This is a genomic window from Egibacteraceae bacterium, assembly GCA_035540635.1.
In the GTDB taxonomy this organism is placed as follows: domain Bacteria; phylum Actinomycetota; class Nitriliruptoria; order Euzebyales; family Egibacteraceae; genus DATLGH01.
The window spans coordinates 1-40,739 of the sequence record DATLGH010000049.1; the positions used below are offsets into that span (position 1 = coordinate 1).

At 72.8% G+C, this 40,739-nt stretch carries 51 protein-coding genes and 1 riboswitch; of the genes, 19 read left to right on the forward strand and 32 right to left on the reverse strand.

Annotated elements, in window-relative coordinates; genetic code table 11:
- On the reverse strand, window positions 1-331 hold a 331-nt coding region (locus VM324_08515; GenBank protein HVL99319.1), incomplete at its 3' end, for a nucleotidyl transferase AbiEii/AbiGii toxin family protein.
- 863 nt (window positions 332-1,194) lie between these two features.
- Here VM324_08515 and VM324_08520 point away from each other — a divergent pair.
- The 18 genes from VM324_08520 (at window position 1,195) to VM324_08605 (ending at window position 14,644) form a co-directional block, all read left to right on the forward strand.
- A complete protein-coding gene (locus VM324_08520) occupies window positions 1,195-1,686 on the forward strand; it encodes a methyltransferase domain-containing protein (GenBank protein HVL99320.1) in 492 nt (163 codons plus the stop codon).
- On the forward strand, window positions 1,683-2,579 hold the full coding sequence (locus VM324_08525) for a DUF72 domain-containing protein (GenBank protein HVL99321.1): 897 nt from the start codon (window positions 1,683-1,685) through the stop codon (window positions 2,577-2,579). The genes VM324_08520 and VM324_08525 overlap by 4 nt, the downstream gene beginning before the upstream one ends.
- A 64-nt stretch (window positions 2,580-2,643) precedes the next feature.
- Window positions 2,644-3,576, forward strand: a complete 933-nt coding sequence (locus tag VM324_08530) for a tyrosine-type recombinase/integrase (protein ID HVL99322.1) — start codon at window positions 2,644-2,646, stop codon at window positions 3,574-3,576.
- Between the two features lie 652 nt (window positions 3,577-4,228).
- Entirely contained in the window at window positions 4,229-4,495 is a 267-nt protein-coding gene (locus tag VM324_08535) for a hypothetical protein (protein ID HVL99323.1), read from the forward strand.
- 170 nt (window positions 4,496-4,665) lie between these two features.
- Window positions 4,666-5,580, forward strand: a complete 915-nt coding sequence (locus VM324_08540) for a hypothetical protein (protein ID HVL99324.1) — start codon at window positions 4,666-4,668, stop codon at window positions 5,578-5,580.
- Entirely contained in the window at window positions 5,577-5,792 is a 216-nt protein-coding gene (locus tag VM324_08545; protein ID HVL99325.1) for a hypothetical protein, read from the forward strand. The genes VM324_08540 and VM324_08545 overlap by 4 nt, the downstream gene beginning before the upstream one ends.
- Window positions 5,789-6,394 carry a hypothetical protein gene (locus tag VM324_08550; GenBank protein ID HVL99326.1) on the forward strand — a complete coding sequence of 202 codons (606 nt, stop codon included), beginning with the start codon at window positions 5,789-5,791 and terminating at the stop codon, window positions 6,392-6,394. Before VM324_08545 ends, VM324_08550 begins: the two co-directional genes overlap by 4 nt.
- The gene (locus VM324_08555) at window positions 6,391-7,314 is read left to right on the forward strand and encodes a hypothetical protein (protein HVL99327.1); all 924 of its coding nucleotides are present in this window, start codon (window positions 6,391-6,393) and stop codon (window positions 7,312-7,314) included. The genes VM324_08550 and VM324_08555 overlap by 4 nt, the downstream gene beginning before the upstream one ends.
- 216 nt (window positions 7,315-7,530) lie before the next feature.
- The gene (locus tag VM324_08560; protein ID HVL99328.1) at window positions 7,531-7,764 is read left to right on the forward strand and encodes a hypothetical protein; all 234 of its coding nucleotides are present in this window, start codon (window positions 7,531-7,533) and stop codon (window positions 7,762-7,764) included.
- Window positions 7,765-7,879: 115 nt separating this feature from the next.
- Window positions 7,880-8,086 (forward strand): hypothetical protein, encoded by a 207-nt coding sequence (locus VM324_08565; GenBank protein ID HVL99329.1) that lies wholly within the window; start codon window positions 7,880-7,882, stop codon window positions 8,084-8,086.
- 239 nt (window positions 8,087-8,325) lie between these two features.
- Window positions 8,326-8,505, forward strand: a complete 180-nt coding sequence (locus VM324_08570; GenBank protein ID HVL99330.1) for a helix-turn-helix domain-containing protein — start codon at window positions 8,326-8,328, stop codon at window positions 8,503-8,505.
- Between the two features lie 107 nt (window positions 8,506-8,612).
- The gene (locus VM324_08575; GenBank protein ID HVL99331.1) at window positions 8,613-9,074 is read left to right on the forward strand and encodes a hypothetical protein; all 462 of its coding nucleotides are present in this window, start codon (window positions 8,613-8,615) and stop codon (window positions 9,072-9,074) included.
- Window positions 9,071-9,577: a hypothetical protein gene (locus tag VM324_08580; GenBank protein ID HVL99332.1), complete on the forward strand. Its 507-nt coding sequence runs from the start codon at window positions 9,071-9,073 to the stop codon at window positions 9,575-9,577. Before VM324_08575 ends, VM324_08580 begins: the two co-directional genes overlap by 4 nt.
- Window positions 9,578-9,733: 156 nt before the next feature.
- Window positions 9,734-10,177 carry a phage terminase small subunit P27 family gene (locus VM324_08585; protein HVL99333.1) on the forward strand — a complete coding sequence of 148 codons (444 nt, stop codon included), beginning with the start codon at window positions 9,734-9,736 and terminating at the stop codon, window positions 10,175-10,177.
- A gap of 146 nt (window positions 10,178-10,323) precedes the next feature.
- Complete coding sequence (locus tag VM324_08590; GenBank protein HVL99334.1) at window positions 10,324-12,330, forward strand: phage tail tape measure protein; 2,007 nt, start codon at window positions 10,324-10,326, stop codon at window positions 12,328-12,330.
- A 5-nt stretch (window positions 12,331-12,335) separates the two neighbouring features.
- The gene (locus VM324_08595; GenBank protein ID HVL99335.1) at window positions 12,336-13,379 is read left to right on the forward strand and encodes an SEC-C metal-binding domain-containing protein; all 1,044 of its coding nucleotides are present in this window, start codon (window positions 12,336-12,338) and stop codon (window positions 13,377-13,379) included.
- A 416-nt stretch (window positions 13,380-13,795) separates the two neighbouring features.
- The gene (locus VM324_08600) at window positions 13,796-14,134 is read left to right on the forward strand and encodes a hypothetical protein (GenBank protein ID HVL99336.1); all 339 of its coding nucleotides are present in this window, start codon (window positions 13,796-13,798) and stop codon (window positions 14,132-14,134) included.
- Window positions 14,135-14,179: 45 nt separating this feature from the next.
- Entirely contained in the window at window positions 14,180-14,644 is a 465-nt protein-coding gene (locus VM324_08605) for a WhiB family transcriptional regulator (protein ID HVL99337.1), read from the forward strand.
- 27 nt (window positions 14,645-14,671) lie between these two features.
- On the opposite strand, the gene VM324_08610 is transcribed toward VM324_08605, so the two are convergent.
- From VM324_08610 to VM324_08670, 13 genes are all read right to left on the reverse strand, one after another.
- The gene (locus tag VM324_08610) at window positions 14,672-14,938 is read right to left on the reverse strand and encodes a hypothetical protein (protein HVL99338.1); all 267 of its coding nucleotides are present in this window, start codon (window positions 14,936-14,938) and stop codon (window positions 14,672-14,674) included.
- A 166-nt stretch (window positions 14,939-15,104) separates the two neighbouring features.
- Complete coding sequence (locus VM324_08615) at window positions 15,105-15,584, reverse strand: hypothetical protein (protein HVL99339.1); 480 nt, start codon at window positions 15,582-15,584, stop codon at window positions 15,105-15,107.
- Entirely contained in the window at window positions 15,581-15,835 is a 255-nt protein-coding gene (locus VM324_08620) for a hypothetical protein (protein HVL99340.1), read from the reverse strand. The genes VM324_08615 and VM324_08620 overlap by 4 nt, the downstream gene beginning before the upstream one ends.
- On the reverse strand, window positions 15,832-16,182 hold the full coding sequence (locus tag VM324_08625; GenBank protein HVL99341.1) for a hypothetical protein: 351 nt from the start codon (window positions 16,180-16,182) through the stop codon (window positions 15,832-15,834). Before VM324_08625 ends, VM324_08620 begins: the two co-directional genes overlap by 4 nt.
- On the reverse strand, window positions 16,179-16,517 hold the full coding sequence (locus VM324_08630) for a hypothetical protein (protein HVL99342.1): 339 nt from the start codon (window positions 16,515-16,517) through the stop codon (window positions 16,179-16,181). Before VM324_08630 ends, VM324_08625 begins: the two co-directional genes overlap by 4 nt.
- A gap of 425 nt (window positions 16,518-16,942) precedes the next feature.
- A complete protein-coding gene (locus VM324_08635; GenBank protein ID HVL99343.1) occupies window positions 16,943-17,251 on the reverse strand; it encodes a DUF190 domain-containing protein in 309 nt (102 codons plus the stop codon).
- A gap of 19 nt (window positions 17,252-17,270) precedes the next feature.
- Window positions 17,271-17,633, reverse strand: a complete 363-nt coding sequence (locus VM324_08640) for a CrcB family protein (GenBank protein ID HVL99344.1) — start codon at window positions 17,631-17,633, stop codon at window positions 17,271-17,273.
- Window positions 17,630-18,106 (reverse strand): CrcB family protein, encoded by a 477-nt coding sequence (locus VM324_08645; GenBank protein ID HVL99345.1) that lies wholly within the window; start codon window positions 18,104-18,106, stop codon window positions 17,630-17,632. Before VM324_08645 ends, VM324_08640 begins: the two co-directional genes overlap by 4 nt.
- A 25-nt stretch (window positions 18,107-18,131) precedes the next feature.
- Window positions 18,132-18,194, reverse strand: a riboswitch (Fluoride riboswitch).
- A gap of 68 nt (window positions 18,195-18,262) precedes the next feature.
- Window positions 18,263-19,504, reverse strand: a complete 1,242-nt coding sequence (locus VM324_08650; GenBank protein HVL99346.1) for an amino acid permease — start codon at window positions 19,502-19,504, stop codon at window positions 18,263-18,265.
- Window positions 19,505-19,887: 383 nt separating this feature from the next.
- Window positions 19,888-20,559, reverse strand: coding sequence for a phosphate uptake regulator PhoU (locus VM324_08655; protein ID HVL99347.1), 672 nt, complete (start codon window positions 20,557-20,559; stop codon window positions 19,888-19,890).
- A gap of 155 nt (window positions 20,560-20,714) precedes the next feature.
- The gene (locus VM324_08660) at window positions 20,715-21,128 is read right to left on the reverse strand and encodes an arsenate reductase ArsC (GenBank protein ID HVL99348.1); all 414 of its coding nucleotides are present in this window, start codon (window positions 21,126-21,128) and stop codon (window positions 20,715-20,717) included.
- A 27-nt stretch (window positions 21,129-21,155) separates the two neighbouring features.
- A complete protein-coding gene (locus tag VM324_08665; protein HVL99349.1) occupies window positions 21,156-21,860 on the reverse strand; it encodes an aquaporin in 705 nt (234 codons plus the stop codon).
- Entirely contained in the window at window positions 21,857-22,519 is a 663-nt protein-coding gene (locus VM324_08670; GenBank protein ID HVL99350.1) for an ArsR family transcriptional regulator, read from the reverse strand. The genes VM324_08665 and VM324_08670 overlap by 4 nt, the downstream gene beginning before the upstream one ends.
- A 181-nt stretch (window positions 22,520-22,700) precedes the next feature.
- On the opposite strand from VM324_08670, the gene VM324_08675 reads away from it, so the two are divergent.
- Window positions 22,701-23,402 (forward strand): hypothetical protein, encoded by a 702-nt coding sequence (locus VM324_08675; GenBank protein ID HVL99351.1) that lies wholly within the window; start codon window positions 22,701-22,703, stop codon window positions 23,400-23,402.
- Window positions 23,403-23,448: 46 nt separating this feature from the next.
- Here the strand turns inward: VM324_08675 and der are convergent, their stop codons facing one another.
- The 18 genes from der to VM324_08765 form a co-directional block, all read right to left on the reverse strand.
- Window positions 23,449-24,858 carry a ribosome biogenesis GTPase Der gene (gene der, locus VM324_08680; GenBank protein HVL99352.1) on the reverse strand — a complete coding sequence of 470 codons (1,410 nt, stop codon included), beginning with the start codon at window positions 24,856-24,858 and terminating at the stop codon, window positions 23,449-23,451.
- Complete coding sequence (cmk, locus tag VM324_08685) at window positions 24,855-25,532, reverse strand: (d)CMP kinase (GenBank protein HVL99353.1); 678 nt, start codon at window positions 25,530-25,532, stop codon at window positions 24,855-24,857. Before cmk ends, der begins: the two co-directional genes overlap by 4 nt.
- Window positions 25,529-26,824 carry a 3-phosphoshikimate 1-carboxyvinyltransferase gene (gene aroA, locus VM324_08690; protein HVL99354.1) on the reverse strand — a complete coding sequence of 432 codons (1,296 nt, stop codon included), beginning with the start codon at window positions 26,822-26,824 and terminating at the stop codon, window positions 25,529-25,531. Before aroA ends, cmk begins: the two co-directional genes overlap by 4 nt.
- Window positions 26,821-27,969 carry a prephenate dehydrogenase gene (locus tag VM324_08695; protein HVL99355.1) on the reverse strand — a complete coding sequence of 383 codons (1,149 nt, stop codon included), beginning with the start codon at window positions 27,967-27,969 and terminating at the stop codon, window positions 26,821-26,823. The genes aroA and VM324_08695 overlap by 4 nt, the downstream gene beginning before the upstream one ends.
- A 10-nt stretch (window positions 27,970-27,979) precedes the next feature.
- Window positions 27,980-28,354: a chorismate mutase gene (gene aroH, locus VM324_08700; protein ID HVL99356.1), complete on the reverse strand. Its 375-nt coding sequence runs from the start codon at window positions 28,352-28,354 to the stop codon at window positions 27,980-27,982.
- Window positions 28,351-29,151 (reverse strand): pseudouridine synthase, encoded by an 801-nt coding sequence (locus tag VM324_08705; protein ID HVL99357.1) that lies wholly within the window; start codon window positions 29,149-29,151, stop codon window positions 28,351-28,353. Before VM324_08705 ends, aroH begins: the two co-directional genes overlap by 4 nt.
- Entirely contained in the window at window positions 29,148-29,795 is a 648-nt protein-coding gene (gene scpB, locus VM324_08710; protein ID HVL99358.1) for an SMC-Scp complex subunit ScpB, read from the reverse strand. The genes VM324_08705 and scpB overlap by 4 nt, the downstream gene beginning before the upstream one ends.
- Window positions 29,792-30,601 (reverse strand): ScpA family protein, encoded by an 810-nt coding sequence (locus tag VM324_08715; GenBank protein HVL99359.1) that lies wholly within the window; start codon window positions 30,599-30,601, stop codon window positions 29,792-29,794. Before VM324_08715 ends, scpB begins: the two co-directional genes overlap by 4 nt.
- Before the next feature lie 58 nt (window positions 30,602-30,659).
- Complete coding sequence (locus VM324_08720) at window positions 30,660-31,904, reverse strand: thymidine phosphorylase (GenBank protein HVL99360.1); 1,245 nt, start codon at window positions 31,902-31,904, stop codon at window positions 30,660-30,662.
- 14 nt (window positions 31,905-31,918) lie between these two features.
- Window positions 31,919-32,269 (reverse strand): TraR/DksA C4-type zinc finger protein, encoded by a 351-nt coding sequence (locus VM324_08725; GenBank protein ID HVL99361.1) that lies wholly within the window; start codon window positions 32,267-32,269, stop codon window positions 31,919-31,921.
- Complete coding sequence (gene xerD, locus VM324_08730; protein HVL99362.1) at window positions 32,259-33,221, reverse strand: site-specific tyrosine recombinase XerD; 963 nt, start codon at window positions 33,219-33,221, stop codon at window positions 32,259-32,261. Before xerD ends, VM324_08725 begins: the two co-directional genes overlap by 11 nt.
- A gap of 13 nt (window positions 33,222-33,234) precedes the next feature.
- Window positions 33,235-34,353, reverse strand: a complete 1,119-nt coding sequence (gene ald / locus VM324_08735; protein HVL99363.1) for an alanine dehydrogenase — start codon at window positions 34,351-34,353, stop codon at window positions 33,235-33,237.
- A 48-nt stretch (window positions 34,354-34,401) separates the two neighbouring features.
- Entirely contained in the window at window positions 34,402-34,962 is a 561-nt protein-coding gene (locus VM324_08740) for an NUDIX hydrolase (protein HVL99364.1), read from the reverse strand.
- Between the two features lie 8 nt (window positions 34,963-34,970).
- Window positions 34,971-36,644: a CTP synthase gene (locus tag VM324_08745; GenBank protein ID HVL99365.1), complete on the reverse strand. Its 1,674-nt coding sequence runs from the start codon at window positions 36,642-36,644 to the stop codon at window positions 34,971-34,973.
- A gap of 139 nt (window positions 36,645-36,783) precedes the next feature.
- Window positions 36,784-37,698: a M23 family metallopeptidase gene (locus tag VM324_08750; GenBank protein HVL99366.1), complete on the reverse strand. Its 915-nt coding sequence runs from the start codon at window positions 37,696-37,698 to the stop codon at window positions 36,784-36,786.
- Between the two features lie 41 nt (window positions 37,699-37,739).
- Window positions 37,740-39,401: a DNA repair protein RecN gene (gene recN, locus VM324_08755; protein HVL99367.1), complete on the reverse strand. Its 1,662-nt coding sequence runs from the start codon at window positions 39,399-39,401 to the stop codon at window positions 37,740-37,742.
- 39 nt (window positions 39,402-39,440) lie between these two features.
- Window positions 39,441-40,352, reverse strand: coding sequence for an NAD(+)/NADH kinase (locus VM324_08760; protein HVL99368.1), 912 nt, complete (start codon window positions 40,350-40,352; stop codon window positions 39,441-39,443).
- Between the two features lie 105 nt (window positions 40,353-40,457).
- Window positions 40,458-40,739: hypothetical protein (locus tag VM324_08765; GenBank protein ID HVL99369.1), on the reverse strand; the 282-nt coding region annotated here is incomplete at its 5' end.

The window sequence follows — 40,739 nt, forward strand, 5'->3', positions numbered from 1 at the left end:
GCAGGTCCAGCGCGGGCCCGTACCTGGTGTCGACCGGCTCCAAGGCGCGATAGTCCATGGCCAGGTCCACCTCGGACTGCTCCCGGCCGTCCGAGACGCTCAAGCGCACGAACGACGGCTCGGAGCGCTCCTGCTGGACCACCAAGCCCTGTCGGAGCGCGGCGCGCTCGAACGCCTCGGCCCAACGCCGCACCGCAGCCGCGTCGTCAGGGCCGGCGAAATAGTCCAGCTCTCGGGTGGTGCGCTCCAACACCCCGTGCGCCGCCATGGCCGCGCCCCCAGCGAGCACGAAGCGTTCGGACTCGGCCAGACCGGCCACGAGCGCCGCCACACGCTCTTGCAGCCCCGGTCAGCGTCACGGGCCGGCGACGTCCTGACGCTGCCGCTCACGAACGCGCGCTCGGCAATCCTGCAGGTGCACCTGGCGGTGGCGAGCCAGCCATCCGATCCACGCCCGACTGACCACCGGGGGCAGCACGAGCTCGTCCCACAGATCGATGAGCTCATCGACGTCGATGAAGTACCGGACGCCTCAGCGGTGCCCTCCCGCAACACCTGCTCATACACCCGCGCCCGTTGCCGCCGGTCGGCCAAGTCATACGTGGGGTCGGCCCGGCTCCAGTTCACCCGCCGCGGCAACGTCACGACCCCGCTGGCCTTGCGCACCGCAGGGTCATCAACGTCGTCGGGGATCTGTGGAGGGACATCCCCGCGGAGGGCGTACGTCATAGCGCCGATGCTACCCACCCGGCACCCAGCAGGCCCCGACTTGCACACACCCCACCCCGACCCTTGAGGTATCCCCCGGGCCGTGGGTTCAACAGGTTCACCCGCCCCGCCACAACCGTAGGCCATCCGCCGCTCCCTGGATGTTGGCACCGCGGCAAGTTCGAAAGGCCGACCGTGAGATATCGCCGCTATCGCTCACTGAGCTGAACACGTCGACCGAGCGCGGGTCGCCCGCCAATCCTCACAGACTGCTCGTGATCCGTCATGACAGGCCGTGCCGACGCCCCGCGCCGCTTAGCGTTTCTGCAGGTCAGCGGCCTACGGCATGTCCGGCCATGCCGTGCGATGACACCCCGTTCGGTCTGGGGGGCCGGAGATCGGGGGTTCAAATCCCCCCATCCCGACTGCACACCGCCGTGGTGGACGCGTCGACGGCGGCGCGTGTCCGTGCGATCCTCATCGGTCATGGAGTTGAGCACCGAGCCGTACTACCGCGCGGACCTCGCACTCGTGCACCACCTCAAGTTCGGCTCCTACGCCGACCGGTGCGCGCCGGGCATCCTCGCGCTGCTCGAGCCGGTGCGCCGGCGCGCGGGGCTCGTCCTCGAGCTGGGCTGCGGCAGCGGGCACCTCACCCGCCACCTTGTCGCCGCCGGCCATCGCGTCGTCGCCACGGACGCCTCGCAGCCCCTGCTCGACCTCGCGCGGGCAGAGCTGCCCGAACCGACCCGGTGGGTACGCGACATCACGACCTTCGTCCGCGGCGGTGACGGCACGTGGCGCCGAGCCGACGAGCGGCACGACAACGTCCTCGTCGACACCGCGCGGTTGCCGGCCATGCTCGCGCGGCACGGCGTCGAGGCGGCCGTCGGGCGCGCGTTCGACAGCCATGCGCTGCCGGACGGCCTCGCCGCGGTCGTTGGCAGGCGCCCCGCCACCGGCGGGAGCGCGCCGTGAGCGGCCGGCGGCTGCGGGTTGGCACCGCCTCGTGGACGGATCGCACGCTCACCCAGGAGTCGGACTGGTACCCGTCGCGCTCCATGTCGGCGACCGAGCGCCTGCGGTTCTACGCCTCGGTCTTCCCCGTCGTGGAGGTCGACGCGACGTACTACTTCCCGCCGACGCCGGACCTCGCCGGCAAGTGGGTCCACCGCAGCCCCGCCGACTTCCGCTTCGACATCAAGGCCTACTCGCTGCTCACCCACCATCCCACGAAACCCGAGTCGCTGTGGGACGACGTCGCCGGGGGACTGCCTTCGGCGCGCAAGCGCTCGGTCTACCTCGAGCACCTGCCCGACGCCGCGGTCGACCGGGCGTTCGCGCACTTCCACCAGGCACTCGCGCCGCTCTACTCGTCGGGCAAGCTCGGCGGCGTGTTCTTCCAGTTCCCGCCCTGGTTCGTCGCCTCCCGGGCGAACCGGCGCTACCTCGAGTCCCTGCCCGACCGGCTGCCCGGCTACCAGGCGGCCGTCGAGTTCCGGCACGGCAGCTGGCTCGAGGAGGACAGCGCCGCACGCACTCTCGACCTGCTCGAGCGGCTCGGCCTGACGTACGTCTGCGTCGACGGTCCCCAGGGCTTCGCGTCGTCGGTCCCGCCGGTGACCGCCGTCACCGCCGACCTCGCCGTCGTCCGCCTCCACGGGCACAACGCCGAGAACTGGGAGCGCAAAGGGATCACCGCGGCGGAGCGGTTCCGCTACCTCTACAGCAGCGAGGAGCTCGCCGGATGGGTCGAGCCGATCCACCGGCTCGCCGACCAGGCGGGCGAGACGCACGTGCTGTTCAACAACTGCTACCGCGACTACGGGGTGCGGAACGCGCAGGAGATGAAACGCCTCCTGAACTGCTGAAACGCATTCCCGGCCTCCGGTCGTCGCGGTTGCATGCCGCTCCTTGTGCCGTTAACGTACAGCCATGGCCGAGCCGGCGCAAGACCCGCATCCGGACTTCGCGATGCTCGCCACCTCGTGGGACATGTCCATGGAGGCCGACGGCTACGGCGCCGCCACCCGCCGCGGCTACGGCAAGGCCCTCGGCTCCTTCGTCGCCTGGCTCACCGAGCACTCCCCCGGCACCGGCCCGGCCACGGTGGTTCGTGACGACGTGCGCGGCTGGCTCGTCGAGCTGCGCCGCACCCGGGCGCAGAACACCGCAAGGACGTACTATGCGGGCGTCCGCCACTTCTTCCGGTGGCTGCACGCCGAGGGCGAGACCGACCGTGACCCGTGCGAGGGCATCCGCTCCCCCTCCCCCGCCGAGCCGGTGACCGAGGTCATCGCCGCCGCCGACCTGCGCCGCCTCGTCGAGACCTGCGCTGGCCGCGACTTCGTGTCCCGCCGGGACCGCGCCATCCTCCTGCTGTTCCTCGACGGCGGCCTGCGCCTCGCCGAGCTCGCCGAGCTTTCCATCGCGGACGTGGACGTGCGCGAACGCATGGTCTACGTCGTCGGCAAGGGATCGGGGCGCAGCGGCCCCCGCCACCGCGCCGTGCCGCTGGGGATCAAGGCCGCCCAGGCCCTCGACCGCTACCTGCGCGAACGACGACGTCATCCGTGGGCGTCATGCGACGCCCTGTGGCTGGGGGCTCGAGGACGCGGGCCGATCACGGCGGCGGGTATCAAGAGGATGCTGCAGCGCCGCGGCGAGTCCGTCGGCCTGACGATCCATCCGCACATGTTGCGCCACGTGTGGGCGCACGAGTTCCGCGCCGCAGGCGGTAGCGAAGGCGACCTCATGCTGATCGGCGGCTGGAAGTCGAGGGCGATGCTGGACCGCTACGGGCGCTCGGCCGCTGCCGAACGGGCCCGCGACGCCGCACGCCGCTACTCCCTCGGAGACCGGCTATGAAATGGTCGAAGTTCACAGTGGGGGGTCCCATAGACGGCCGGGTACGAGCCACGATAGTCGAGTTTGACCCCGACCTTCCCGCAAGCCCCCTGCGCGACGCGGTCCGGCTGATCTACGACGCTGTGTGCGAGAAGCGGGAGATCCTTCCGGACGGCTCCGAACACGTGCAACCTTGGCTCGGCAAACTCCTAGTGACCGTCCGATGCGCGCTCTGCCAAAGGCGCATCGCATGGGTGCTCGCTGTCGTCTACACCGACGAATGGCTCGCCGCCCATTCGGACCAACAGAATCCTCGGATGTTGTATTGGGCTGAGGTCCGTAGCTCCCCGCCGTCGCGGTGGCTAGCCAAGAAGGCTCGAAGGGTTCCGGCTGCGGTGACCTTGGTCCGGGACTTGCTCGACTTCGCGTCACCACCAGGAACCGCCGACCACCCTCCCTTGCGCGTCGGCTGCGGCTCCCACCCCTCGGGCGAACTCGACCGCCAAAGCGTCGTTACGGCGGCCCGGCGGGCTGAGGCTGCGGGTGAGATGCGCACGATCGAGTTCCGACCTCCAAGCGGAGCGGCATGCTAAAGTCTCGGCGGAAGATCATGTAGGCCCGCGCTGCGTCAGCGGAACCACCGGATTGGGCCCGGAAGCCGAAAGGCTTCGCCGTGGCCGAATTGACGCCAGCGCGAGCATCACTGCGTGGCCGCATCGCCGCCAACGTCCGCTGGTCCCGCGAGGACCCGACAGAGAACGTCCGCCGCGCCAATGTCGGCTTCCAGGCCCGCTTCCTCGACGAGGTGGACCCGAACCGGGAGCTCCCCGAGGCCGAGCGTGAGCGCCGCGCCAAGGCCGCGATGCGCGCCTACATGTGCCAGCTCGCACTCCGGTCCTCAAAGGCCCGCGCCGCCCGAAAGCGTGGTGAGGCGGCGTGAGGGCAGAGAAACGCCCGGCGGATGGTCAGGCCGCCGGGCGCAAGTCCTCTGATGTGGGAGCACCAGGACGACCCCAGCCTAGCAGCCGCAACCGACAAGTTGCGGGAACCGCATACGGCAGGGCCGCCCTCGCCTCCGCCCTCGACCGCATCGAATCCTCCCCGGGAGGCATGCGCCACCGCACCGTGTACGCCGCATCCGCCGCCGTTGGCCAAGTGCTCACCGGCGGTGAGTTACGCGACGAGACCCCCGTGGCCGCCGCCCTCGAGGCTATGGCCCGCAACATCGGCCTGACCGACAACGAGGCCGCCCGACAAGTCCGCCGCGGCATTGAACGCGGCGCCACCACCCCGCGAAAGGCGCCCACCGACGGTCGGATGCTGCGGGACGCCGGCGACGCCCGCGACCGCCTCGTCGCCTGGTGGGAAGCCGTCGAAGCACACCACCTGACCGGTCGAGGCGCCACGACCACCATGCGGCTGCTCGCCGCGTTCGGACTGCTCGCCATGCGAGCCGGCAAGATGCGAGTCAGCGAGTCGCACCGCCAACTCGCCGAGGCCGCCGGCGTCAACTCGGGCACCGTCGCCCGCCACCGTGGTCGCCTCGCACCGTTCGTCCGCGTCGTCGAGCGCGGCAACCGCGCCACCGGCAAACCCACGACGTGGCAGCTCGTCGTTGTGAAGCGTGTCGCATCCCGCACCAACCCGGAGGGTTCTCCTACCCGGATAAGCGGGTTGGTGCATCATGCGACACCCCTCGGCAGCCCGGCGCATGACCTGTGGTCACGCTGGCCGTCGGGTTGGCGGTTGTGGACAGTCCTTGATGAGTCCGACGCCGCCACCGTCGCCGAACTCGTGGCCGCGAGCGGCTGTCACCGCTCGACGTGCTACCGGACTCTGCCGCGCCTGGCCGCACTCGGTCTGGCCGTCACGGACGGCGAAGGCCGTTGGCGTGGCGTCGTGCCGGAAGGCATAGGTGACAGCGGCTTCGTCCGCAGTCGTAAGCGGGAACGCCACGCGGCAGAACGCGAGGCCTGGGCCGGTTGGCGCCGCCTCGCCCTCGACGAGCGCAGGAGGGCGTCGTGACCTACACCGCCGACGTCCTCGGCGTTCCCCGCTGCTCCGCGGTCACCAAGGCAGGGCGACGGTGTCGCAACACCGTGTCCTCGGCCTGGTACGGGGCGGAGAGCCGCACCGACATCCGTGAAGCGATGCTCACCCAGCGCCGCTGCCGCGTTCACGTCGACCTTCCCCTGGCACCCGTTGTGGACCTGTTCACCCGTCGGAGGCTGCCGTGACCGCCGACTACTACGACTCTGAGGCGACCGATCGTCTGTGGGCGTTCATGGAGCCGCCTCGTGCCACGACGGCTCCCTCGCCTGTGGATGACGACGCTGACCGTTGGGTGGGTCCGCCGGAGGATGAAGCTCGACGGCTGCGCGACCGGGGTGTCGAGACGGCGCTGAACGCCGCGGACAGCCGAGCTCGTGGCGCGGCCGAGCGTGCGTTGCGCGAGCTGGCCGAGTCTGGCCGCACCTTCACGTCCGACGACCTGCGCGAGCGCGTCGGCGCGCCCCTGGCGTGTCGCCAGAACGTGCTCGGCGCGCTGTTTCTGACCGCCGCGCAGTCGGGCCTCATCGAGCGGGTTGGCTACCGACAGTCGACCCGCCGGGAGGCGAGGGGCCGCGAGCTCAAACTGTGGCGCGGGACGGGCCGGGTGCCTGACGAGCCGGCCTCCTCGAGCCCGACCCCGGCCCCGGCCGCGAAGCCTGCCCCCGCTGCGGGCGTGTGGACCGCCGCCGACGAGCCCGCGCCGTGCTCGGTTTGCCGCAAACCGGCGTTCATGCGCGACCCGTCGGGGCGACCTCGGCACCGTGCGGCCTGCGGGGGTGGAGCGTGAGGGCCTACACCTCGACCCGTCCTCGCGGCATGGCGCCGTGGCGACCGCAAGCCAAGACGCTCGTGCGGCTCGACCAGGTGCAGGCGGTCCTCGACGAGTACGCCGAGCACCTGCCGCTGACGTGCAGGCAGGTCTTCTACCGGCTCGTCGGCGCCTACGGCTACCCGAAGACCGAGCAGGCCTATGACCGGCTGACCAACATGCTCGTGCGCGCTCGTCGCGCCGGGCTCATACCGTTCGACGCGTTGCGCGACGACGGCGCAACCCACGTCGACCAGGCCGGCTACGTCAACGCCGCGCACTTCCTGCGCAGCGTGCGGGGGGCCGCGCAGTCCTACCGGCGTGACCGCCAGGACCGCCAGCCCGTCGTGCTCGAGCTGTGGTGCGAGGCCGCCGGCATGGCGCCGCAACTGGCGCGCATGGTCGAGCACTACGGCATCGACGTCTACAGCTCGTCGGGCTTCGACTCGCTGACCGTCAAACACGACGCCGCGCAACGCTTCGTCCAGCGCGACCGGCGCACCGTGGTGCTGCACGTCGGCGACCACGACCCGTCGGGGCGGGCGCTGTTCGATTCCGTGGCCAGCGACGTCGCACTGTTGGCGCTCGGGCTCGACCTACCCGAGTGGCTCGTCCCGGAGTTCGTCGAGGTGGCCGTCACCCCCGCGCAGGTCGAGCGCTACGCCCTGCCGTCGTCGCCAGCCAAGGCGACCGACCGCCGCGGCGGCTGGGAAGGCGGGACCGTGCAGGCCGAGGCGCTGGCACCCGACCAGCTCGCCGCCGAAGTGCGGCAAGCCGTAGAAACCCGCTTCGACCTCTACCAGCTCGCCAAGGTGCTCGACACCGAGGAGGCCGAGCGCGCCTACCTCGTCGCCGAGCTCGACCGTCTCGCCAGCGGGGAGGTGTCGGGTGCCCCGTGAGGACGCCCGCACCAAGGGCGTGCGCTACCTCGCCGAAGGCCGGCTCATCGTTGAGGCCGTCGAGGGCGACTTCGTGCTCGCTCGCTGCCGAGGTAACGGGGCGATCTACGCCTGCGGCCATACACCCCGACGGGGCTGGTGGTGTGACTGCGCGGCCAAGACCCACTGCTCCCACCTGTGGGCGTTGATGACAGTGACCGTGAGAAGGAGGAACGCATGACCGGCCGTCTCCACCCGCTCCGCCGAGACAACACCGCAGCACCCGACCCGCACCAGGCCCTCGCTGACGCCCGGGCGAAGCTCAACGTGGTGCGCCAGCTCGTGGCCGAGCGAAAGGCCGGCGCGTCGTCCCTGGCCGTCGCCGAATACGAACTGAACCGAGCGCTGCTGCGAGTCGACGACGCCAGAGCTTGGGGGTCACCCAACGACGACGACCCCGAGGCCGCGTGACGGGCGTCCTCGGCCACACGCCCGCTCGCGGCTGGTGGTGCGATGCCCCGCTCACAACCTGCGCGCATCCCGTCGCCTTGCAGCTCGTCGTCATCCGCAACCGACGGGAGGAATCGTGAGCTTCGCACGCCCGATCAGGGATCCCCTCGACGCCGCCCGCGAGGCCCTCGCCGCCGCCACGGCGCACCTCGAGTGGATCCGCCAGCGGGTGCAGGCCGGCCAGCTCACCGGCCAGGCGTTGACCATGGCCGAGTTGCGCCGCCACCACGCGCAGCAGCGCTTCACATCCCTCCTCCGCGGCGACGGGGACTCAGCCGCGTGAAGCGCCCCGATCATCCGGCCGTCGACGCACTAGCGTTGGCTGTGCGCCTCGCACCGGACGGCTTCGCGCACGAGTTGTACCGGGTGGTCGATTCCTACGTGTCGTCTCTGCGCCGCGACTTTGGGCGGGCGCACCCGCTCACACACTGGTTGCACCACGCGCTGCGCTGTCGGGCGCTGTCAGGCGCTACTGAGTGCGAACCGTTGCCGGACGCCGGCGGCGGTCGGGACACTCGCACCATGACGCTGCTACTGACGTACGGCGAGGTCGCCGAAGCGCTGGCGATCAGCAAGCCGCAGGTTCGCCACCTGGTCAGCGCTGGGGTGCTCCCTGTGCGCTACATCAACTCCGCGCCGCGGATCCACAGGGACGACCTCGAGTCCTACGTGGACGGTCTGCCGATGGAGCGTGCGTCATGAGCGTTACCTCCACGCCCCCGACGGTTCGGCGGCGCAACGCTGCCCGACCGTCGGGGGCTGCTGACCGACTCGAGGCGCTACGTGAACGCGCCCGCGAGGGCGGGATCGTGCATCCCGACGAGCTCGCCGCCGCCGAGGCGGCCGACCGGGTGGAACAACTGCATGCCGAAGGTCAGGCTCGTCGGGCAGCCGAGGAAGCCCAGGAGCGGCAGCGGCAGGCGGTAGCGGACTGCCAACAGCGCATCGCCGACCTGCGCAAGGGCGAGAAGATGCGTGCCGCCTACATCGCCGCGGTGGATGCGTTCGCCACCTACGTCGGCGAAGTGCTGGACCGCAACGATGCGATCCGCTCGGACCTACAGACGGCGGAGAGCCTGGGCGTGGCCGTCGCGCCGGCACTGCGGCCGATCCCGGCCGACTACGCAAGCGCGCTCGCCGTCGGCAAGGCTCTGGACCGCCACCGACGTCGCCTGTCGGGAGCCGAGTCGCACTACTGGCGGATGGCGCTGGGCGACGGGCACGCCGCCGAACGCCGGGCCCGCGGGGCGCTGACCATGGAGGGGCGATGAGCACCATCGAACGGGCCGTCGCGACCCGCCGTGCCTACCGCGCCAAGGTCGACGAGATCAAGGCCAGCGACCTGACACCGGGAGCCAAGCGCGCTCAACTCGAGGAGCTCTACCACCGAACGCAGGCCGAGCTGCGCGGACTGCGCCGCCAGCACGACACCGCGCAGCAGGAGGCGGCTGCCCGCCTGACCCGCCGCCTGTTCGCCGCTCCCGGCAAGCCCGCATACCGCGACGCCGTGACGGCTGTGACCGCGCAGGTCAAGACCCGCGATGACTACCAGCTCGTGGCCAGGCAGGCCGAGATCACCGGCGATGACCTGCTCGCGAAGGCTGCGGCGTCGGTGGCGCACGCCAACGGCTGGAGCCGGGAGGTCAGCGAGTACGCCGAGCGCAGCGGCCAGACCGACACCCTCGACGCCCTGCGCGCACAGCAGGCCACAGCCAACGACCCGACGCACCGTCTCCACCTGTCGATCGGGTTCAACGTCGCGAGGCCGACGTGACGGGGTGGGGGCAGACCACTAGCCGGCTGGCGGCTCCTGACCAAGACGGCCAGCAGAATCTCGCCCCGACGTTTCGACCCGGCTTTCTGAAAGGCCACGTGGCCGGGGGAAGGGGCTGAAGCCTTGCCGCAGAGACGCAAGTCTGAGCACCTGCGGGTGCTGGAGGGCAGTCGCCCGCGCCCCGCAGCACCCAACTTGGGCGGTGGGCTGGGCACCCCCGCGGCCCCGAAGTGGCTGCCGCGTGTCGGCAAGGCGGAGTGGCGGCGGATCGTGCGGGCGTGCGCGGGTCATCCGACGTGGCTTCAAGAGGTGGACGTGGCGCTTCTGACTGCCTACTGTGCGACGTGGGCGACTTACCTCGACGCCGCCCGCGACGTGGCCGAGCGGGGCGCGCTCGTGTCGGGCCGCTCGTCGGCGGACAAGGGCGCGCTGGTCAAGAACCCGGCGGCGCAGATCGCCCGGGACTCGGCGACGCAACTGCGCAACCTCGCCCGCGAACTGGGTTTCAGCCCGGACGCCCGGGGGCGGGTCGACTTGGGCCAGCGTGAAGCGCCAAGCCGGGATGACCTGCTGTCGGACCCGTGCAGGCCTTTGTCATGAGCCCCGACGTGCTCGGTGGCATGAGGGTGCGGGCCGCAGACGGCCACCCACTACGTGCCCAAGGGGGTTCCCCCGCCGCGGTGCGCCGAGCCGAGTGCCGCGCCGTCGGCGGGGGTCAACGTTCACCGGCGGGGAGGTGACGGCTAGTGGCTGAGCGCGTTGTCACGGTTCGATACCGGGCCCTCCACGCGGACTACATGCGTGCCACGCGGGAGATGTCCGCGTCCACGCAGCAGTTCGGGACGCGGGTGGCGGATGTGACGCGGAAGAACCGCGAGCACTTCGACACGCTCGGCAAGGGCATGGCGGTGGCTGGGACCGCGATGGTGGGGTCGGCCACTATGGCGGCCCGGTCGGCTATGCAGTGGGAATCGGCGTTCGCCGGTGTCCGCAAAACGGTTGACGCGACCGAGGGGCAGCTTGCGGCATTGTCGGGCGAGCTCCGGGAGATGGCCACGCAGATCCCGGTAACCGCGACGGAGCTCGCGGGGATCGGCGAGGCCGCAGGCCAGCTGGGCGTCCAGACGGAGAACATCGCCGCGTTCACCCGCACCATGGCTGATCTCGGGGTGGCGACGAACATGTCGTCGGACCAGGCGGCCACCAGCTTGGCGCGCTTGGCGAACATCACGCAGCTTCCCCAGACCGAGTTCGACCGGCTCGGCTCCACGATTGTGAGGTTGGGCAACAACCTCGCTACCACCGAGTCTGAGATCACCGAGATGGGGTTGCGGATCGCGGGTGCAGGCGCGCAGATCGGCCTGGCCGAATCCGAGATTCTTGCAATCGGTGGGGCGTTGTCGTCGGTGGGCATCGAAGCTGAGGCAGGCGGGTCGGCGATCTCGCGTGTGATGATCAACATCGCCAGTCAGGTGGAGACCAGCGGTGACATGCTCGGCGAGTTCGCCCGTGTCGCCGGGACGTCGGCGGAAGAGTTCGCAGCGCAGTGGCGCGAGGACCCCGCACAAGCCCTCGTCGCGTTCGTGACCGGGTTGGGGGACATGGAGCGGCAGGGCGGCTCCACCCTGCAGACGCTCGAGGCGTTGGGGATCACCGAGATTCGGATGCGGGACGCGTTGCTCCGCTCAGCGGGTGCCGGCAGTCTGCTGGCGGACGCGATCGGCCTGGCGAACGGTGCGTGGAAAGAGAACAACGCGCTGACGCTCGAAGCCGAGCAGCGGTATCAGACCGCCGAGTCCCGCCTGCAGATAGCGCGCAACGAGATAACCGACTTCGCCATCGGCGTCGGCGAGAGCGTCCTCCCCGTGCTCGTGGGGGTCGCTGAGGCCGGTGCGGGTCTGGCGGGCGTGCTCGGCGACTTGCCCGAGCCTGTGCAGAGGGTCGGCGGGGTGGCCACGCTCGCCGCAGGCGGGTTGACCGCGATGGGCGGCGCCGCGCTGCTGCTGCTGCCGCGGGTGGTGGCGACCAAGGACGCCCTCACCGCTTTGAACATCACGAAAGCCACCACGCTTGCGCGGATGAGCTCGCTCGCGAAGTTCATGATCGGCCCGTGGGGCCTCGCCGTGGGGGGCGCAACCGCCGGGTTGTACGCCTGGCAGCAAGCCGCAGCAGCCACCGCCGAGGCCATCGCCGAAGTCAACGCGGCCGTCGCGGAAACGTCGGGGGAGCCGGCGGAGGCATTGCGGGCGGTCCGTGAGCAGTTCGACGCGATCGGCCGCAGCGGCGGGTTCGCCACGGACGTCGGCCGGTTCTTCCGGCAGATGATCGGCGGCACCACGCTGGGCACCGAACGGGCGGAGATCTTCGCCGCCGCCGTCGAGACGGTCGGGGAGACGTCGGCGCGGTCGGCGCTCGAGCTGGTCGAGATGGCCGAGGCTGCGGGGCTGGTCGCCCGCGAGTCCGACGGGTCGGTGACGGCGCTGTCGCACATGGGCGACGCCACCGTGCTGACCGCCATGCAGATCGTGAACCTCGGGGCGGCGGCGGAGAAGCAACGCCGCGAGGCCAACCTCGCCGCACAGGACAACAGCGCCCTCGGCGGGACGTTCCAGCAGCTCGGCGCCGACGCTCACACGCTCGGCGCCGAGCTCGGCGAGACGGGCTCGTTCCTCGACTCGCTGTCCGCCACCGCGAAAGCCGCGATGGAGCCGCTCGCGCACGGTTTCGACCCGTTCGACCACTACACGAGGTAGCCGCCATGACGATGATCTGTGTCAGCGCAGCGCAGGACCACGCCGCCATCATGAGCGACACGCTGCTGCGCCAGTTCGACAGCCGCAACGCCTGGGTCGCCGAGGACGAGCGCAAGGTCATGGTGCTGCCGGAGATCAACGCGGCGGTCACCGCCCGCGGGCACGCCGGCATGGCGCAGGTGTGGGCGGTGATGGCCGCCCGGCGTGCCGGTGAGGTCGCGGACTTCGACGAGTTCACCGAACGCGCCCAGACCATCCTCCTGGGCGTCCTCACGGCAGCCCGGGAGCGGCCGTGGTACGAGCGGCTCGAGGGCCTCGGCGTGGAGTTCGCCGGTGACCTGTGCGCCTACTTCGTCGGCTGGTCACCCCGCGCCGGCCGGTTCAAGGCTTTTGCGGCTTGCGCATCCGAGAACTTCAAGCCTGACGACATCTCCGACGAGTTCCACGCCACCCCGGTGCCGCTCGGGGCGCAGCCCACCGCGGTGGAGCGACGCATCTACGAGCGGATGGGTAACCCGCTGCCTTCCGGCCCGCCCGTCTCGGCACCGACGTCTGTCGGAGAATGGGTGGGGTTGGCGAAGCGGATTCACCGCACCCGCGCTGTGCGCAGGGACCTCGGTCTCACCCAGGACATGTGGAAAGTGGAGGTCGGCGGGCCTGTCCACCTGACCCGTCTCGTGGAGGGCGGCCCTGCCACGCAGCAGCGGATCCACACGTTCGACGCCGAGGACTTCCGGGCCGCGTTCACGGGCAGCTTCCACCCGGTCGGCCAGCTCGGCCCTTGCCCGTGCCGCAGCGGCCGGCGCTACCTCGACTGCCACATCGCCCTCTGGCAGGACCTGCCGTGCCACTGCGAGTCCGGTGACACCCTGCGGAACTGCTGCAAGCTCGACTTGGACAGCGCCGAAGCGGTCGAGTGGCTCAGCGAGTACCCCGACCTCGCCCGCCCGGTTCCGCCCCGTCAGGCCAAGGTCGGCCGCAACGAGCCCTGCCCGTGCGGCTCAGGCGTGAAGGCGAAGAAGTGCTGTCTGGTCGGGGCGGCTGCGTGAGTGGGGAGGACTACTCCGGCCCCTCCACCGACAAGGGGATCTCCGCCAGGCCTCGGGGGGGGTAGACCGCCCCCGAGAACCGTGTGACACTGCATAGGGCAGACCGGTAGGGTGGAAAGCGCAGTAGTTGTCCCGTGCACTTGTCGGCCGACAGGGTGAACCAGAGGCCATGAGAGGCCCGCCGGGGAAGGACGCCACCGCATGTCCAGCAGCGACCGGCGGGAACGCCGAAAGCTGCAAGAGGACGCAAACAGGCAAGGTTGGGAGTTCACGGACAAGGGCCGATATGGGAAGCTCAAGTGCCCTTGCCCCGAGAGGCACATCAGGTTGAGCGTGCACCACAGTCCGTCCAACCCCAACTACTGGAAAGAGCTGCGCGCATGGCTCGTCCGCCACACGTGCTGGAGGGAGGACCGATGAAGTACCGCATGGGCGTGTGGCTCTCATTCTTCCAGCGGGAGGCTCCCGAGCCAGAGTGGGGCCACGAGTCATTCGAGGACTTCCTCGACGAGGTCATGGAGCATCTCCTTGACAACGACGATGTGGAAGACCCAAGCGTCGGCGGCTCACTAGCGCGACTCGACGTCGAGATCGCACTCACCCTGACCCTGCCTGACGACGCCACTACTGAGCATGTGGTTGAAGGCGGCATGGCTGCCATTCGCTCCGCCATCCACGCCGCCCGCGGCGGAACACCTGACTGGCCTACCTTCCGTGAGGGCGACTTTACTGCAGGGCCGCTCCAGCCCGCATAGCGGGCAACCCTGCCGTGAACGCCGTCGCGGTAGGCTCTACGCCCCGTGGACGCCCTGCGCCTTCACCGCGAGCCGGACCTCGGCGAGGCGCTCCCTCCCGTTGCCCCTGAGTGGTACGAGGACGCCGCCTGCGCCGACATGGACACCGAGGCGTTCTTCAACGAGACGGCCAAAGGCGTGGCCGAGGCCAAGGCGACCTGCGCCGGCTGCCCCGTGCTCGAGGCGTGCCGCGCCGAGGCGATGGCCGATCACAGCTTGGCCGGCGTGTGGGGCGGCTGGACGGAGCACGAGCGCGGCGAGGTCCGCGCCGGCCGCGAACCCGTGGACCGCCCCCGCCGCAGCGTCGCTCAGGCGCGCCCTGAGCGCCCCCGGGGGGAGCTGCAGCCCTGCGGGACGCCTGCCGCCTACACCCGCCACCGACGGCGCGGCGAGCCCGCCTGCGAGGCGTGCCGGGAGGCCAACAGGCGGAAGGTCCGGGAACGCCGCCAAGGCAGGCAAGCGGCCGCGTAAGGGGGGGGCGTAGGAGGCCGTTATTACTCAGCCGGGCAGCGTGATGACCGGAACCTGGCCAACAGGGCCTACGGGCAGCGGCTTGGTCTCTGACGCCGCACAGTCGCCGCACAGTCGGAAACCCCAGTCGTGCACGCCGACGGGGACGCGGCCGGGCGGCATCCCGCAGCTCGTGGAGACGATGGCGGACGCTTGCTCGCTCGGAATGCCGAACCCGCCCATCAGGAAGGCGATCGCGGCCTCGGCCTCCCCCCTCACCGCTATCGCGGTGTCGGTGCCGCGCAGGCACACCACGCAGCTGTTCCTGTAGTCGCCTCGGAGTCCGGGCGCGGGCATTGGATCGGGCAGACCTCCCTGACCGACTCTGGGGTGTGGCATGGTGACCCTCCTTCTGCGGTGCAACATTGTGACCGAACGGCCCCGAGCCGAAGCCCGGGGCCGTTGTGGAGCGATTGGGCGGCTACTCGTCGCCCTCCCCGAAGACGATGCGGCTGATGCGGCCGAGCGGGCCCTGTTGGCGCACTGTGTCGACGCGGATGATGGACCCTTCGCGCTCCAAGTCGTCGACCGCCTCGTTGAGCATCCTGCAGAACGCCACCACTTCAGGCTCGTAGTCGTCGATGCCCGGCCCGGACAGGCCGTACCGCTCGAAGGTCTCCGGGTGCTGTTCCCCCTCGACGGCGTGCTCGGCCCGCAGCGCCATCGCCGACAGCAGCACATCGACCTCCCGCAGGCCGCAGGCCTCCACAAGGTCGAGGTCGAGCGACTCGAGGTCATCCTCGGTCGCCAGCGACGGGTACCGGTCGCTCGTCCAGTCCTGCCGCAGCCGCCGGAGGCGGTCGGTCAGCTCCAACACGGCCTCGTGGACGGCGCGGGCGAAGGGCAGGAGCTCGTCGGCCTCGGCCCGCAGATGCGCGGGGATGCGGTCGGTGTCGGTCACGACGCCACCCGCTTGCCCTTGTCGGCGATGTACTCCAGCGTGCCTGCGGCGGCGTCCAAGGCCAGGGCGACCTCAGCGAGCGTGTGCAGGTACGGGCCCATCTCATTGAAGCCGTCGGCACGGCCGATGTACTCCGTCATGGCTGCCAGCACCTTCGCCAGCCGGCCGTGGTCTTCGCGCAGGTCGGTGATGACCTCGCCTTGTCGGAACTCGTCGATCTCGACGACCTGTGTGATGTCGGTGTCGGTCATCGTGTGCCCTCCCCGTCCTCGTCGAGCCCCAGCAGCTTCGCCGAGCGCTCCATCGCCGCATCGAGGCGCCGTCGGTTCTCCGCGACGGCCTCGTCGCGGATAGAGCGCAGGACGGCGAGCGCGTCGTCCACGAAGGCGACGACGTTGCCCGGCGCGGCCGTGTCCCGGTCGCTGTCGTACAGGACCGCCAGCACGTCGGCCAGCATGTCCGTCAGGTCGGCGTGCGCGTGGACGAGCGGGCTGCCGGTGTGGTCGGACAGGCGGCCCTTGAGCTGCGCGAGGAAGGCGTCCATCGCCTCGTAGCGCGCCTCCTCGTCCCGGACGGTGGTGGTGTCGGCGGCCGTCACGACGCACCCCCTTCCTCGGCTGCGTCTGCACGCCGCCGGGACTCGGTGACGGCCTCGGCGCGCAGGTCGTGCAGCACGCCGAGCAGCCTGTCGAGGAACGCGACCACCTGCCCGGGCGCTGCGGTGTCCCCGTCGCCGCTCTCGTGCAGCGCGTTCAACATGTAAAGGATGACGTCGGCGGTCGACTCGGCGGCGGTGCCGAGGTCGTCGGTGACGGTGCCGATGTCGCCTGTCCTGTCGGTGATGCGTGCGACGAGCTCGTCATGGCGGCTGCTGACCCGCTCGTAGCGCGCCAGCTCCTCCGGTGTCAGCTCGTCGGCTATCGTGTTGCTCATCGGTGTCCCCTTCCAGGTGTCGGTTCCCACGAAGGAGCGAACGCGGGGCACGGGTGGATGTGCCGATAACTGGCACGGTTTCGCTCGCGGAAGACCTGCAAAAGCGCTGCTGCGCATGCCGCTATCCGCGAACAGACAACTGCTACCGCGACTACGGGGTGCGGAACGCGCAGCAGATGATGCGCCTGCTGACCTCGGAGAACACGTCCACATAGTGCGCGTTTACGCTGGCACAGCGCTTCTGGTCCCGGCAACGTTCGGCCCTATGGCGCCCGACACACTCACCACTCTCATCCTCTGGGGTGGGCGCCCAGCCCATGGGATGCTGAGTCCGCTGACACCGGGTCGACCGAGGCCACCGGTGACCACATCCGCGGCCGGCTCGTCGCGCTGCGCCGCGAGCGGTCGCAGAACACCGCCCGCACCTATCTACGCCGGCGTGCGGCACTTCTACCGCTGGGTGTCGCCGAGGACGAGATCGAGGCTGACCCGTGCGACGGCATCCGCTCGCCCGCCCCGGCCGAGCCCGGGAGGTCCTTGGACAGGCGCAGGACGCGCGCGGAATGGATCAGGCTGGAGGCGCCGAAGCCCATGATCCCCCGGAACACGGTCGCGCCCGCCAGGTCCTCTTGGCGCAGGAGCTCCACGATCGCCTCGTACAGCGGACGACCGTCGTGCTCATCGTCCTCGCCGATGAAGATGCGGAGAAGCTTGCCATCCTCGACGTTCTCCATGTGACCATCCTCGTCGTCGTCAGGCGAGAGCCAGGATCACTCCCGCGACCGCTGATCCTGCCAAGAGCTGGCCGCCGAGGTTGACCGCCGCCACCCGCAGTCCCACGCGACCGCCGGCCACGTGGACGCTCTCGACCATCCACGTCGAGAAGGTGGTGAACGCGCCGGCGAACCCCGTCCCCAGCACCGTCACCCAGCCACTGCTCAGGACACCGGCGTGCTGGGCGGCGACGAGTGCGGCGAACACCACGGTGCCGGTCAGGTTGACGACCGCGGTGCCCAGGGTCAGCGCCGTACCCGCGCGCGCCTGGATCCAGCCTGCCAGCTCGTACCGCGCCCATGCCCCCAGGGCCCCGGCAAGGACCATCCCCACGGCCGTCATGAGCGGCGCCCCCCCAGGCGAACTCCCAGGAGTGCGGCGCCGAAGCCCGCCGTGATGCTGCCGAGCGCATAGCCGACCGCGGCACCCGTCTGGTTCGTGCCTGCAAGACGGGCGATCTCGACCGCGAAGGTCGAGAAGGTTGTGTAGCTGCCCAGCATGCCCGTGCAGAACAGCGGGATCGTCAGCGTCGTCCGCGGCGCCGCGTGCAAGAAGCGGGTGAGCAGGTAGCCGAGCAGCAGCGAGCCCGAGACGTTCTCGACGAACGTCGCCCACGGCCACGCCCCGTCCAGCGGCAACGCCACGGCGACAAGACCGCGAAGCGCTGTGCCCACGGCTCCACCGACGGCGATGGCCAGCCGCCGGCGCCACGGCAACGGCAGGCGGCGTCGCGCCCACCGGCGGGGACGGCTCAGCAGGCGAAGGAGCAGATACCGTTCCGCGCCGTCGGGGTGGATGTGACCGTCCTGCGCCACTTGATGGCCTCCTGGGCGTCGCACAGCTCGACCAGGAGCCATCAGCCCAGGCGGGCGGTTGTCGGCGAGCCCCATCGCCTTCTCGGCGAGGCTAGCGCCCACGCGAGGCCGCGAGCTAAAGGGACATCCGGCAGCCCGCCGAACGGCTCCGCGGCATCACCGACGACTGCGGGTCGCCAGCCACAGCCCGGACCCCAGGATGAGCAGGGCCAGGCCGCCGAAGACGGCGGCGAGCGGCAGGGTGAAGGCGAGGAGCACGCACAGCACCACGCCGAGGCCCGCCAGCCAGCGCGGCCAGCGCCGTTCGGCGTCCGAGAGCGTCCAGGCGGATGCGTTTGCCAGGGCGTAGTAGGTGAGCACGGCGAAGGAGCTGAACCCGATGGCGCCGCGCAGGTCGGCCACGAGGACGACCGCGCACACGATCGCCGCGGCGGTGACTTCCGCCCGGTGCGGCGTTCGGTGTGTGGGGTGCACGGCGTCCAGGAAGCCGGGCAGCTCGCGACGGCGGGCCATCGACAGGGCGGTGCGGCTGACGCCGGCGAGCAGCGACAGCAGGACACCGGCCGCCGCGATCGCGGCGCCGACGCGGACCACCCAAGCGAACCCGGCCCAGCGGCCGGCCCCCACGGCCGCGGCCAGCGGCGCCGGCGCCTCCGCCAGGGTTTGCGGACCGACGGACAGCAACGCCGAGCCGAGGACCACCGCGTAGACCACCACGACGATGCCCAGGGCGATCGGGATGGCTCGGGGGATGGTGGTCTGCGGGTCGATGACCTCCTCACCGAGCGTGGCCAGGCGGGCGTAGCCGGCGAACGCGAAGAACAGCAGCCCACCGGACTGCAGGACTCCCCACACACCCGCAGGTAGGTCGGCGGTGAGGTTGCCGATCTGGGCGTCGCCGCCGAGTACGGTGGCGGCGACGGTCGCGGCGAGCGCGGCCAGGACGACGGCGACGATCCCGCGGGTGAGCCCGGCGGTCTTGCGGACACCGCGGTAGTTGACGGCCGCCAGCGCCACGACCGCGGCGATACCGATGGGGCGTGCCCAGTCGGAGGCGACGTACGAGCCGAAGGTCAGGGCCATGGCGGCCAGGCTGGCGGTCTTGCCGACGACGAAGCTCCACCCGGCGAGGAACCCCCAGTAGTCGCCGATGCGCTGCCGGGCGTACACGTAGGTCCCGCCGGACTCGGGGTAGAGGGCGGCGAGCTGCGCGGAGGAGGTGGCGTTGGCGTAGGCGACCAGCGCGGCAAGGGCCAGGCCGACGAGCAGCCAGCTGCCAGCGGCCGCTGCGGCGGGGCCGGGCGCGGCGAAGACGCCGGCGCCGATCATCGCGCCGAGGCCGATGACCACGGCGTCGCCGAGGGTGAGGCGGCGGGCGAGCTCGTGTCGTTCGGTCACTGGTCCACCTTCCCTGTAGAGGCCATGAGTGGGGCATGGCAAGAGGGGCCGAGGTCCGCTGGGACAGGAGAGAAATCACAGGCCTGTAGTACCGGGGCGCGACGCGGCGAAAGCGGCATGATGCCGCACCGGCTACGGCTCGGTGAGGGTCGGGGTGACGGCCTGGGTCGATCGCCCTTCGAGGACCAGCACCTGCACGCGGCGGGCCGGGCCCTCGCCTTGACAGAGGCTGCCAGGGTCGTCCAAGGCGATGCTCGCCCGCCGCGGTGCGACGGTCGGCCTCGCCCTTCACCGCCCACGCGCGGTGTCACACCTGGGCGCACGAGTTCCGCAACGCCGGCGGCAGCGAAGGTGATTGGACAGTCGCGCGCCGGCGAGACCGATCACTGCGGAGGCTGGTCCTCGTCGTAGAAGTCGAGCTGGTCCACGGGCAGCACGATCGAGGTGAGGATGTTCGACAGGTGGGCCCCGATGCGCTTGACGTACTGAGAGGCGAGCGCGACGGCGATGCTGTCCTCGCCGGGGGTTGTGGTGAGCAGGGTGTCGAGGGCTTCGTCGAGACCGTCGACGAAGGTCTGGATGGTGGCGAGCAGCCGGTTGGTCACGTCGGGGTCGCGTGTGTCGAGGGCGGCACGGACTTCGCTGAGGTGGCCGCTGGCCTGGTGGCATGCGGCGGCGAGTCGCTCGTGCGAGGGCGTGCCGGGTGGGAAAGGGCCGGCGACCCGGGCGATGCGCAACAGCTCCTTGGCGTAGTCGCCGATCCGTTCGATGTCCTTGACGATCGACATCGTTACGAGCAGCGCGGGGATGTCGGTTGCGGTGCCGTGGGTCGAGGCGTGGATGACGAGCTGGCGGCGGACCTGCTGGACGAGCTCGTTGACGTGGTAGTCGCTGTCGGACACCTGCTGGCGCAGCGTGTCGGGGTCGGTGTGGCCCAGCAGGCCTTCGCGGGCGAGCTCGAGGGTGCGCCGGTCGGCGTCGAGCATGTCGAGCAGGTGCTGCTCGATGCGCTCGAGCCCGCTGCTGTCGGCTCCGAACAACTGTCGCCAGATCATGGGTCCTCCAGTCAGCTGAGCGCGGCGACGCTGGCGAGCCGGGTGAACACGCCCGTGGCCAGCTCGAGGGTGAACAGCAGGGCGAGGGCGAAAAGCAGCCGCACGCCGCGGTTGCCCAAGCCGCGAGATGACGCTGCGCGTGCGTCTGGCACGGGTCAGCGGCCGGCGGACACGCCGAGCTCGTCGAGCAGGCTGCGGACCCGCCGCTCGATCTCGTCGCGGATGGGGCGCACCGCCGCGACGTCCTTGCCGGCCGGGTCGTCCAGCTCCCAGTCCAGGTAGCGCTTGCCCGGGACGTAGGGGCACTCGTCCCCGCAGCCCATCGTCACGACCACGTCGGTCGCATCCAGGTCGTCGTCGGTCCACTTCTCCGGCCGAGCGGCGGAGATGTCGATCCCGACCTCGGCCATCGCCTCCACCGCCGCGGGGTTGACCCGCTCGCCAGGCGCCGACCCGGCCGACAGCACCTCCACCTGGTCACCGGCGAGGTGGCGCAGCCAGCCGGCGGCCATCTGCGAGCGGCCGGCGTTGTGCACACACAGGAACAGCACGGTCGGCCTATCAGCCATCGACACTCCTCGGTTCGAAGACGAAGGTCATGGCGCGGCCACGGTCTGCTCGCGGGGCACGACGACGTCCTCGGCGGTGCGGACGTCGGGTCGGAACAGCCACCCGATCAACACTGCGGCTACCGCTGCGCCGACCAGCTGGGCGAGCAAGAAGCCGGGCACCGCGGCGGGGGCGATGCCGGTCCAGGTGTCGGTCACCATGCGAGCGACGGTGACCGCCGGGTTGGCGAATGCCGCCGACGAGGTGAAGTAGATCGCGCCGGTGATATACGCGCCGACCGCGGCCGGGACCGCCCTGACGTGGCCCGACCGCACCGCGCCGAAGATCACCACCAGCAGCCCAAAGGTCGCCACCGCCTCGCTGGCCGCCAGCGCCACGCCGGTCCGCTGCGTCGCGGCCAGCGCGACCGCCGGCTCGCCGAACAGCAGGTTCGCCCCGACGGCTCCAGCCAGCCCGCCGGCCAGCTGCACCGCCACGTAGCCGGCCGCCATCCGGGGGCGCAGCCCGCCGAACAGCGCGTCGACCAGCGTCACCACCGGGTTGAAGTGCCCTCCCGACACCGGACCGAACGTCACGATCAGCGCCGCCAGCGCCACCCCCACCACGACCGCGTGCTGGAACAGCTGCGCCGAGGCCGCCCCGTCGGACGACGCGGTGATCCCCGAGCCCACGACGGCCAGCAGCAGCCCGGCCGTGCCCAGCGCCTCCGCGACCAGCCGCCGGGCCGTCATGCCGCCGCCAGCCGCGACACACGCTCGGCGATGTCGGCGAACGCCGCCTCGAACGTCGCGCGGTCACCGGCCACCGGGTCGGGCACCGACCAGTGCAACCGCGGACGGTCGAACGGCATCCCCGCCTCCAGCGCCCGGTCGCAGACCGACACCACGACGTCCGGGTCGAGGCGCACCTCGTCGTAGCCGCGCGGCCGCCCGCGCGACAGGTCCAACCCGTAGTCGGCGGCGACCGCCACCGCCAACGGGTGCACCGCCGCCGCCGGGTTGCTCCCGGCGCTGGCCGCCCGATGACGTGTTCGCTGCCGCCACAGCCCCGCGGCGAACTGCGAGCGCGCCGAGTTGTGCGTGCACACGAACAACGGGTTGCGCACCGCCACCGGAGCCGGCCGCGGGACCAGCCGGTCCAGCGCCCCGGGACGCAACCGGACGTAGCGCCGCCGCCGGTCCCCCTCTGACACGTGGCGCTCCACCACGCCGGCCTCCTCCAGGGTGCGCAGATGGAACGCCAGCAGGTTCCAGTCCACACCGGTCAGCTCCCGCAGCTCGCCCGGTGTGCGGTCCGAGACGGTCAGCGCATCCACCATCATCACCCGGGTGGGTTCTCCCAGCGCGCGGTGCACGGCAGCCCGCTGCGCGATGGGTACCTCAGCTGCCATTGAGGTAATGGTACGAGATCGCCACCGCGGTCGCAAGCTCACGGTCCGGCGAGGGGACGTGATCCATGGAGCTGGCTCCAGGCCGGCTTGAGCCTGGATGTTGCCCGCACCACCGTCCGGCTCCGCGTGAGCTCACCAGCGCGAGCCGGTGCATTAGCCTGCACCCGACGACGGAGGTGCGATGAACCGGGAGACGTGGCAGGCACTGCGATGGCTGGTCGCTCTCGCGGTCTGCGCGCTCGTGGTCGTGGTGTCGGTCCCGCTGGCCATCGACGCGCTGACGAGCGGCATCGTCATCGGGGGCGACCCCGGGGAGGAGCAGGAGGGACGGGAGAGGGCCGTGACCCCGGCGGAACCGGCCGGGCAGGTCCCGTCTGGGCCCGTCGACGACGGCTCGGCAACCCCCGAGCTCGACTTCGCCGTGGTCGACGGCGTCGTCGGGCAGTCGACCGCGCGCACGCTCGACCTCGCCGGGGGCGCCGCCGTGCTCGTCTTCCCGCTGGTCGACGGCGACCCCGCGTGCGTCGGGACCGCGCAGCTCGAGCTCCAGCTCCTTGACGCCGATCCGACGGAGGTCGGGGTCTACGCCGCCGCGGTGACGGCGGGGGCGGACGGCGAGGAGGTCGGCGACCCGCGACGCGACGACACCGTCCACGCGCTCGCGCTCACCGACGGGTCCCCCGGCCGCCTGCGGTGGGACGTCACCGAACTCTACCGCGCTTGGGCCGGCGGGACCCTCGCGTCGCCCGGCGCGCCGTTCGCGGTGGCGGTGACTCCACCCGGCGACCCGGCGGCGCTGCGCTTCGCGGCCGCGGAGGCGGGTCCCGGCGACGCCCCGGAGCTCGTGTGGGAAGGCGTTCCCGACTGCGGCGCCTCCGCGTAGGAGCTCCCCCGCGCGACGCTTCCGTCCCCCGGCGGGTGCGTGCGTCTCAGGTTCGGTCCTCCCAGCGCGGGCGCACCCGCACCGCGATGTCGAGCGGCGTCCCGGCGAACCCGAAGGTGTCACGCAACCGCCGTTCGAGGTAGCGCACGTAGCCCGGTGACAGCTCCCCGGTCGTGAACACGCGGAAGCGCGGTGGGCCCGTCGCCACCTGCGTGGCGTAGCGCAGGCGCACGGACCGTCCGGCGTGCAGGGGCGGCGGGTTGGCGTCGACCGCGTCGGCCAACCACTGGTTCAGCCGCGCGGTAGGGACCCGCCGGCTCCACTCCTCGTACACGGCGCCGATCGCCGGCAGCAGCTTGTCGACGCCGCGGCCCGTCGCCGCGGACGTCCGCACGAGCGGCGCGTAGCCGACGAACGACAGCTTGCGGTCCCTCTCCCGCTCGAGCATCTCGCGCCGGTACTCGTCGACGAGGTCCCACTTGTTGAGCACGAGCACGAGAGCACGTCCCACGTCGAGCACCTGCCGGGCGAGCTTCTGCTCCTGCTCCCCCACCGGCTCGGACGCGTCGAGCACGAGCAGCGCGACCGCCGCCGCGTCGAGGGCCTTGACGGTGCGCACGGTGGAGTAGTACTCCGTGGCCTGCGCGCCCCGCACCCGCGCCCGACGGCGCAGCCCCGCCGTGTCGACGAACCGGTAGGTCGTCCCGTCGGGCAGTGCGACGACGGTGTCCACGGCGTCGCGGGTGGTTCCGGGACGCTCGTCGACGATCGTGCGCTCCTCACCGAGGAGCCGGTTGAACAAGGAAGACTTGCCGACGTTCGGTCGACCGATGAGGGCGACGCCGGGCACGTCCGCCGTCCGGCCCCCGGGGGGCCGCTCGAAGGCGCCGGCCTCGCCGAGGCGCGCGACGAAGAGGTCGAGCAGGTCGCCGGCACCCCGCCCGTGCAGCGCGCTGACCGGTGCGGGGTCGCCGACGCCGAGCGCGTAGAGCTCCGCGAGCTCGCTGGCCGAGCGCGCAGGGCTGCCGAGGTTGTCGACCTTGTTCGCGACGAGCTGGACCGGGCGTCCGGACGCGCGCAGCCAGCCGGCGATCTCGGCGTCCTCCTCGGTGATGCCGACGGCCGCGTCGACGACGAAGACGATGAGGTCGGCATCGGTGACGGCGGTCTCGGCCTGGGCGGCGACCGCGTCGTCGAGGCGGGACTGGCGCTGCCGCGTCGGCATCCACCCGCCCGTGTCGACGAGGGTGAACCGCCGGCGGTTCCACTCCGCGGTGTGGGTGGTGCGGTCGCGGGTGACCCCCGGGCGCTCCTCGACGATCGCCTCGCGTCGGCCGACCAGACGGTTGACAAGGGTCGACTTGCCGACGTTGGGTCGCCCGACGACGGCGACCGTCGGCAGGCCGGGCTCGACGATCTGTCGCCGCGGTGCGGGACTGCGGGGCTCGGCGGTCACGGGTCCTCGGCGGTGTCGGCAACGGGTGGGCGGTGGCGCTCGGCCAGGGTCAGGAGGTCGTCGACGAGGCTGTCCACGTCGCGGCCCGTCGTGTCGACCACGACCGCGTCGGGCGCCTTCACCATCCGGGCGGCGTCCGCGGCGTCCCGGCGGGCGATCGCCTCGGCGTGCGCGGCGACGACCTCGGGATCGCGTTCGCCGAGCTGGGCGGCGCGGCGGCCGGCACGCTCGGCGGGACTGGCCGTGAGCCACACCTTGAGCGGCGCGTCGGGCACCACCACCGTACCCGCATCCCGGCCCTCCACGACCGCCCCCGCCAGGCCGATCCCGGCCCGCTGCACGTCGAGCAACGCCGCGCGCACCGCCGGGTGCGCCGACACGGTGGAGACCGCCGCGGTGACCGCCGGTCCCCGGATCGCGTCCTCGACGTCCTCCCCGTCGATGCGGGTGCGCCCGTCGCGGCGGCTGATCGACGCGCCGGCGAGGAGCGCGGCGCACGCCGCGCCGTCCCGCAGGTCCACCCCGACGCGCAGGGCGAGGAGGGTCGCCGCCCGGTAGAACGCTCCCGTGTCGATGTGCGGCACGCCGAGGCGCTCGGCGAGCCGCGCGGCGACGGTGGACTTGCCGGAGCCGGCGGGCCCGTCGATAGCGACGAGCGTGGCGCGGCGCGTCACCGCTCGCGCCACTGGACGCCGAGGACGCGCAGGTCGTCCCAGAAGCCCGGGTAGGTCTTCGCGACGCAGCCGGGGTCCTCGACGACGATGCCGGCGACGCGGGCGCCGAGCGAGGCGAAGGCCATCGCCAGGCGGTGGTCGTCGTGGGTGGCCAGGGACGCCGGCCCGCAGGCGCCGCCGCCGTGGACGACGAGCCCGTCGGGCTGCTCGGCGACCGCCACCCCTGCCTTCGCGAGCTCCTGGGCGAGGGCCGCCAGGCGGTCGGTTTCGTGGCCGCGCGTCACCGCCGCCCCGGTGATCGTGGACACGCCGTCGGCGAGCGCGGCGAGGACCGCCACGGTCGTGACCTGGTCGGGCATGGCGGTGAGGTCGGCGTCGACCGGGCGCAGCGTCGCCGGCCCGGTGACGGTGACCGCGTCGCCTTCGCGCGTCACCGTGCACCCCATCGCGGCGAGGACGTCGGTCAGCGCCGCGTCGGGCTGGCGGGTGCCCGCGGTCGCGTTCGTCACGGTCACCGTGCCCCCTGTGCTGGCCGCGAGCGCGAGCAGGTGCGCCGCGGCGCTCGCGTCGTACTCGACGCGCCGGTCGCGGGCCGTGTAGCCGTGTCCGGCCGTCACCCGCCAGGCGCCTGTGCCCTCGCGTCCGACCTGCGCGCCCCAGTCGCGCATGACCTCCGCGGTGAGGTCGACGTAGCCTCCCGCACCGGCGCCGCGCACCGCGAGGTGGACGTCACGGCGGGCGTAGGGAGCCACGAGCAGGACGGCGCTGGCGAACTGGCTCGAGGCGGTGGCGTCGACGGTCACCCGGCCGCCGTCCAGTCCGCCGCCGGCCGCGACCACCGGCGGGTAGCCCCCCTCGTCGCGCACGTCGGCGCCGAGGCCCGCCAGCGCGGCGGTGAGCGGCCCCACCGGGCGCCGCAGCAGCGGTGGTGCCCCGGTGACGACCGCGCCGCCGGGCGCGAGCACCGCAAGGCCGGCGACGAAGCGCAGCGTCGTGCCCGACAGCCCCGCCGACACCGCGCGGTCGGGCGTGCGCAGCACCCCGCCCGTGCCCGTCACCGACCAGGCCTCGGGGGAGATCCGCACCGCAGCGCCAAAGGCGCCGATGGTCTCCCGCATCACCGTGGAGTCGTCGCTCACGAGCGGGTCGTGCAGGACCGACGTGCCCGCGGCGAGGGTCGCGAGAACGAGGAGGCGGTTCGTGACGCTCTTGCTCGTGGGCGCGGCGAGCGCGCCGGCCGCCGGACCCGAGGGGATGACCTCGACCGCCTCTGCCGCCGGGCACGGGGTCACCGCTCGTGCTCCAGGACCTCGTAGCCGATCGCCTCGAGGGCGACGCGGGCCTTCGCGGCGTTCTCCGGTCCGAGGATGGCCAGGCGCAACAGTCCCCGGCCGCCCTCGGGGGCGTGCTCCACGCCGATGTCCTCGATGTTCACCCCGGCGAGGCCCACCGTCGTGGTGACCTCGGCGAACACGCCCGGCCGGTCGGGGATGGACAGCTGCAGCTCGAGCAGCCGCCCGCTGAGGCTCTCCTTGCCGGGCAGGGCCCTGCGGGCCGCGCGCGCGTCGGACAGGGCGCGCCGCAGCCCCTCCTCGTCGGCCACCGCGAGCACCGAGCGCAGCGCGCCGATGCGCTCGCGGTAGTCGTCGAGCACCGCGACGATCGCGTCACGGTTCTCCGCGCAGATGTCGAGCCACAGCTCGGGGTTGCTCGCGGCAACCCGGGTGGCGTCGCGGAAACCGCCCGCGGCGAGCAGCAGCAGGCCGGCGTGCTCCCCGCGGGCCCGTTCGGCGGCGAGGTTCATGAGCGTGGTGGCGGCGAGCTGCGGCAGGTGGCTCGTGACGGCGACGAGCAGGTCGTGCCGTTGGGGGCTGACGGCGAGCACCCGCGCACCGAGCCGGGTCACGAGGCCGTGCACCAGCCGGTAGGCCTCGGGCTCGGTGTGGGTCGTCGGGGTGAGCAGGTACGTCGCACCGACGAAGAGGTCGGCGAAGGCGTGCGCCGCTCCGGTCTCCGCGGAGCCGGCCATGGGGTGGCCCCCGATGACGTGGACGCCGCCCGGTGCCGCCGCCTGCAGCGCCTCGACGACGCGGGCCTTCACGCTTGCGACGTCGGTGAGGATGGCCCCCGGCCGCAGCGCGGGCCCGATCTCGGCGGCGACGGCGGGCACCGCCGAGACGGGGACGGCGAGGACGACGAGGTCCGCACCCGCCGCCGCGTCCGCCGCGGAAACCGCCGGGCGGGTGATCGCCCCGCGTCGTGCCGCCTCGGCGAGCTGTCCCGGGTCGCGGTCGTAGCCAACGATCTCCTCGACCTCAGCCAGGCGCCCGAGGGCGAGACCGAGGGAGGCGCCGATCAGCCCGGTGCCGACGATGGCGACCTTGCGGGCGGTCGGGGGCACGGAGGCGCCCTCGTCGGTGGCGTCTCGCCACTGCATCCTGGGTGCCCTACTCGGGCAGGTCGCTGCGCAGCTGGCGGGCGCCGCGAAGGTAGGCGTGGCGGAGGTCGCCGCGCGGCCGGTCGGTGTGCACGTGCGCCATGACCCGGATGCACCGCGCGATGTTCGAGCCGCCGTCGATCTCCAGCTCGCGGGCGCAGAGCATCGGGACGTCGGCGATCCCCGCCTCGCGCACGGCGGCCGCGGGGAACTCGCTCGTGATGTCGGCCGTGGCGGTGAACAGCAGGCTCACGACGTCGTCGGTCGACAGGCCGTTGCGTTGCATGAGCTCGTCGAGCAGCTCGGCGGTGCGCGCGAGGACCTCCTCACGGGTGTCGGCGTCGAGCGTCGTCGCCCCCCGCAGGGCCGCCACACGGTCCCTCACGGCCGCACCCGGCCGCCGTCGCCGGCGCCGCCGCGGGCGCCGTCGGCCTGCGGCGCGTCCGGCGAGCCGAGGCCGACCGCCCGGTAGAGGTCACGCACCTCCGCGCCGGTGAGCGGCCGGTACTTGCCCGGGGAGATGTCGCCGAGGGGCAGGGGGCCGAGCTTCACGCGCGCGAGCCGCTCGACGGGGATACCGACCGCCGCGAGCATCCTGCGCACCTCCCGCTTGCGGCCCTCCGCGAGCACGATCTCCACGAGCGTGCGGTCCGCCGCCGACCCGAGCTCGCGGACGGAGCGCGCGCGGGCGGGACCGTCCTCGAGGTCGACGCCCTCGAGCAGGGTGCGCACGGCACGCCGGCGCAGCTGGCCGCGGACCTGCGCGACGTAGGTCTTCTCGACCTCGTAGCGGGGATGGGCGAGGCGGTTCGCGAGCTCACCGTCGTTCGTCATGATGAGCAGGCCCTCGGTGTCCTGGTCGAGCCGCCCGACGGGGTACACGCGGGGGTTGGCGGGGACTAGGCCCATGACGGTGGGGCGCCCCTGCGGGTCGGTCACCGTCGTGACGACCCCGAGGGGCTTGTTGAGCAGCAGGTGCACGAGGTCGGGGTTGGTGGCCACCCGCTCGCCGTCGACGGTCACCACCTGGCTCGTCGGGTCGACCTTGGCGCCGAGCGTGACGGTCGCGCCGTCGACGGCGACCCGCCCCGCCGCGATGAGCTCCTCGCAGGCGCGGCGGCTGCCGAGCCCGGCGGCGGCGAGGACCTTCTGCACCCGCTCGGGCTTGCGTTCCTGCGTCACGTCGGGTCGCCCTCGCCGTCCTGCCCGTCAGGGGAGCCGGTCGACAGCGCGTCGAGCTCGCGGCGGGCCCGCTTGTAGCCCCCGGGCGCCGGCTCAGCGGGCAGCGGCCCTCCTGAGGACAGGTCGGGCAGGGCGGGCAGCTCGTCGATGTGGGACAGCCCGAGGCGTTCGAGGAAGCTCCGGCTCGTGCCGTAGAGCAGCGGCTGCCCGGGGGCGGGGTCGCGTCCCAGCTCGGTGACGAGGCCGCGGCTGACGAGGGAGCGGACCGCCCCGTCGGCCTCCACGCCGCGGATCTCGGAGATCTGCGCGCGCGTCACCGGCTGCTTGTAGGCGATGATCGCGAGCGTCTCGAGGGCGGCCTGCGACAACCGCGCGCTCTTGCCGTGGACGACGAACCGCTCGACGTACGCGCGTGCGCCCGGGTCGGTGTAGAGCCTCCAGCCGCCGCCGGCCTCACGGAGCACGAACCCGCGTCCCTCGTCGACGTACTCGCCGCGCAGGACCTGCAGGGTGGCGGTGACCTCCTCGGTCGGCGCCTCGAGCACCTGAGCGAGCGTGTTCGCGTCGACGGGCTCCTCGACGACGAGCAGGATGGCCTCGAGGGCTTTGCGCAGGTCCGGCCCGAGCATGGCGCCGCCGCTCACGTCCCCTCCTCCGGCTCGCCCTGGTAGGCGTCCACGACGCCGAGGACCATGTCGCGCCCCGCGAGACCGTCGACGTCGTCCACCCACTCCACGGTCAGCGCCCCGAAGGACGAGGTCTGCAGGAGCTCGACGCGTTCGAGCTTGTAGAGCTCGAGGAGGGCGAGGAAGCAGACGACGACCTCGATGCGGTGCCGGCAGCCGGCGGTGAGCTCCGCGAACGACGCACGCCCCCCGGCACGGGCCAGCTCGTCGGCGACCATGCCGGCGGCCTCGCGCACGGTCATGCGCACGGGCTGGAGGTGGCTCAGGTCCACCGTCGGTTCGGGCTGCTCGGCTAGCGCGCGGGCCGCGAGCTCGGCGAGCTCCTCGGGGGTGAGCGACAGGTCGACGTCGGGGTGGACGCCTGCGAGCTCCGGCTCGAGCACCACCTGCCGCGGCAGGTAGCCCGCGGAGGCCGCAAGCTCGTCCCGCAGGAACACCGCGGCCTCCTTGAAGGTGCGGTAGTCGAGGAGCCGGGCGTAGAGCAGGTCGCGCATCTCGAGCGCGAGGTCGTCGAGCTCGGGTTCGTCGTCCCCGGGCAGGAGCCGCGCCGCCTTCAGCTCGACGAGGGTGGCGGCGATGACGAGGAACTCCGTCGTGACCTCGAGGTCGACCCGTTCCATGCCGCGCAGCACCGAGAGGTAGTCCTCGGTGATCGCCGCGAGCGACACCTCGTAGATGTCGACCTTGTGCCGTGCGATGAGCTGCAACAGCAGGTCGAAGGGGCCCTCGAAGGAGCCGACGCTGACGCGAAAGGTGTCGGGCATGGTTGGCTCGCAAGTCTAGACGCCGAGGCTGCCACCGCCCCCCAACGGACCCCGACGGTCAGCTCGGCACGCGCGTGAGGATGGTGGGAGGCGCGGCCACGGGAGCGTCGGCGAACCCGACGAGCGCGGCGAGGGTCGCCGCGCCCGCGTCCGCCGCCTCGTCGGTGCGCGCGTGCACCACCCCGAGCGGCTGCCCGGCGTCGACGCGGTCGCCCACCTCCACGCGCAGCTCGACGCCGACCGCGGGGTCGACAGGATCGGACTTGCCGGTTCGCCCGGCGCCGAGCCTCGCGGCGAGCTGGCCGACGGCACGGGCGGGAACCGCCTGCACCCAGCCCGACCGGGGCGCGTGCACGGTCGCGACCGCCGGCGCGCGCGGAAGCACGGCGCGCGGGTCGTCGCAGACCCGGGCGTCCCCGCCCTGGGCGGCGATCATGGCCCGCAGGCGCTCGCGCGCCTCCCCCCGCGCCCACCGGTCGTCGAGCTCCTCGCGCAGGGCGTCCACGGGGTGGTCGCGGACGAGGCTCAGGCCCTGCGCAGCGAGCTCGACGGCGAGATCCGCGAGCCGGCCGGAGGGGCGCGCGGCGAGCAGCTCGACAGCCTCGGCGACCTCGAGGGCGTTTCCGACCCCGCGGCCGAGCGGCTGGTCCATGGCCGTGACGAGCGCGACGCAGCGCCGGCCGGCGTCGGACCCGATACGCACGCAGAGGTCGGCGAGCGCGACGGCGTCAGCACGCGCGGGCAGGAAGGCGCCGTCGCCGGTCTTCACGTCGAGGACGATCCCGCGGGCCCCCGCGGCGAGCTTCTTCGCCATGACGCTCGACGCGATGAGTGCGGGCTCGGCCACGGTGCCGGTCGCGTGCCGGAGCGCGTAGAGGGCCCGGTCGCCCGGCACCAGCCGGTCGGACTGCGCCGCGACGACACACCCGACCTCGCCCGCGACGGCCAGCAGCTCCTCGGGACGGAGGTCGGTGCGCAGGCCGGGCACCGACTCGAGCTTGTCGATCGTGCCCCCGGTGTGCCCGAGGCCCCGTCCGGACAGCTTCACGACCACCGCGCCCGCCGCCGCGAGGAGCGGCGCGACGAGCAGCGTCGTGCCGTCGCCGACGCCGCCGGTGGAGTGCTTGTCGACCGTGCGCGGGCCGAGACGGGACAGGTCGAGCTCGTCGCCGCTGCGCACGAGGACCTCGGTCAGGGCGAGTGCATCGGCGTCGGAGAACCCCCCGGCGTGCAGAGTCCCGACGAGCGTGGACTCATCAACCCTGCCCTCGATCCAGCCGGCGACGAGGTCGGCGACGGCCATGTCGCGACCCGCCCTCAGGCGCGGGAGGCGCACCCCACGCAGCGCACCGACAGGGGACGCGCCTCGAGGCGCGCCTCGGGGATGTCCTCGCCGCAGACCTCGCAGACGCCGTAGGTCCCCTCTTCCATCTTCGCGAGCGCCGCCTCGACGTGGGCGAGGCGCTCGCGGGCGTTCTCGATGAACGCGAGCTTCTCGCTGCGCTCGGCCGTGGCGGAGGCGAGGTCGGCGAAGTTGTCGTCGATGCCCGCGATGTGCTCGATCCGCTCGCTGTGGGGGTCGGCCCCGTACTCGATCAGCTCGGCGATGACCGAGTCGCGTTCGTCGACGAGCTGCTTGCGGAGGCGGGTGAGCAGTTCAGGTGTCATGAGAACGCGTTCCTTCGACGAGAACGGCGGGAGGGTCGGCGTCGGCCAGTGCACGGGGATGGGCCTGCTCGTACACCGCCCGGAGCCGTGCACGCGAGACGAGGGTGTAGATCTGCGTGGTGTTCACGCTCGCATGGCCGAGCAGCTCCTGCACGACCCGGACGTCGCCCCCGCCGTCGAGGAAGTGGGTCGCGAACGAGTGGCGCAGCGTGTGCGGCGACACCTGGGACCCAAGGCCGACGGCATGCGCGTGCTTCTTGATGATCTTCCATCCCCCCTGACGGGTCAAACGCCCGCCCCGGCGGTTGCAGAACAGCGTGGCGTCGACGGGCGCCATGCCCGGGCGGCCGCGCACGAGCCACGCCTCCACCGCCGCGCGGGCGGGCCGGCCGATCGGCACGATCCGCTCCCGGCTGCCCTTGCCGAGGCACCGCACCGTGCGGGTCTGCAGGTCGACGTCGACGACGTCGAGGTTGATGAGCTCGGTGATGCGCAACCCTGCGGCGTAGAGCAGCTCGAGCATCGCCCGGTCGCGCAGAGCGACCGGCGCGTCGCCGACCGGGGCGGCAAGGAGGCGCTCGACCTGCTCGGTGGACAGCGCCTTCGGCAGCGCCCGGCGGGTGCGCGGGCCGGTCACCTCGGTCGACGGGTCCGCGGGGGAAAGGCCCTCCGCCACGAGGAACTTGTGGAGCCCCCGGACCGCCACGAGCGTGCGCACGACCGTCGACTGGGCGTAGGAGCGGCCGGCCGCCGTACGCTGCTCTCGGATCCAGGCGACGAAGCCGGCGAGGTCCTCGGCCACCGCCTCCAGCGGCCCGTCGATGCCTGCCGCGTCGAGGTAGGCCGCGTAGAGGGCGAGGTCCCTGCGGTAGGCGGCCAGGCTGTGCGGGGACAGCCCCCGCTCGACGGCGAGGTGGTCGAGGTAACGGTCCGCGTAGCGCGGCAGTGTCACCGTTGCTCCCTCTTCAGCCGTCGAGCGCCTCCGGCAGCGGGGTGTGCGCGAGGCCGTGCGCCTCCGCCACACCCGCGTTCGTCAGCAGCCCGTCGATCGCGTTGATGCCCTGCGCGAAGCCCTGGTCGCGCCGCGCCGCCCTCCGCACCCCCTGCCCGGCGAGGCGCATCACGTACGGCAGGGTGGCGTTCGTCAACCCGTAGGTCGACGTGCGAGGCACCGCTCCGGGCATGTTCCCCACGCAGTAATGTACCACTCCGTGTTTGACATAAGTCGGCTCGGCGTGGGTGGTGACCCTGCTCGTCGCGGCGCACCCGCCCTGGTCGATGGAGATGTCGACGAGCACGCTCCCCCGGGGCATCGACGCGACCATCTCCTCGGTGAGGACCTGAGGCGCCCGCGCACCGGGGACGAGCACCGCACCGATGACGAGGTCCGCGGTCGTGACCTGCTCCTCGAGGGTGAGGCGGTTGCTCGCGAGCGTCGTGATGCGCCCGGAGTGCACGGTGTCGACGTAGCGCAGCTTGGCGATGTCGAGGTCGAGGATGGTGACGTTCGCGCCCATGCCCGAGGCGACCCAGGCGGCGTTGCGCCCGGCCGTGCCCGAGCCGATGACGACGACGTGCGCGGGCAGCACCCCGCCGATGCCGCCCATGAGCACGCCCCGCCCGCCGCGGGGACGTTCGAGCTCGTGGGCACCGACCTGCGGGGCCATGCGCCCGGCCACCTCGCTCATGGGCTGGAGCAGGGGCAGGCCGCCCTCCCGCCCCACGACGGTCTCGTAGGCCACCGCGGTCGTCCCCGCGTCGAGCAGCGCCCGGGTGAGGGCGGGAGCCGCCGCGAGATGGAGGTAGGTGAACACCGTGAGGTCGCCGCGCAGGTGAGTGAACTCGCGCTCCACGGGCTCCTTGACCTTCAGGAGCAGGTCGGCCGCGGCCCACACCGTCGCGGCGTCCTCGACGATGTCCGCGCCGGCGGCCCGGTAGTCGTCGTCGGACAGCGCCGAGCCCTCGCCCGCTCCGGACTGCACGAGGACCTCGTGGCCGGCCAGTGCGAGCTCGCGGACGCCGGCGGGGGTGATCGCGACCCGGTACTCCGCCTGCTTGACCTCGGTGGGGACGCCGATCCGCATGTGCCCTCCCGCCTCGCCGGCACGCCGGCCGCTCCGCCTGCCCCGAGTCTAGTGAGCGGCCCGGCCGCGGAGGCGCTCGGCGGCGAGGAGTACGCCGATGAGCGTCTTCGCGTCCGTCAGCTCACCGCGCCGGGCACGCTCGACGACGTCGGCGAGCGGCATGCGCACGACCTCCATGTCCGCCTCCTCGGCGTGGGCGGCGAAACCCGCTGGCGCGTCGACGGGGTCCAGGCCGGTGGCGAGGTAGACCGTCGTCGTCTCGTCCGTCCACCCGGAGGAGTTGTGGAACGTCACGAGCTCGGTGAGCCTGCCCGCGCCGAGTCCGACCTCCTCCGCGAGCTCACGGCGGACCGCCTCGTCGGGCACCTCCCCGTCGCTGTCGAGCTTGCCGGCGGGTATCTCGAGGGCCGCCTGACCGAATGGGTGGCGGTACTGGCGCAGCAGCACGACCTGCCCGTCCTCCTCGACCGGCACCACCGCGACGGCGTTCGGATGCTCGACGATCTCCCGGTTGACGACCTCGCCGTCGGGCATGCGCACCCGATCGACGCGAACCCGTGAGAGCTCGCCGTCGTAGGCGATCCGCGACGACTCCACCTCGTAGTCCACGAGGAAGCTCAGCGACCGGCCGGGACGGGGCTCGGCGCCGCCTCCTCCGCCGACTCGGGCACCGGCAGCCGCCCGGCCTGCGCGAGCATGCGCGCCTTGGCCGCCCCGACGAAGTCGCGGAACAGCGGCTGGGGGCGGTTGGGCCGTGACCGGAACTCGGGGTGGGCCTGCGTCCCCACGAACCACGGGTGGTCGGGCAGCTCGATCACCTCGACGAGACGGTCGTCGGGCGACAGGCCGCTGAAAACCATCCCCGCCTCCGCGAGGCGTCCGCGGTAGCGGTTGGCGACCTCCCAGCGGTGGCGGTGCCGCTCGTAGACGACCGGTTCGCCGTAAGCGGCCGCGGCCAGGGACCCCGCAGCGAGCTTGCAGGGGTAGACCCCGAGCCGCATCGTGCCGCCCATGTCGGTGACGTCGCGCTGGTCGGGCATGAGGTCGATGACCGCGTGGGGGGTGTCGGGGGCGAACTCGCTCGAGTTCGCCTCGGTGAGCCCGAGGACGTTGCGCGCGAACTCGACGACCGCGACCTGCAGACCGAGGCAGATGCCGAGGTAGGGCACGCCACGCACGCGGGCGTGACGGGCGGCGGCGACCTTGCCCTCGATGCCCCGCACCCCGAAGCCGCCCGGGACGAGCACGCCGTGCACCCCCTGCAGGGCCCGCTCGGCGGCACCGGGGGCCTGCAGGTCGTCGGCGGGCACCCACGCGACGTCGACCTCCACGCCGTGGTGGAGGCCGGCGTGACCGAGGGCCTCCACGACCGAGAGGTAGGCGTCGGGCAGCGCGACGTACTTGCCGACCACCGCGATGCGCACCGCGTCGCGGGGGTGCAGCGCACGCCGCACGAGGTCGATCCAGCCGGTGAGGTCGGGTTCCACCGTCGGGTCGAGGCCGAGCTTGCGGACGACGAAGCGGTCGAGCCCCTCGTCGCGCAGCACGAGGGGCACGCTGTAGAGGCTGTCCGCGTCGTGGACCGACACGACCCCCTCGAGGTCGACGTCGGAGAGCATGGCGATCTTGCGCTTGAGGTCGTGGCCGATGGGGCGTTCGCTGCGCGCGACGACCGCGTCCGGCTGGATCCCGATCGAGCGCAGCTCCCGCACGGAGTGCTGCGCCGGCTTCGTCTTGAGCTCGCCGGTCGGGCCGATGAACGGCACGAGGGCGCAGTGGACGTAGCAGATGTTCTCCCGGCCGACGTCGTAGCGCAGCTGCCGGATCGCCTCGAGGAAGGGCAGGCCCTCGATGTCTCCTACGGTGCCGCCGACCTCGGTGATGACGACGTCGGCGTCGTCGGCGAGCGCGAGGATGCGCGACTTGATCTCGTTCGTGATGTGCGGGACGACCTGCACGGTCTCGCCCACGTAGTCGCCGCGCCGCTCCTTGGCGATCACCGCCGAGTAGATCTGGCCGGTCGACACGCTGGCGGAGCGCGGCAGGTTCTCGTCGATGAAGCGCTCGTAGTGGCCGAGGTCGAGGTCGGTCTCGCCGCCGTCCTCCGTGACGAACACCTCACCGTGCTGGAAGGGGTTCATGGTGCCGGGGTCGACGTTGACATAGGGGTCGAGCTTCTGGAGGGTGACCCGCAGGCCGCGAGCCTTCAGCAACCTGCCGAGCGAGGCGGCGGTGATCCCCTTGCCGAGCGAGGACGACACGCCACCGGTGACGAGGATGTGCTTGGCCACGCTGATCGAACCTCCGGACTCACTTCGCAACCGTCACCCGAGCGCTGGGCTCGGGCGCAGAGCTCGGGGCTGAGCTCGGGGGGAAGGCGGAACCGCGCTGCGCAGCCTCGGCCACCGTAGCAGCACTGGCGCCGTCGCCTCAACGACCCTGCGCCGCCCCCAGGGCGGGCGCCGCCGCCGGCTCGTTCGGGTCGGGCGGGCCCGGCTCACCCGCGGGCTTGACCTCGATGTGGACGTGCGGCAGCCGGCTGTCGAGCTGCGCGTCGACGGCCCGCCTGAACGGGAGCGGGCGCACGAGCCCGAGCGGTGTCTGGGCTGCTGCGACGACGTCGCCGGGGGCCACGGCGGGGCGCTGGAGGTGGACGACGACGACGTGCAGGCTCGGGCGGTCCGCGGCCTCGATGACGACCCGGTAGTCGCGGACGCCGCCTTCCATCGCGTACTCGCGGACCTGGGCGACCCGGCCCGCGACGGGGGCGAGCACGGTCGCCTCGGGTTGCAGGACGATGTCAACGGCGCTCGTGGCCGCGCGCGGCTTCCCCTCGGAGGCGAGCACGACGTAGTCGGGCCCCCGCACGTCGCGGGGCGGCTCGTACCGGTGATGGTCGTTCGCGAGCAGCCGCCCGACGGGGCGCAGCTCGAGCGCCTCGGCGCGAGTGCCCTCGCCGAAGGCGACGAGGACCGGCTCGAGGTGCGGCAGCGCGAGCGCGAGCTCCTCGCCGTAGGCGAACGTCGCCCCGGGCCTGACCCGGCTTTCGCTGCGCGACGCGCGGACGGATCCTTCCCCGGCGGGGCGGTTGGGGACGGGCTCGACCGCGGAAGCCGGGCCGTCCGATGGCGCGGGCTCCTCGGAGCCGGAGGCGGCGAACCCGAGCCAGGCCAGGGCGACGACTCCCGCCGCGAGCGCCGCGATCATCGTGCGGGGCAGCCGCGGTCGGCGGCGTGCCGGCCCGGGCCCGCGGCGCACGGGGACGCGGCGACGGCGGCGGGTGGGGTTCCCGCCGCCGCCCAGCGACTCGCTCAACCGCCCGAGCGCACGAAGGTCGGTGGACATGGGGAGTAGTCATACCACAGCGGGGCGCCGCAGGCGCCGTCTCAGCGTTCGGTCGTCGCCGCCCGCGCCGCCGATCGCAGCTCGGCGGCGTGGTCGACGGCGGCGGCGCTGTCGGGGTCGCCCGACAGCATGCGTGCGAGCTCGGCGACGCGGCCCGGCTCGTCGAGGCGGCGCACCGCCGCCACCGTGCGCCCGCCCTCTTCGGCCTTGGCCACGACGAAGTGCGCGTCGGCGAAGGCGGCGAGCTGGGCGAGGTGGGTGACGCAGAGCACCTGGCGCCCCCGCGCGAGGCGGGCGAGCTGGGAGCCGACGGCGCGGCCAACCCGGCCGCCGATCCCGGCGTCGACCTCGTCGAACACGAGCACGGGGGTCTCGTCCGCGTCGGCGAGGGCGAGACGCACGGCTAGTGCCACCCTGCTGCGCTCCCCCCCGGAGGCCGCCTTGGCCAGCGACAGGGCCGGCTCGCCGGCGTTGGCGGACAGCAGCAGCTCCACCCGGTCGGCGCCGTGGGGGCCGGGCTCGACCGGCTCGAGCCGGACCTCGAGGCGGGCGGCGGGCATGGCGAGCTCGCCGAGGTGGCCGGCCACCGCCTCGGCAAGGCGTTCGCCGGCGGCCCGGCGGGCGCCGGTCAGCCGCCCAGCGGCCTCGCGCACCTCCGCCTCCAGCCGCGCGGCCTCGGCCGCGAGCAGCCGGGCCCGGTCCCCCGACCCCTCGAGGGCCAGCACCCGCTCACGTGCGGCGTCGGCGTAGTCCGCCACCGCCGCGGCATTCTGACCGTACTTGCGGGTCAGGCGGGCGAGCGCGGCGCGGCGGGCCCGCAGCTCCTCGAGCCGCCCGGGATCCGGTTCGACGGACGCGGCGTAGCGCCGCAGCTCGAGGACGAGGTCCTGCGCCTCAGCCGCGAGCGCCTCGGCACGGGCGGCGAGCCCGTCGAGCTGCTCGTCGATGCCGGCGGTGGCCCGCAGCGCCGCCACGCCCGCCCCGAGCGCGTCACGCGCGCCGCCCTCGTCGGCGACCGCAGCCGCGGCCGTCGCGGCCGCCTGGGTGAGGGTTTCGGCGTGCTCGAGCCGGCGCAGCTCGGCATCGACGGGCCCCTCCTCGCCGGCCTCGGGGGCGACGGCGTCGATCTCGGCGAGCTCGAAGCGCAAACGGTCGAGTTCGCGCGCCCGGTCGCGTTCGTCGTCACGCAGGCTCGCGAGCTGCGCCCCGACCTCCCGCCATGGGCGGTGGACGGACGTGTACGCGTCCGCCGCCGCGGCGACCTGTGCACCGCCGAACCGGTCGAGCAGGCTGCGCTGCACCGCCGGCGCGGACAGGCGCACGGACGCCGACTGGCCGTGCACCTCGACCGCCTCCCCGAGCGCCGTCGCGAGCGCCGAGGCCGGAGCGAGGCGTCCGCCGAGCCGCGCCCGGCTGCGGCCCTCGCCGAGCTGGCGGGTGACGACGAGCTCGTCGTCACCGTCCTCGAGCCACTCGGCCGCAGCCGGCGGGGTTGGGCGCAGGACGGCCTCGACGACCGCCGCGCCCGCTCCGCCGCGCACCCGGTCGCTGTCCGCTCGGGCGCCGAGCAGCAGCTCGATCGCGGACACGATCATGGTCTTGCCAGCGCCGGTCTCGCCCGTGAGGACGTTCAGGCCTGGAGCCAGCTCGAGCGTCACCTCGTCGATGACGCCGAGGTTGCGGATCATCAGCTCGGAGAACATCTCGGGCGCAGTGTAGGAGGAGGCGGGCGCGGGCAGCGCTCACTGCAACCCGAACTTGCGCCGCACCCTCCCGTAGAAGTCCGACGCGCCAAGCCGCACCATCCGCACCGGCGCGGCTCCGCGGTGCACGACCACCGAGCCCCCGTCAGGCACGGCGAGCGGTTCCCGGCCGTCGAGGCTCACGACCGCCGCCGGACCGGCGACGGGGCGCAGCGACAGCGACTCGCGGGGGTCGACGACGAGGGTCCGGTCGAACAGCGAGTGCGGCGCCACGGGCACGAGCAGGATCGCCTCGACGAGCGGCGACAGGATCGGCCCGCGGGCACTGAACGCATACGCCGTCGACCCCGTGGGCGTCGCGCAGATCATCGCGTCGGCGGGCACGCGCGCGAACAGCGTGTCGCCGACCCGGACCTCGATGACGATGAGCCGCTGGGGCACCACCCGCTCGACGGAGGCCTCGTTCAGCGCCCAGCTCGTCGCGACGGTCCCCCCGGACGCGTCGCGCACCTCAACGGTGAGCGTCATGCGCTCCTCGACCGTGAACTCCCCCGCGACGATCCGGCGCAGGGCGGCCGGCACGTCGGCGACCTCGACCTCGGACAGGAAGCCGAGGCGACCGAGGTTCACCCCGAGCAGCGGCAGCCCGCGGTCGCGGGCGAGGTAGGCGGCCCGCAGGAACGTCCCGTCCCCGCCGAACACCACGACGACGTCGACCTCCGAGCAGAACGCCGCGGCATCACGAGCGTCGACCGCGGCGCTCACCGGATCGAGCTCGGACGTCCCGGCCAGCCAGCCGTCGTCCACGCAGCCGACGAGCCGCACCCCGGTGTCGCGCAGCGCCTCCACGGCTGCCGCTGCGGCGGTCCGCGCGACCGGCCGCCCTCCGTGGACGACGATGCCGACGACCTTCGGGGGCGTGCCGTTAGCCGGTCCCCGGGGCGCGTTCACGCAGGCGGCCCGCAAGGGGTCACGGCGCGCCGCCCGGCCGGCGCACGCGCCGGGGCGGCCGCCCGGGCCGCAGCCTGTCCGTCGACGCCCTCCACGGCGGACATGCTAACGATCCTCGTCGCGTTCCTGGGGGAGCGACCGGCCGGTGACCGCCAAGCCCGCCTCGACGGCGCCCGCCACGACGGCCCCGACCGGCTGCGCCGCTCCGACCCGCAGGTGGACGAAGAACTCGACGTTGCCCGACGGTCCCGGCAGGGTCGACGCCGCGGCGCCGGCGAGCCCGAGACCGGCCGCGCCACCGGCGGCCACCACGCCGGCGAGCGCCTCCCCCCACACCGCCGGGTCCCGCACGACCCCGCCCTTGCCCACCCGCCCGCGCCCCGCCTC

Coding starts and splice junctions, on each gene's coding strand:
- VM324_08520 (HVL99320.1), top strand. CDS start 1,195: ATGGAGTTGAGCACCGAGCCGTACTACCGCGCGGACCTCGCACTCGTG.
- VM324_08530 (HVL99322.1), top strand. CDS start 2,644: ATGGCCGAGCCGGCGCAAGACCCGCATCCGGACTTCGCGATGCTCGCC.
- VM324_08540 (HVL99324.1), top strand. CDS start 4,666: ATGCGCCACCGCACCGTGTACGCCGCATCCGCCGCCGTTGGCCAAGTG.
- VM324_08560 (HVL99328.1), top strand. CDS start 7,531: ATGACCGGCCGTCTCCACCCGCTCCGCCGAGACAACACCGCAGCACCC.
- VM324_08570 (HVL99330.1), top strand. CDS start 8,326: ATGACGCTGCTACTGACGTACGGCGAGGTCGCCGAAGCGCTGGCGATC.
- VM324_08580 (HVL99332.1), top strand. CDS start 9,071: ATGAGCACCATCGAACGGGCCGTCGCGACCCGCCGTGCCTACCGCGCC.
- VM324_08595 (HVL99335.1), top strand. CDS start 12,336: ATGACGATGATCTGTGTCAGCGCAGCGCAGGACCACGCCGCCATCATG.
- VM324_08600 (HVL99336.1), top strand. CDS start 13,796: ATGAAGTACCGCATGGGCGTGTGGCTCTCATTCTTCCAGCGGGAGGCT.
- VM324_08620 (HVL99340.1), bottom strand. CDS start 15,835: ATGACCGACACCGACATCACACAGGTCGTCGAGATCGACGAGTTCCGA.
- VM324_08630 (HVL99342.1), bottom strand. CDS start 16,517: ATGAGCAACACGATAGCCGACGAGCTGACACCGGAGGAGCTGGCGCGC.
- VM324_08635 (HVL99343.1), bottom strand. CDS start 17,251: ATGGAGAACGTCGAGGATGGCAAGCTTCTCCGCATCTTCATCGGCGAG.
- VM324_08640 (HVL99344.1), bottom strand. CDS start 17,633: ATGACGGCCGTGGGGATGGTCCTTGCCGGGGCCCTGGGGGCATGGGCG.
- VM324_08655 (HVL99347.1), bottom strand. CDS start 20,559: ATGATCTGGCGACAGTTGTTCGGAGCCGACAGCAGCGGGCTCGAGCGC.
- VM324_08660 (HVL99348.1), bottom strand. CDS start 21,128: ATGGCTGATAGGCCGACCGTGCTGTTCCTGTGTGTGCACAACGCCGGC.
- VM324_08665 (HVL99349.1), bottom strand. CDS start 21,860: ATGACGGCCCGGCGGCTGGTCGCGGAGGCGCTGGGCACGGCCGGGCTG.
- VM324_08670 (HVL99350.1), bottom strand. CDS start 22,519: ATGGCAGCTGAGGTACCCATCGCGCAGCGGGCTGCCGTGCACCGCGCG.
- VM324_08675 (HVL99351.1), top strand. CDS start 22,701: ATGAACCGGGAGACGTGGCAGGCACTGCGATGGCTGGTCGCTCTCGCG.
- VM324_08695 (HVL99355.1), bottom strand. CDS start 27,969: ATGCAGTGGCGAGACGCCACCGACGAGGGCGCCTCCGTGCCCCCGACC.
- VM324_08715 (HVL99359.1), bottom strand. CDS start 30,601: ATGCCCGACACCTTTCGCGTCAGCGTCGGCTCCTTCGAGGGCCCCTTC.
- VM324_08720 (HVL99360.1), bottom strand. CDS start 31,904: ATGGCCGTCGCCGACCTCGTCGCCGGCTGGATCGAGGGCAGGGTTGAT.
- VM324_08725 (HVL99361.1), bottom strand. CDS start 32,269: ATGACACCTGAACTGCTCACCCGCCTCCGCAAGCAGCTCGTCGACGAA.
- ald (HVL99363.1), bottom strand. CDS start 34,353: ATGCGGATCGGCGTCCCCACCGAGGTCAAGCAGGCGGAGTACCGGGTC.
- VM324_08750 (HVL99366.1), bottom strand. CDS start 37,698: ATGTCCACCGACCTTCGTGCGCTCGGGCGGTTGAGCGAGTCGCTGGGC.
- recN (HVL99367.1), bottom strand. CDS start 39,401: ATGTTCTCCGAGCTGATGATCCGCAACCTCGGCGTCATCGACGAGGTG.